Here is a 57,671-nt window from a genome sequence, read left to right on the forward strand (position 1 = left end):
CCGTCACCATCGGCATCAGCACTTGGCTGACCGTCTAACTCATCATCAGCGGTTGCGCCGATCTTAAGGATGACCATATTATTGTCATCCGTAGCTAGTTTGTGAGCAGGGCCACCACTGTTTGCAGAAGTCTCGTAATCTTGTGCGCCTACACCTGGGCCTGCATCAGCAAGGTCACCGTAGTCAAACGCCATTACTACAATCTCGTAATCTTCTACTTCTCCATCAGGTGCAGGACCAACTGGTGACATCACAGCAGCCATATCCGTACTAATACGGAAGCGTATGCCAAGGTCTCTGTTAAGTACCGCATCCGCAGGTGGTGTTACGCCTATCAGCAACGCATCGGTGTCGCCATCCTCCACCTGATCCGTGTACATGCTTTCCAAAACACCGTCATTGTCCCAGTCAATAAACATCGTCAGCTTGGCTGGTCCTCCTGTCGTATTCATCACAGGGATCGTCAGATCTTGAGCCTGTGTACGGATGAACATCTGTGCGTTAGGGTCAAAACCGTCTTCATCGGCTCCATCACCATCGGCATCAGCAGTTGGCTGGCCGTCTGGTTCTATATCTACAATAGCTCCAATAAGAAGCTCTGGGTTACTAGGGATACAATGTGTTGGGCCGTTATCAACATTATTGGTAGGATAAGGAGGAGATGGTAAGTCACCATAATCCAAGCCTAAGACCTCTACATCATCGCTAGCTATATCGCTACACCCGTTGGCATCCGAAAAAGTATAGGTGACCGTAAACACACCAGGCCCAACCACTAGTGGATCGAAGCTATAAGTTGTGCCATTACCATCATCCGTTACTCCTGGGCCACTATAAGCCCCTCCTGCCGGAGTTCCCCCACCTAATCCGGTTTGCACTCCATCACTGAGACAAATATCTGCAGATATACTAAAGGCAACATTAGGTAGTGCAAAGACTTCCTTGTTATCACTCTCGCTATTTATACAGCCACCCGCGCCAACAAGGGTATAAGTAATAGTATGTACACCTATACCTGCTGCTGCAGGGTCAAAACTATAAGTTGTGCCATTACCATCATCCGTTACTCCTGGGCCACTATAAACCCCTCCTGTCGGAGTTGCCCCGCCTAGTCCAGTCATGCTACCATCATCAATACAACAATTGCTGCTAACGGCAAACGTAATGACAGGAAAGCTTGGTTCTGCTGTTGTGAAAGGTATATCTGTAAAGCAATCGTCTCCATCATTGAAAAGACGAATTACATAAGCTTGATCATGCTCGAAAGTATTCAGCGAGAAATTACCGCCAGAAACATCAAACAGCGTTGTGCCGTCGGCAACTCCATGGCTAGGCCCGTCATAAGCAATTGCGCCCGGCGAACTAATACCTGCAACGTCCGCACTTAAGATATTGGCAATTGATACAACTGCATCATTATTCGGAACTACTCCATTACATGTACCACTAGACGTAATTATAGGGTCGTAAACAGGGTTGATACATGGCAACAGCCCTAAATCTATATTGTGAATTGTCTTCTCGGCAGTAACCATAACTCCTGGCACTGCACCAATACCTGGAATTGTTATCTCGACTACATCAGAATCGTTGTTTTCGGGAATATTTCCTTCACCAGAATTAGGAGTGGTTAAAGTGTAAGAATCGGGACCAATATCTAATGAGCCGAGGGCCGGATTGTAATTATCTCCCTCAAAAGCGATAAAATAAGAATCGCCATTTACGATCTCGGTATAGCCTGGCTCCCATGTTTCAGTTGGGGACGTATTATCTGTAAAACGATACCCACCACTGATATCAGTAGAGGTGGTAGCAACCAACGCCGGGTTACCTACAGGCGGATCACTATAGAGTTTAATAATGAGTCCCGGAATGCCGCTTTCACAAGCATCTTGCACTCCATCCATATCGAAATCCTCCCAAACGTAGCTACCCAATTGAATAGGAGGCTCCTCACAAATTAATTCAAGGTCTCCCAAGCCATTAGCTTTACCAAAAAATGGGGTATTTCCACTGTATATCCTGTAAGTACGAGTTTTCGCCCCTGTAGTATTACTTAGCCAAAAGATACCACCAGTTTCGAAGGTGGGTCCAGGATCCATTCCTGTCATCACTATTTCGTCTGTACTTGGTAATATCGCCAATCCTCCCATTGAGGTCTCCGCGTGTATAGTACCTCCTGCCTGAAAAAAATCTCCCCAGTAGAATTCAACGCCACTAGCGATATTCTCTATTGTGTAAGTACTCCCAGTCTTAACTGCTTTCAGGATATCGCCCCCCACTATTGCTGCATAAAGTCCGGTATTACCAATAATCGGAGGGTAATTATTAGCCCCCATCTGGTGGCCATTTCTATCAATAAACCCAAGAATCATATTATCATCCTTGTCAAACTCAATATCAGACAAAATGGGCTGAGGGTAGATAACGGCACCTCCTATGCAAGGGCCAGGAAACACATCTGTCCAGGGAAACCACCCTGTACTGGCCTCACAAGCCGGAGCAAAGTTAGTATTAGTATCCCAAGGTATCCCTTTGGGATAGTCTAAATCAAAAGATAGTACTTGATTAAATACTCCACTTTCCAACGCATAGACGGTAGCAGTCAAGTTGCCTGAATTTTGACTAATAGAAGCGTCACAAATTCCCCCAACATAGAGTTTCCCTTTGTGAAAATTCAACCCAAACGGACGAAAATCTCCTCCTATACATCCAGCTGCAGGAAGCACATAGCTATCTACAATTAGCTGAGAAGCAATATCAACAGCATAAACTGTTTTGTCATTGAGACTCATGACGTACAGGGTAGTCTCATCAGTTGAGATTTCTATGTCTCCTAAACCGACCTTTCCAACTTTTCCATACGCTTCTATATCATAACTGGGGTCTGTAGAAGAGTTTGTCAATCCACGTCCTGCATCTGAAGGAATAGTACCAACACTTGCTCCTAGTGTACTGATATCAACAAAAAGAGAATTTATTCCCGATTGCATATCTCGTTGATATATGGCACCCAATGGATTGCTAGCTAAGCCTTCTTTCAACCCAACATGTCGCTTCAAGAAAGCTCCCATATAAAGAACTTCCTCTTCTTTGCTGTATGCAAGCCCCCAGGTAGCTCCAACATCATTCTTATTGGCCAAGTAAATATTACCAGCTTGGGTACCTGATCTGTCATAATCCAAAGCTACTATTACTTCATTAGGACCATTGGCATGGTTAGCACCTCCATTTACATAACAAGGAGTTATCAACGTATAATCTAATGAGTTGGGATCCCCATCATTCCTTCCGATACAGTTATCTTTACTTATCACTGCATAGTGCACATTACAATTATCTCCCGTCACGAACTGTACATCTGTACCATTGTCCGCTCCTATAAAAGAATGTTGCAACCAATCTTGCAGCGGCGTAGAGAACTCCACACGGTACTCCTGTGTGTTGTCAGTCAGACTTGGACAAGTCCAATTACCATTTACATCGGTAGTGGTAGTACACACTAAAAGTCCATCGCAATCGTACACTTCGACCTGTACATCCTCTTGGCCACGCTCCCCTATATCGGTGCTCATGGGGCCTATACCATCATTGTCCAAATCATTCCATACAATACCACCTAAGCCGCCTACACAAGGGGCCATTACAGGAAGCACTGCTTTTGTATTATGATTAGAATCGGACAAAAAGCTAAAGCTAGTATTTGTACCTTTTAGGTGATAAATACTCAATGAAAAAAAACATAAAAGGCCAAATAGGAGTTGCGTCCGATAATGTTTTAGACGAGAATAGACTTGCTTGTGACGGATACCGTCACGGTTGTACATTTTTTTCATGTGATTGTGATTTGTTAAAATAAAAACACCTCCAGGATTAAATCCTATATCGCGAAACCCCATAATGCCCTAAAAACCTATTGTGACAACGCTATTTCGTTGGAAAACACCTCCTTTTAAGAAAGTATGAACAATACTTTATCTCCAGCCAAAATTCAAGGTTGTAATTTACATTTAGATAGAAAGAGCTTTAAAAATCATCTTACTAGAATCATGAGTATTACTACTCTGTATTCCAAGATAGAGCTAAATAAAAGAGACCAACACAACAATGTGACAAGGGAGTGTTTTTACGTGATAAAGCCTTCTTTATTAGTGACAAGGCACGGTCACACCTATCTTACTTATTCTTTTCTTATTGAAAAAACCCAAAAGGGGGATGATGAAACTATTAGGATTGTCTCAATTGTTTTTTTGAGAGTGATTCCACTCAACAAGGTGGTGAACACCAATACGAAGGCTTTTTCAAGCTATTCAAGTGACTACAGTAGGAATAATCAATCGGACTTCTGCTCCTGTCGTATTATTAGCCAAGGTGATTCTACTACTGTTTCTAATAGCTAAGTCAATGCAAAGACGAAGACCAAGGCCGCTTCCTCGTTCACCTTGAGTTCCCGTTGAGGAAAAGAAAAAATCGGGGCGATGAATATACTTCAAGACATTTTCAGGAAAGCCATTTCCCGCATTCTGAATAAGGATAGTTTTACTAAATTGATTTTCTTTTAAAAAAATATTAATAGTTGAATTTTCGGGTGAAAATTTCACTGCATTTATCAGTATGTTTCTCAAAATCACTTTTAGCGCTTTTTTATCATAAAAAACGACCATATCCATTTCCTGATATTGCAACTGAAGCTGTTTACCTTTTAGCAAAGGGGATACATTTTCCTCTAATTCTTGCAAAACAACATATAAAGAAACCCATTCTTTATCAGGCTCTGTTTTCTGTAGCATGAAGTGGCCCCAATTCAATAGCGTTTCTAGAATATTCCGTGTATCTCTGGCATAATGATCTAGCTGATCACTAATCGAATCCATAAGGTGAAATTCCCTTAATCGTACCAGGTACGCAATTTTATCACTAAGGTTTAACACCCCTAATAAGGGCTGTCTAAGCTCATGCCCTAATAAAGCGAACAGCTTATCTTTTGCAATATTAATACGTTCTAATTGGTCATTCTGCACTGCTATCGCACTTCTTTCCTGATGAAGTTCCTTTGTACGATCTGCGATAAGGTGTTCTAATTCTATTTGTCGTTTTCGAATAGCCTTAAGCCTCAAGGAGTTAATCTTATGCATAATTAAACCCAGCCCGACAAACAGTAAAAACAGAGATAAAGGTTTTGTATACCAAGGTGAAGTTATTTTGAAACGCTGCACCCTTAGATCAGAAAAGCTGAGGTCTAATTCTTGCTTACAGGCAATTTCTAGTTCATAATGACCTGCTGTCAAGTTATTTAGATCAACATACTTCTCAGATAATTCTATCCATTCAGTGGAGAACAAGGTTTCATTTTTTGATAACCTGTAAAAATATTTCCTCTGATCATTAAATAATTCCGGGTAGCAAAAATTCACCCGAAAGGATTCCGTTGAAGCTGGTACTATTAATTCCTTTTGTTGTTTTGGTAGAATCCGCTCGCTTCCCCCTTCTTTATCAAAAGTTACAATATCAATAATTTGAATCCTCGTCTTTTCCTTGCGTTTCCGTGCAAGCTGATCTAATTCTCTTGGGTCAAAAATTATTAGGCCATTAATCCCACCCATAGCAATTCTTCCATCATCAAAGACGTGCCAAGCCGATTTATTAAATTCATTGCTGGGTAGATTGTGCTGCTCCATATTTAAGCGAACTCCTTTGCCGGTTTGTAGATCATATTGGACTAAACCATCATTAGATGGCAACCAGTATGTATCTTCTCTCCCAGGAATCATTACATGAAAACTATTCTTCCATTTAGAGCGATATAACGGGATTTCTTTAAGGACATCCAGCTTTCTTAGCCACATGAAGGGAGAAGCTCTCTCTGGCACAAGAAATACCGTGTCCTGATTTACCACTGTCGTAGAAGTTATTTTATACTTCCCTCCAGTCAAACAACTATCTAAAATTTTTTCACTGATGGGGTCAAACAAATAGGCCCCTACATCCGTCGACAACCACCATCCTTCCTTTTCTATATTAATTTCATTAAATTGACTACTGTTTAGCTTCGGGAATTCGACAAATTCAAAAGGCATAATAGAATCAGAATTAATTGGCTGATAAAACAGGCCTACTGATGTTCCAACCCAGAGTCGTTGAAGCGTATCTCTAACAGGAATAAGCATCTGAAGCGTTGAACCATACCTGTCATTTCTAGTTGCTTTAACGGGAAGAAGTTCCATCTCATCTCCTAAGCTAGACACACAGATGCTGGTCGCATGTGATCCAAGCCATAAACTATCTCCATCAAGCCACGCTTCATAACCATGGTTTAAGCCTCCTACTCCTATATCATAGTTCCGAATAGCCCCCGTCGTCACATTGAGAAATTTCACCCCCTGATAAGAGCAAATTAAGAGTTCATCTTCCGATGATGGATTAATACTTCGTAAACTATGATGTTTAAAAGAAGGATAAGTGCTTATTCGATTAATATTTATGTCAATTGCTACAACTTCATGCTCCGCCAAAAGAAGAAGGGTTTCATCTTGCAAAACTCCAATATAGGGCAGCATTCCTCCCATATAGAAAAATGAAATAGGCTTGCTATATTCCTCTTCCCAAGTATTATCCTTCCAATTATAAGAGGCACAAATGAGCCTTCTTTCTCTACGTAACCATAGCCGATCGTATTTATCAAGCGTCAATGCCATAGTATATAATTGCTCCTTAGCGCTCATTAGGGGTACAACTGAGACCTCTTTATGATTGTACAACCATGCAGGGTTTTTATTGTCCAGTGGACTAATCACTACCTCTCCATACCCAAAAAACACTATCAATTCATCTCCTACAACTGCGCGGCTAATTTCAATACCTATAGAATCTATCTTAATTAAGTCGTCATTTTTCTTACAGAAAAGATGTCCTTCTGCAATGAATATCAAATCTTTTCCTTTTGGACTGTGCAAAGCAAGGCTTATGTTTTCCAGTTCTGGAAACACGCCTTCTATCGTCCATTCCTTCCCGTCCCAACTATATATTTCTTGTGAATTAGTGGCAATAAATATCCGGTCACGATCTTGATTAACGCTTCTTATTTCGTTTGCATCAAACGGTAAGTCTTCATAATGTTTAGCAAAAGGAACGACCGTATTTTCATAAGGGTCAAATATCAATACCTCATGAACACACTCATATTTACTTAATGCAACGCCCCCAATACTATTGACATTCACGAGCCATATCAAACCGTTTTCATCAATAAATAAACGAAACCTTCCATCAGGTGAAAGGCCAAAATTTTCGGCTGGAATTTCAGTAAATCCATTACCATTATATTGCTGAATTGCTCCTTGATCAGCAAACCAAAATACACCAGTGGTGTCTCTCACTACTCCGGTTAAAGCCACAGGATCGAGCCCTTCTTCTTTACCAAAATGATTGTAATCCACCAATTCAAGAACATCAACCTGGGCAAATGCAAGTTGTTTCCCTCCAAATACCAAGAGGGAAACAACTGTCCAAATAAATCTATAATTGTAGCTCTTGCGTGAAATGATACTGATCTTTCTATTGGATATTATAGTATGCACAATTTATATCCATTAAAGATAAAAAAAAGAGGAGAAATCTTCTTCTTGCCTCTTAGGCTGAAGGACTATATAGTCCGGATTGGGCGTGGGTATTTCCACTATTCCATTGAGATGGCGCAGCACTATACACCATTGTATGAAGTTAAATTATTGATAATTTGCCGGCCCTGGGAATTCATCCTACCCTATTGCTTATACACCTTATTGATGCTAGATTCTGTTTTTATATAATAAACACCTGAATTCAATTTCGACAAATCAATCATCACGCCAGCTTCGTTCCTTAAAACTTGACTAGCCAGTGCAGTTACATTTTGTCCAAGCGTATTGTATACAATAAGTTGTTCGAATTGAGCCAGGTTTCCCTTTATTGTTATTTGATTACGAAATGGGTTGGGGTATATTTCTATTAACTTATCCTCCTGTTTTTGAATATAAATACTCCTTATTTGAGAATATCCAAATCGGCCATCAAAATCTATTTGTTTCAGCCTGTAATAGGACATACCCAAATAGGGAGAATCATCTACCGCAGAATAATTCAACAACTTAGTGGAGTTGCCTGCTCCATTAAGCTTCATTAACTCTTCCCAGTCAACTCCGTTTATAGAGCGTTCAATTGTAAAATATTCATTGTTTATTTCAGATGCTGTTTGCCAATGTAGCTTTACAGTAATGTCATTTTCTAAATGAGCATTAAACGATAACAATTCAATTGGCAGGGCAACACCACCTGTAGCTCCAAGAATAAACTCAGTGCTTTGTGCAGTGACTGTTAGCGTTTCATCCGTGGTGTTTAGGATGCCCCCAATATCCGACCAGGTGCTTACGGTATTGTCGGATCTACTAAATAATGCCAAGTCGTTTTCATCAAAGGAAGGGCTTGACATTTGGTATGCATCATTTTCACCATAATAGTAACTTGCAGTATAGGTTGCAGGCGTAGTTTCTCCAGCTTTAAACACACCAAAATAATGATCATTTGCACCTAAGCCTAAAATGCCTGCTGTACTATTTGGAAGCTCATCAACATGGTATATATGAATCCCTTTGATGGACCCTGATATATTACTGACCTCTAAATTATCCAATTCTGGAGATTCATGAGTAAGCGAAAGCGAACCAAAAGAACAAGCTCCCGCACCAGTTGTCACCCAATCACTAGCGGGAGACATATTAGTCAGTATACCATTATTCGTTCCAGTTGCATCTGTGGCAACTGTTCCAGTTCCATTGTTAAGTTTGAAATATCGAACTAAACCAAATTCCGATCCGGTGAGCTCCGCACACATACTACTGGCTATTTGGCTAGTTGTCCTTGAGTAGTCCCATACTCTTACATCATCAATTTGACCGCTGAAATAACCATAAGTATCTCCACCTAAACTTGCTCCAGGAAAAACGGATATTCTGCCACTTGTAAGTCCAGTCCGAACAGCGATTCCATTAAGAAAAATAGTAGGTTGTTTTGCGGTATAAACAATGGCAACATGATTCCACCCTGAAATAGCAGCTGAATAACTAGCCAATGCAGGCAGATAATTATCAGCATGTTCGAAAACCTGAATTCCATTCGTTCCGATAGAAATGCCAGCACCCGCTATTCCTGGTGAAGCACCTCCATGCTCTGGCGTGATAGCATATCGTTGGTTTAAAAGTCCATTAATGCAATTTGGACAATTGACTTCTGGCTGTATCAATATAGTCCCTGTGGGGTTTACCCACATTTCCATCGTAAAGTTATCTGTAACCGATTGTAAATCTGAAGCGAAACCAGTAACATGGTCGTTAATACCATCGAAATCTAAAGCTGTTCCAGCAAAGGTTGACACGTACTGATGTACACTAGTATTCCCTAATGATGCGCCAGATAAAGCCCAATCAGTTGCTGGTGTCATATTGGACATTATTCCGTCTTGTATGCCAGTCGCATCTGTTACAGTCATTCCCGAACCATCATCTATTCTTAAATACCGCGTCAAACCTGCTTCATTACCAATTAGCTTTTTACACATGTTATCCCTGATTTGGGATTGTGTTCTGGATGTACTCCAAATTCTAAATTCATCAACATCTCCATTATACCAGCCATAGCTACCTCCTCCTATTAATGCTGAAGGATACACTGCTGCTCGAACACTAGTAAGACCTGTGCGAACTAAAACGCCGTTAATGTAAAGACTTGGCTGCTTAGCAGTATAAACAATAGCAATATGATTCCATCCTGATAAGGATACATCATAAACTAATAACGGGGGGATATAAAAATCGCCATGCTCATATACGCTTACACCGTTTGTACCAACCGATACTCCAACTCCTCCATTCGCACTTCCTGCTTGAGTAGGGTATACCAAGTATTGTTGTCCAGTTACCCCGGTTACCCCTGAGGTTGATTCGGATTGTGCGGTTCTTACGCCCGACGGTTGCGCCCAAAACTCTATAGTAAAATCATTGATGTATGTCGATAAATCGGTATTATTTGCATTCACCAAATCATTAGTCCCATCAAAATTCAAGGCATATCCAGCACCAGGAGCTTGTGCAAAAATCGTAGTTCCTTGCACCACAGCGCAAATTAGAAGTAATCTAAGCGGGCTCACTAATTGAGAAGAGTTTCGTAAAGCCATAGAAAAGTAAGAGTTTCACAAAATATTTATTTGACAGCTTTAAAACCCTTTTCCGCTTTAGGAAAAAGGATTAATCCAGGCAAACAATAGCTTTTCGGATAGAATAGAAGACGCAACATCCTCGTTTTTTAGCGACTTTACTTTTTGTGGGGCTGGAGGGGTATCCTTTGAAGAAACTTTCCTGTAGACAACTACTAACTTCTTGTGTTTGTGCTTTTTTTGCTTCTTTACTTTCATGATGATATTTAATTTATTGGCAAGGCTCTAATCGACCCCGTGAGAAAAAACAACATTTTCATAAGCCCCCAAAAGCAGTATGAACACGAAAGAAAAATAAGAGACTGTCCCTATTAGGGCCAGTCTCTTCCAGTTATTGTTCAAATGGAAAAAATTACTTCTTTTACAGCTTCAATTTGATTAAAACCACCAGCTTTGTTGATAATTCTGATTGATAGTATTGGGAAATAGTAGCTTAATTGCTAACTATTTCACCAACACTATCTCACCTTGCAAAAGGCGTTAAAAACAAAGGGGGAATATCAAGCAAATCAGTATACTTGATAGTATTCGTTACAGATAATTTTTTCTACAATCAAAGTCGGTGTGCAAAATCGATGATGTATTAATAATTGAAAATCAAAACCTTAGTTTCAAAGATAGTTGATGACAATTGATTATCATAGTGCTGATTTAGACAATGTGACAAGCTGGGGGTATTCTGTGATAAAGCCCTCCTGATGGCTTTTAAGCTTATTCTAAATTTATGTCTTGATCTACTTCTTGCCAAACTATTCCCTCTTGATAAGAAGGTTTTTAAGCTCTTTCTTATACTTATCACTAAGCGGGTAGGATTGTCCAGCGACAACAACAAAACCCTCAATGTTATGTATGCTTTCTAAATGCATTATGTTTATTACATAATTTCGATGTATCCGAATGAATAATCTTGACTTCAAATATTTTTGAAATTGTTTCAAGGGCATTCGATGCGTGTAACGCTGGTTTTTACAATGGAAATGACAATAATTTCCAAATGCCTCCAATAAGTAAATATCTCTTAGGTGTATTTTATCTAAAACTCCTTTTCTATCTTTTAAAAAGATAAACCCCTCCAATGCTGTTTCGGTACTTAATTGATTTGATTTGGCTTTAGTATGTGACATCGCTAACTCAACAGCTCGTTTCAGCCTAGTGCTAGAAAAAGGTTTTTGCAGATAGGAATAAGGCTGAACCTTTAGTGCCATTTTAAAGAGATCATCTCTATTATAGGCAGTCATAAAAATCACTGGAATATTAATTTTCTTAGCGAAATTACCTAGGCTTATTCCAGCTTTATCGTTTTCTAATACAACATCAATTAACAACAACTGTAACTGCGATTGCTGACGCTCTAAGGCTTGCTTTGCTTCTACTGCGGTACGAAAATGGATTACATCAGGACTCTCAAAAACATCATCTAACATCATCCGTACATCCAGTGCAAAGAGTTCATCATCCTCAACAAGAATTATTCTATTTGTCATCATATCCTTCCTAACCGGTTAAACATAAATTTAATACTAATGAGTATAAACACCGGATTATTAGTGATAAGAGCGGCTTTTTCAGTGACAAGGCTAAATAACTACTGCTGCTTCACCTCCACAATTTCCACCCGCCGCTCGCGGGCCGCTGCAGGACTATAAATGGAAAGCCGCTCCCCGGCCCGCTCGTCTTGCGCGCTGGCAGCCGCTTTGGTTTCCCCAAAGGACACCTCGGAGATCACCAGCTGCCCGCTTTCCAAATACGGCAGCAACACACCAGCACGCCAGTTTTGGAAATGGTTGCGTACTGCACTCACGCGGCGCTTGCCTAACAATAAATTGTAGTCGCCTTTAGCCCGCGGGCTAGTATAACCTTTCAGGAAAATCTCTACTTCTTGCTCAGCCTCCAATTGCTCTAGTAGAATGGTGGAAAACAAATCCAACCTTTCGTAACCTTCTACCACTTCTTTTTCAAAAAACAAGGCTACAGCATCCTGCTCTTCCTCGCTTTCTGCATATTGCTCATAGTAGGCGTCTTCCCTTTTCAGGTAATTGAAATAGGTTTCTGAATAATTAAGGTCGGTGACAGACTTTCGCGTGCGTGGATTGGGGTGATCATTGTCATAAAACAGCGTCAAAGGCAAAAAGTCTTCCAGTGTCCGAAAAATGGGTCGTGTGGGAACAGGTAATTCTGGCTTGACGGGGTCAATCTCAACAATGGCGCTCGTATCCACAGGATCTGGCGGTAACGGCAACACCAGCTTGGCTTTAAATATATCAGGGCAGCAATTCTTGGTATCCGGATCAAGGTAGCGTCCGCCAGGGCGGTTGGAGCTAAAGTAAGCCACCTCTGGCTTAGTAAAAAAAGGATAGGTATCATCGTAACTGGAATTGATGCCCAGCCCCAGGTTTTCTATCACTCCCCATTCACCGTTGCCCAAGTAGGGTACTTTTACTAAATCATACCCGCCAAAACCTGGTGGACGATTAGTACTAAAGTANAAGGTCTGCGAAGCTTCATGAAATTGGGGACTAATTTCTCCATAGGCGGTGTTTAGGGCAGCTATAGGAGAAGGTTCTCCCCATTTGCCATCATCCTGAGGTAAGGCTACTTGCCAAAGATCAAAATCTCCACTTCCTCCAGGGCGCTTACTCACAAAAAGCAAGTACTCTTGCTGAGCGGTACTGTCCCACATCAAGGTTGGTTGAGTTGCCGTAGCTTGTGGTGTATTAATTGTTGCCGGCAAAGCCGAAAAATCTCGCTCCCAGCGCCCACGTCTGTCCCTTTCTCGTGTATACAGCTGGCAGCTGATGGCCGCACCTTCGATAAACTGACACCGGTTGAAAAACATCAATTGCTTGTCGCGGCTCAGCGCGGTATGCGCCGTGTGAACGGTATCTTCGTTGAATCCTCTGCTCATTACCCGGCCCCGGCGATCATCACGAGAAAACATCACTTTGCTGATCTTTCGGGCAGGCTCATATTTGTCATCTTCCTTTTCGTAGCGATAGGACGTATAAAAAAGGGTGTCACCAGATTTCCAGGCGCCAAATTCCCCATAAGGAGAATTGATACGGCGAGGTAAACGGTCAAGTGTCCATTCCTCTTCCTGGGTTTGTCCCTGCGCCCAACTTGTGCTCAATAAAGCTGCGCGCGCTTTTTCCTGCTGCTGGGTACTTCCTTTACCTGTTGTAATGAAGGAGTTCAAGGCATTAATTGCATCCGGGTACTTCCCTTGGCTTTGATAGGCCAAACCCAAGCCCAGCCAGGCTGTCGGGTATTGCTGGATGGCGGTGCTTTCTGTTATTTCCAGGTAGTGTTCTTCCGCAGCTTCAAAGGCATGAAAAGCAAGTGCCGATTCCGCAAGGCGAAACCGTATATCTGGTGCAGGTTTGCGCTCCAGCGCTTGCCTAAAATAATGCAACGCTGTATAATAATCTTCCTGTGCCATCGCCTGATCTCCTTTGCGCAGGAGTGCTGCTGGTCGTTGAGCCTCTCCTATAGAGGCCAATAAAAGGAAAATGACGAGTAACAACCCCTTAAAAGCAATCATGCCAGATGGTAAAGGGCAAGTAAGATGAGGCATACTTTTTTCTTTATTGAGAGATGGTCTAAAAAATAGGACAAGACTTGAATTCTTCCGGAGGGCGAGCTTGCATCAGGTAATAATGCAAGGCCAACTCCAAGCCGCCACGGTTATTAGTAGCTGTTTGAAAATCAGAGATATTGATATCATAACTAAGCCCGAAAAGCCATTGCTGATAACGAGCTTCCAAGTTAACAATCAAAGCATCCTGAAAACGGTAGTTTAAACCAGCGCCCAAACCCAGGTCGCTACCTTTGTAGGGTAGATGATAACGGGCTCCTGCTCCCAATAGAATTTCCTGATAAGCTCCTTGTCGGAAAAAGTGATGGACGGCTGTTACGTCCCAGTCTTCATTGAGCTCTAGTTGTCCAAAGGCGTAAAATCTTGCCCAAATCGGGACTTTGATGCCGCTCGTGTTGAAGAAAGTAAGCTCAGGGCCATTGAGATGAGAGGCGGCTATTCCCGTATTCAGCTCACTTCGACTGCGAGGGTCGTGCGCTTCATAATTGAGGCCTGCCACCAGGGAACCTAAGCCGCTGGATTGCTGACCAAACTGCTCTCCCGTATTCTGGCTTGGGTCAAAGAATTCTCCGTTGTATTGATCTCCAAATTGCAACTGCTCTGGCAGAAACGCCCGTTGTCCGAAATCGAAGCCAACACCTGCACTTAACTGATGAACATCCGTGAGGGGTAATACGTAGGAAACCCTTAAGCCTATTTGCGTCCACGATAATTTACTATCACCAGCTTGGTCATACATAAGCACACCACCAACCCCCAGCTTTCCGGCAGGTAACTTGAGCTGATGAAGCTTTTGATCATAAAAAGCCGAAAAGGTTCGGTAGCTGACAGGGACAGATGACCACTGTTCTTTCCATTGTCCCCCAATGCGAGTATCCCATTTACTTGTTGCCGTCAGTGCTGGGTTCATCTGTAGTGGCGCCAACCATGATTGAGAGAAATGAGGGTCCTGTGCCTTTGAGCTAAAGCATAAACAAAGGAAAAAGGCGCAAAGCGGAAAATAAATAAATGTTTTGGTCTGCATGTCAGTGCGGGGTGCTGGGTGCTGGGTGGAAAGTACTTAGTACCCAATTACACTGACAAAGTAAGATTTTTGCCTCAGATGCCCAAATGCAATCCCTCAGTTAAGATGGTAATCGGAAGCCATCCGCTAATAAATCACTATACTGGTCAAGGTTATTCTTCATAAACTTGGCTATAAACGGGCAATAAGGCTTGACTTTCAACCCACGCTCAAGGGCGTAATCCATCGCGTAAGTTGCCAATGCCTCCCCGATTCCTTGTCCACCAATAGCTTCAGGGACAACTGTGTGAGGATAGACAACAAAATCCTTCTTACGAAAGAGGTATTCGGCAAAGGCAGTATGCCCATCTACCGAAATTTCAAATCGTTGCTCCTCTTCGTTATTAATAACTTGTGCTATCCAATTCATCAGTCTGTTTTTGCTGTTAACAGTTATCTGACCTAATCAGTTTGCCCGTAAGGCAAAGGATATTACTTGAGACATACCAGTAGGCACTTTAAACCGCTCATCGAGGCGGTGGCCTACAATCCAGATCAATTCGCCATTGCCATTAAAAAGAAGCGGAACCTGCTGCCGACGAAGGCGATCAATCTTGTTGTTTACAAAAAAGTCTTGCACTTTCTGATGTTTACCGTCCATACCCAAGGGAGCAAAACGATCTCCATCTTGCCAGTAACGTAGTTGTAGTGGCCAGATAAGCTCAGCAGGATTTACGTAGACTTGCAGTGGTGTATTTCCAAATTTTTCCGGTACAGGTACTATCGTTTGGCTCATCGTAAAACGCTCGGCGAAACGAACAAGCAGCTGATCTTGTGGCCAAATTAGGTTTTCTTGCGTTGCTAAAGATGTATATACTTGAAGAATAGCCTCCTTCTCCTTAATCAACAAACGGTGGGTGGAAGATTCGAGTAAACTCCCGGACGAGACCGCTAAAATCTGCCGGGTCTGTTCTTTGGAAAAACCATAAGGGCTAAACAACTCCCAGCAAAGGGTTGCTGCTACCTTGTGTTCTCGCAAAGCATTGATATCAACAACGGCCTCTCCCCCATCCCATCGGAACCAATCGGTGCGGTATTCACTGAGCCGTTCTTCATACAACTCAAGCATTTCTTCAAGTTGCTGAAAATTAGTAGCCGAGCGTTCTGCTAAATCGGGTGTCGCCTCATATAACGGAGGTAAGACCTGATGGCGAAAAAAATTGCGCCGATACTTGTCCTCCGCATTGCTTTCATCTTCACGGAATGCTACCTCATGTGTTTGTTGATAAGCTTCAATTTGCTGGCGATTGACTGCCAACAAAGGACGTCGGATATTCCCTCTTTTTGCCTTCAAGCCCACTAAGCCTCGCCAACCAGCACCACGCGTAAAATTGAGCCAAAAGGTTTCCAATCTATCATCCAGATGATGAGCAGTAAGTAAATATTCGTAGCCTTCCTGCTCTACAATCTCTGCAAAGTAGGCATAACGCAAATCTCTAGCCGCCACTTGAATCGAACACTTTTGTTCCACGGCATAAGCTTGGGTATCAAAGCGTCGGCAGAAAAAAGGTAAGCCCAGTCGTTCTGCTTGCTGCTGGACGAAAGCGGCATCCTCCTCAGAAGCCTCTGCCCGCAATTGAAAATTGCAATGAATGACGCCTGGCTTGTACCCCAACTCACACAACACATGAAGCAACACCATAGAATCTATACCTCCACTCACTGCCAGAAGCAGTTGATCGGTCGGCGAAAAAAGCGCTTTTTCCCGAATGAATGAGGTTATTAGATTCAGCAAATCTGATACTACTTATTATCCTTCCGCTTAATAACGGGCAGGGTTTTAACGACCATTAAAATGGTTTGCGGCAAGCGCTCTTCCACCAAGACCATCTTGCCCAGCTTGAGGCTTTCCAACGTCAATTCATCATAATGACGAATCGTAATGGTCTCCAATCCTCGATTGATGTTTACCTTAAAGTCTTTCTCCAATATCTCTGCAAAGCGGTCCACTTTATCATCAATATCATTAAAACATACATTGAAACTGAGGGCCGTATTTTGCATCATGTTCACCTGTAGTCGGAGGTCGGTAATGACCTTGAACATTCGGTTAATGTGGTGCTCAGCCACGAAAGAAAAGTCGCGGGCAGAAATGGTACACAGTGCCTGTTCTTTTTCAACCGTTACCATCGGCGGGTACTTGTCTACGATCTCGTCAGAAATCACTGTACCGCCGCCTGTAGGGTCAATGAATGACTTTACATACAAAGGGATATTCTTGTTCTGAAGCGGCTTGATCGTCTTGGGGTGAATCACCTTAGCACCGTAATAAGTCATCTCAATGGCTTCCCGGTAAGAGAGGACATCCAGTTTAGTTACATTCTCGAAAAGCCGTGGGTCGGCAGTCAGTACGCCAGGCACATCTTTCCAGATATACATTCCTTCGGCATTCAGGCAGTAGCTAAAAATGGCGGCGGTGTAATCCGATCCTTCTCGACCTAACGTGATGGAGAAATTCTCGGTAGTACTACCAATAAAGCCTTGGGTCATCACGAATCCGCCCTTATCGAGCAGCGGCAATGCATGACGGCGGGCCCGTTCTTCTGTTTCTTCCCACTTTACCCAACCTTCACGGAAGATATCATCAGTAAGTACCACATCGCGGGCATCCAGCCAGTGAGTAGGTAGGCCATCTGCCGATAGAAAAGCAGCCATTATCTGCGAAGAAATCAACTCGCCTACGGGTACAATCTGATCGTAGATATAGTCGTAATTTTCGTGAGGCTCTTCTTCCAATACCCACTCTACAGCCACGAGGTGATCGTTGAGTTGATCATAGACAGGATGTTGCTCTCCCAGCAACTCGCGAGTAATGTCGTAGTGCCGCTGGCGAATAGTATTCAGCTTCTCCATTGCCTTGGCCTGATCACCACTTTGATGAGCCCCAACTACCTCTTCGAGTTCATTGGTTGTACCACTCGTAGCCGAAGCAATAATGATTAATCTTTCCCCCTCATAATTACGGAGAATGCTTGCTACGTTTCTCATCGCAGCGGGGTCCTTAAGTGAGGCACCACCAAACTTGAAAACTTTTAATTCTTTCTTCACGCGGCGTTCAAATAAAGGAAGTAAAGCTACTCCCGGTCTGAAAATGCTGCAAAGATAATGGGTTTAAACACAATGCCTATGCATTTCCTTACAACGAATTCATCCCCCCTGGCACAATTAGAAGAAGCAACAACTAAAACATTTTATTTTAGAATAAAATTCCGCCAAGGCACAATCCTGCAACATTTTTCTATTTTTACGTTTGTTTTAGCAACTATTTCAACGCCCTTGGGAAAGTAATTTTCCCACCAGATAACAGAATAACCAATGACACAAGCCATTCGGGATGCCTTAGAGCTCCTGCTAGTAGGCATGACCACCGTTGCGCTGGTGCTAGGACTCGTTGTCCTGGCTGGTCGGCTGCTTATCCAGCTGGTTAACCGAGCCTCTCCTGGTGGACCAGGAAAAAAAACGCCTCCTTCCTCCTCCTCTTCTTCCCTTGACCCGGCCATCGTTGCTGTTATTACAGCTGCTGTAGACGTAAGTACAGCAGGCCAGGGAAGCATTCAAAAAATAGATCCTCTTTAATACTTGGTATGAAAAAAGAAATTAAGCTCTGTCTTGTCTATCGCGACATGTGGCAATCCTCCGGTAAATATATGCCCCGAGTAGATCAACTGGTGCGGGTTGCGCAGCCTATCATTGACATGGGATGTTTCTCCCGTGTGGAAACCAATGGTGGTGGTTTTGAACAAATTTGCCTGCTTTATGGCGAAAACCCCAATACCGCCGTCAGAGAATGGACCCAGCCTTTCAACGATGTGGGTATCCAAACGCAGATGCTGGAACGCGGCCTGAACGGTATCCGCATGAGCCCCGTTGGCGCCGATGTACGGCAGTTGATGTTTAAAGTAAAGAAGAAGCAAGGCACCGATATTGCCCGCTCTTTTGATGGGCTCAACAACCCTCAAAACCTGGCGCTTTCCTTTCAATATGCCCGCGAAGGAGGGATGGTTGCACAGGCAGCCCTTTCTATTACGCACTCGCCGCTGCACACCGTAGATTATTATATCAAGCTGGCAGATCAATACATCGAGTTAGGTGCCGAGGAAATCTGTATCAAGGACATGGCCGGTATTGGTCGTCCGGTTTCTATTGGCAAAATGGTAAAGGGAATAAAGGAGCGTCATCCAGATATATTGATACAATATCACGGTCACTCGACGCCCGGCTTTTCGGTAGCTTCCTCTTTGGAGGCCGCGCGAGCCGGAGCAGATATCATTGACGTAGGCATGGAACCGCTCAGTTGGGGCACAGGGCATGCTGACTTGCTGACCATCCACGCTATGTTGCGCGACGCTGGTTTCAGTTTACCTGATATCAATACCGGAGCCTACATGGCTACCCGTAGCCTGACCCAAGAGTTTATCGATGATTTCCTGGGCTACTACATCAACCCTCAGAATCGCTACATGAATAGCCTACTGATTGGTCCCGGCCTCCCTGGTGGTATGATGGGAAGCCTGATGGCTGATTTGGAAAAGAACTTGGCAAGCCTCAATAAATGGTTAGCTAAAAACGGAAAGGACAAGATGACTCAAGAGCAATTGTTATTAAAACTCTTTGCTGAAGTCGAANATGCCTGGCCAAAACTAGGCTATCCGCCCCTCGTAACTCCTTTCAGTCAGTATGTGAAAAATGTGGCACTAATGAATGCCATTCAGCTCATCAAAGGCAAGGATCGCTGGTCTATGATCGACGAAAACACTTGGGGCATGCTGCTCGGTCGATCAGGGCAACTACTCGGCGAGCTAGGGGAAGACATCAAAGCTTTGGCCGTTGCTCAGGATCGCGAATTTTACACAGGCACTCCACAGGATCTATACCCTAACGCCTTGCCTGATTACCGCCAAAAGATGAAAGAAAAAGGCTGGGAAACAGGCCTCGATGACGAAGAGCTGTTGGAATACGCCATGCACCCCGGCCAATACGAGGCTTACAAATCAGGTGCCGCGAAAACGCAGTTCCAGCAAGATTTAGCCAAGCGAAAGTCGGCAAAGCAAACCACGGCAGCTCCTGTCAGTACACCTACTACCCCATCGGCAGCCATCGCGCAACCCAAAGAAATGACCATCACGGTTGATGGCAAAGCTTACAAGGTGGCCGTTTCCTATGAAACAGAAGACGCTTCGGCTACTACTGCCCCCCAAGCAGCAACAAGCATCACTACTTCTAGTCCGCCTGCTGCTAACCTGAAAAGTATTTATGCTCCGCTCGAAGGGAAATTTCTACTCACGAAAGACAGTGCTGAAAAGCCCATTAAAGTTGGTGATGTGCTCAAAATTGGGGATACCGTGGCATATATCGAATCCATGAAAGTTATCAATGCCATCACTGCCGATCAAGCTGGCGAGGTGGTGGAAATATTAGGTCGCCACGGGGAAGACATTGAAGAAGATGACATTATTGTGCGCTTAAAGTAAGTGCAGGACATTCCTGTTTCATTTCTGCGCAATAAAAAGACAGCACGAAATGAAAATGGAATTTCATTTTCCAAATCGTTAGCTAAGCGTTTCACTTAAAGCGTGCTAACTATTTGGAAAATTCAGAGAAATTTCAATTTCATTTCTGCGCAATAAAAGGACTATGAATTTTTTCTATAGCCTGTACGAGATGAGTGCCCTGGGCGAGATCATTGCTCAACCAGGCATCTTGCTGATGCTCGCATTGGCGATTTTGCTCCTATACCTGGGTATTTTCAAAGGGTATGAACCCCTGTTATTGATTCCCATAGGTTTCGGTGTCCTGCTGGCCAATATTCCAGGTGGCAAGATGGCGGTAATGACGATTGCTGAAGATCCTGAAATCGCTAAATTGAGCCTACTCAAGCTGACGGAGAAGTATGGTATAATGAACCTGTTATACTACACGCTCATCAAAAGTGGATTACTACCTCCGCTCATTTTTCTGGGGGTGGGTGCCATGACCGACTTTGGTCCTATGCTTCGCAATTTGAAGCTAGCCTTCTTTGGTGCTGCAGCCCAATTGGGCATCTTCACGGTGTTGATCGGGGCCATTCTTTTGGGGTTCACGCCACAAGAAGCCGGAGCCCTTGGTATCATTGGTGGCGCCGATGGCCCAACCGCTATTTACACCAGCATTGTGCTGGCTCCCAAGCTACTGGGGCCTATCGCAATTGCGGCTTATAGCTATATGGCTTTAGTACCCGTTATTATTCCTCTCGTTGTTCGACTTACCGTAAGTGACACGGAGTTAAAGATCAACATGAAGGAGCAGGATCGCCTGTATCCCAATCGCTATGAGATAAAAAATATGCGAAGGGTGAAAATCCTATTTCCCATTGTCTTGACCATACTGGTAGCTATTATTGTTCCAGCAGCAGCACCTTTACTTGGCTTATTACTATTTGGTAATCTGATTAAAGAAGTAGGCTCCAGTACCAACAGACTATTCGTGGCGGCATCAGAAACCATCATGAACGCAGCAACCATCTTTTTGGGGCTGACTATTGGTGCTACCATGACGGCCACCACTTTCCTAGATGGGCAAACGCTTTTGATTATTGGTGGAGGGTTCCTGGCATTTGCCATTTCTATCTTTGGAGGAATAGCCGCAGTAAAAATCCACAACTTATTCGTTATCAAAAAGATAAACCCACTCATCGGAGCTACAGGTTTAAGTGCTGTACCAATGGCATCCAGGGTAGCCAATGAAATTGCCTTGAAGCATGATCCCCGCAACCATATTCTACAATATGCAATGGCAAGCAACATTGCCGGGGTGATTGGGTCGGCGGTAGCTGCTGGGGTTTTAATTGCGAAATTGGCCGGTTAGAAAAAAGGTGTAAGGGTTTTATATGTGTAAGGGTGTAAAGGTTAATTAGCCCAAGTTTTTGGCGATGGTAAAATAGAAGGTGGTACCCTCTCCTACTTTAGACTCCAACCAGATTTTTCCCTTATGGTCTTCTATTACTTTTTTACAGGTGGCCAGACCTATTCCCGAACTATTGTTAATGCTCTTGTTTTCTAATGTTTTGAACAATACAAAAAATATGGCCGAAGAATTCAGCCTCAATACCAATGCCATTGTCAGCAATTTCAAAATTATAATGGGTGGCACCTTCTTCCCCTGAGATGACTATTACTGGCGCTACACCATCTCGACTATAACGAAGCGCATTGGTCAATAAATTCTGAAACAATTGATACATGCGAGAACCATCGGCCGAAATATGTTCCGGAAGATCATTGACAATGATTGCCCCTCTCTTTTCATTCAGTAACTGCTGGATATCGCTGTTAACCTCCTCAATTAACTTCATTATCGAAACATTCGTAATTTCTAAAGAAGTATGCGTTATGGTCGAATAATCCAGAAGATCTTTCACAAGCCCTTCAATACGTCGTGTTCCTTTGCGGATAAACCCGAGGTATTCAAGCTCGCGTTCACTTAATTTTTCTTTTCCGCTCTTTTCTAGCAACTGTGAAAAACTAACGATATTCCTCATAGGCTCTCGCAAGTCATGAGACGCCAAATGAGCGAAGTTTTCCAATTGAAGGTTGGATTCTATATAGCGTTCTAGTTCCTGATTTTTATCAAAAAGACTTTGTTCTGCAGCCTGAAGAGCAATATTCTTTTCGTTAAGCGCTTCCGTTGCCTTGTTTTTCTGACGGATGTTATAAACCATGACCCCTAATACGCAGACACCAAACAGAACAAGTATAATTAAACCATACAACCTTCTTTCCTGCGCCTCTTTCTCTTCTTTGAGCTCACTAATTTCTAATAGTTGTTTTTCATTTTGATATTTAGCTTCCAATTCATCTGTGATTCGTTGCTTTTCCTGGTCTTGCCTTTGCTTAACCAAACGATTGTAGTACTCGGCATATTCATAGGCTTTTTGAAAATCGCCTAATTCAGAATAAGCATCGGCTAAAATACCAACTGCCCTTGATTGCAGCTCCAGGGAGAATCCCATCGCTGCAATGTCAAGGGCCTCCTTGGCGGTCGCTACAGCTTCATTTAGCTCTCCATTACCTTTAAGGCCATAGGCCATCCAAATCAAAGCACGCGACTGAATGCGGGAAAAACCACGTTCAAAGGCAATAGCATAAGCTTCCTTTCCATGCTTGATGGTTTCCCTATATTCCCCCATTTCCATCTTTACCTCTGCTAAAGTCAGGAGTGTTTCCGCTTTAGATTCAAAGTCACCTAATTCATCATGCAAAGGCATCAAGTCCGTTATATCTCGAAGTGCTCCTTCGATATCGCCCTCTTCCATCCTTGCTCGAGCAAGTTCATCAACAAAAATGGAGGGTATAGATTTATCACCTAGCCTTTTGGCCATAGCCAATGATTCTTCGTAATAACGAATACCGCGTTTATTATCCCCATCACGATGATAAGCTGTCCCTAAATTCCCTAATATCAGTGCCTTAAGGCGGTTCTCTTCAGGAATATACGCATCAAACACCTTTACTCCTTTAAGGAAATACTGAATAGATTCATTATATGTTAATTCTGCAATCCCTACCAATCCGATATTATTGTAACAAGCTGCCTGGGTATAATAATCATTAACTTCCTCGGCATAATCTATTGCTTTCTGATAATAATAGATGACCGTATCCGGAGCAATCCCAAGTTTATAGTAGCCAATGCCCTTATTTTTGTAGGCAAAAGACAACCCTTTCTTGTAGCCGACCTTATTGGCCAAAGCAATAGCACGATTGCTGTATAGCAATACGCTATCCGGTGAAAGTCTTCGGTAAGAATAAGCTACCTCATTGAGTATATCGATCTGTCCTCGAGTATCCGTTACGGTTTCGAGGTTACGAAGCATACTATCAATATTCTCCTTAAAAGTCTGTGAATAGGTATTCGGCAATATGCAAATACTCAGGTAGAGGAAAAGAAGTGTAATGTGTTTTTTCATAGCGTGGCTCCCCAAAACATTGTTCCTTATAAAACATTGAGGTAACCAAAGTTAACCACATATTTTTATTTTCCATCTACACATGCTCCTTGTCCCATAAAATCAGTAATTATAACTAGACTTGTTCTGCCGAGGTGCTTGGCTTTTTATGCTGTAGCCATTTCTGTTTTACTTAATAAATAGTTCAGTACGGCCTGGATGCTGACCATCTGCTCCCGGTCTTTATCGGAGACAGTTATCATAAAGTGTTTTTCAATACAAGCAACATATTCCACCAAATCAAGGGAATCTAAGCCCCAGTCTTGTTTAAAATTGTCCGAAGTGTCAATGTTTTCAGGTAAACTGGGCTTTATTTGCCTAAGTGTGAGACGAAGAAAACGAACTACATTGGTGGTGTCAATAAGGGTTGTTGTGAACATGATAAGGTTTTTAAAGTGTAAGGGTGTAAAGGTTTTAAAGTGTAAGGGTTGCGTTGTGAAGTACGTAAAAACAGCTTTATTGGATTTAACTAGCACCAGAAAACGCTGATGATGCGGTAATTTATACTGTTAATGAAGGGAACGTTACATTCTTACGGGATAACTTGTATCAAGTTATGATGTCACAGAACAGGGGATGATGTCAGCGGCGGAGGTACAACCTTAATGTCGTCAACTTAAGCGAATAGCGAATTTATACTCACACCCACACATCCAATATCAACAAGCCACCAAACACCAAACTTGCCAAGCCATTAGTCGTAAAAAAGGCGATGTTGATTTTAGAAAGATCATCTGGCTTGACGAGGGTGTGCTGATAGCCTAGTAGCAACAAAAAGATCGCAGCGGCCAACCAATGAAGCCAGTCAAAAGCATGATAGCTACCTCCTTGCAGATAAACAGCACAAAGCAGCAAAAGGCCACACACCATGTGCAGGCCATTGGATAGTCGTAAGGCCCCTACCCTGCCCAAAGCTACAGGGATAGACTGTAAACCCAGGCCCTCATCAAAATCTCGATCCTGGAGAGCGTAAATGATATCAAAACCGGAGACCCATAAGAGAACAACGGCACCATAAAGTACACTCACTACACTAAAATACCCCGTTACAGCTAGAAAAGCCCCAACAGGAGCCAAAGCCAAACCTAGGCCAAGTACAAAATGGCACCAAGAAGTAAAACGCTTCGTATAACTATAGCCTAAAACCACCAATAACGCAACAGGCGCCAGCGCAAAGCAAAGTGGATTGATAAACCAAGTGGTGAGCCAAAACAATAGACTGTTGCCTATAACAAAGTACAATGCTGACCGGGCAGAAATCACCCCGGCAGGAATTTCTCGTACCTTGGTACGTGGGTTCTGAACGTCTATATCACGATCAAGGTAGCGATTAAAGGCCATCGCCGCAGATCGCGCAAACACCATACACAAGATCACCAGTAAAAGTAGCTGGCTATTAAAAACGCCTGTTTCTAAAGTTCCCAGTGTAAAACCTACCAAGGCAAACGGTAGTGCAAAAATGGTGTGGCTGAACTTTACTAACGAAAGGTAACTTTTGAATTGTTGTCCGAATCCGATAACCGACATAAAGGAAATGTTGACTTGAGGTGAAATTCACCCCATTATAACAAAAAATGAGCCATCCTGTTACCAGAATGGCTCATCGACTTAAATTTTAAGTCTAAAATCAGGAACAGCACGAAAATAAAACGCGATTTTGTTTTTCAACATAGTTGAATAAGCGCTTCATTTAAAGCGTTTTAACTATTTGGAAAACTTAGGAAAAATCGCAGGTTATTTTCTGCGCAATAACTATTGAGTAACAGCAGGAGCTGCACCACCTTCAGCAGGCGTTACTTCACCAGTCAGGTAAATGAACGACTGAGGAGGATTGGTGTTGGCCGTGATAGTTACTTTCTGGTTACGCTTACCTTTCTTGTTCTTAGAGTTGAACTCAACGGTAATATCAGCGCTAGCACCAGGAGCAAGAGGCTCGCGTGGCCACTTTGGTACGGTACAACCACAGCTTCCTTTAGCGTCACTCAGTACAAGTGTTTCGCTACCTGTGTTGGTAAACGTGTAAGTGTGAGAAACCATTTCGCCTTCGTTTACTGTACCGAAGTCATAAGTAGTTTCCTCAAAAGTCATGCTAGTGGTAGGACCAGCAGGAACAGCAGGAGTTGCAGGCTGCTGAACGTTAGGGTTCTGCGCCTGGTTTGCAGGCTGAACAGCCTGAGCTTCAACATTTTCGCGAGCAGCTTCACGAACATCGCTATTGCCACTCTGGCAACTTACTGCGAATGCAGCCACAACAGCTACACATACAAGGGTCTGAATATACTTCAGCATCTTTCCAATTGATTTAGTGTGAAAAATGGTTTATGATTATCTTACTGACACAAAATTAAGCAATCCCAGCCAAGGCGTTGTTAAGTGCTCGGCAAAAATTGTTAACCGGTTGTTAAGGGTATCTTTAAACACCTTGAACGACCTATTGTCCTAATATTTTCCTTCTCTATTTCTTAGCAAAAGCCAAAAAATCATCCGCCGAACGTGCATTAATACAGTGTTCGACAGTCAGTCCGCCTTTGCGGGCCGCTAAGGTACCAAAATATATATCGTGGATACCTTCTCTACTATGGGCATCTGGATTGATAGAAATCAAAACGCCCTTTTCTAAGGCGTAGGGAATCCATGTCCAATCGAGGTCTAAACGGTAAGGACTGGCATTAAGTTCAATCGCCACCTGATTGGCTGCACAAGCATCAATGACCTTCTTATGATCAATCGGATATCCTGGGCGTGATAACAGCAAACGCCCCGTAGGATGCCCCAACATACTAGTATAAGGATTTTCAATAGCATTGAGCAACCGCTGGGTGGCTTTCTCTTCATCCATCCGAAGATTAGAGTGTACACTGGCGATGATGAAATCAAACTGCTTGAGCAAATCCTCCTCATAATCCAGCGACCCATCAGCCAGAATATCACTTTCAATACCTTTCAATATTCTGAAATTAGTCATTTGAGCATTCAACTCGTCAATTTCCTTGAACTGTTGAAGCACTCGCTCCGGTTTCAGGCCATTGGCATAAAAAGCCGCCTTGCTATGATCGGTAATACCGATATACTCGTACCCCTGGGCTTGGGCGTAAGCCACCATTTCCGGCAAGGTATTGATACCATCGCTGTAGGTCGTATGACTGTGGATGACGCCTTTGATATCCGTTGCTTCTATAAGCGCAGGTATTTTATTGTCCTGTGCCAGCTCAAGTCCCCATTCCTGTTCTCTTAATTCTGGTGGTAATACAGGGAGTTTTACTTTAGCAAAGACTTCTTCCTCTTCGGCTACACCCTTGAAATCTACACCAGGAAAAGCCTTCAGGAAAGCCTCCATAAAATCAGGGCCAGCCGTGTAACGAAACTGCTTAGAGCCCCATTCTTCTTTTGCACAACAGTAAAGGGTTACCGGAATTTCATCTTCTGTAAGTGCCTTAATCGTGTTTCCTGAGACCGTGACTTCTGGCCATTCCAGCTGGTCAGCTACTTCTTGTGCAGCTACGCCGCCTAACAAAATCGCTACACTTTCCAGCGTCGGGCACTTGCGGCGCAAAGCACCTGTCCATTCCACCCGAGCATCGGGAAATTGCTGCTGTAGCAATTCGCGAATATCTTTAGCGTGTTCTTCCAATCGAGCATACAGAAACTTGCCTTGGCTCAATTTAAAGTAGGCCAATTTTTTCTTGAGGTCTTCCTGGGTTTTCAAACCAAACCCTTTGATCTCAATCAGGCGGTTTTCGTTAACGGCATAGAGTAACTCTCCAACACTCTCCACTCCCATTTCCTGCCAGACGGTACGCACCTTCTTGGGGCCAAAACCAGATATGCCCAACAAATCCCGAACACCCACTGGCGTCATTTCCCGGTATTTCTCCAAAGCTTCCATCTCTCCGTTGGTCACCAACTCACGGATCTTTCCTGAAATGGCCTTTCCTATGCCTTTGATGCTCGCTAGTTCTGCCTCTGCTAGTTCCTCGACTGGTTGATCTAGCTTGCGAAGAGTCATGTACGCATTTTGGTACGACCGAATTTTAAAAGGGTTTTCCTTATGTAGTTCCATCAGGCGAGACAGTTCACGAAAAGCAGTAGCGATTTCTTTATTGGTCATTTATGGCTATTTATGATCAGGTTTGTTGGACGGAACGTAAATGTTTATTTAGGACACCAACCTTCCCGTACAAAGTACGTGGTATAGGGTATAGGGATTTGTAGTCATACAAGGTGAACTTGATCTATTTAGTCTAGTCATACCTGAAATTATACAAACGCTATCCATGCAAAGATAACTCGTACGGTATGCGAAAAGGCAGAGCGTTTGTTTTTTCTTGGTCAATTCCAATGGGAAGAATCGTAGCACGATCCCTCCGGAGCAAAAAAAAAGCAGTCCCGGATTTCTCCAGAACTGCTAGGTTTGAGCGGATGACAAGATTCGAACCTGCGACCTCAACCTTGGCAAGGTTGCGCTCTACCAACTGAGCTACATCCGCGTCTGCTGGCTGCTCAGCCATATGCTTTATTTCTAAAGCGATGCAAATATAAGACAGATCATTCCTCTTTTGCAAGCTTTATCAAGAAAAAAAATCATCTTTTTTTATTCTTTTTCTGAATAGGTTGATAATCAAAGTGGTATGGTGAAAATAAAATTTCAACGATCTCACATCAAAGTTCACTCTTTCCTTAAACCGACCTTTAGAGGAGTTGGCACCGTGATTTACTTTGGATACTTAACCTCTTTCAATTACCAATCTGCTCATCCGACTGTCGCTTTGCGCTATAGTAGGTCTCGATTTGCGAACGAATCGCGAGGTCATTTCCTGATTGGTAATAAGTATTGGAAAGCGACTCGTCCAGTATTCTGGCTTTTACGTTATCCCCTAATTGTAATTGCAGGCTCTCCATGATTTCTACCTTGATGTTTTCATCATAAATGGGGAAAGCTGTTTCTACACGATAACTTAGGTTGCGGGTCATCCAATCGGCAGAAGAAAGGTACATCTGGTCTTCACCACCATGGTGGAAGACAAAAACCCGTGCGTGCTCCAGGTAGCGATCTACAATACTTATAGCATGGATGTTTTCGCTCCACCCCTTTTTACCAGGCACCAAACAGCATATTCCACGGATAATCATCTTAATCTTCACCCCGGCCTGTGAAGCCTGATAAAGTTTTTTAATCATACGAGGATCCTGAAGGCTATTCATTTTCAGAATCATCCAGGCTTCCTTGCCAGCTTTTGCCTGCTGTATTTCAAAATCAATCTTCTTTTCCAGGTTCTCCCGAAGGTTAAACTGACCAACCAAAAGGTGCTCAAAAGGTGTTTCAGGAATCTTGACGGTCTCTAGATAAGAGAACACGCGCGCTACTTCGTTTACAATCCGCTCATCGGCAGTGAATAGGCCAAAATCGCCGTAAACCTTGGCGGTATCTTCGTGAAAGTTGCCTGTTGCTAAATAACTGTAAAGCTTGGCTTCCTTATTGTTTTCTAATCGCCTTATCAATGCCAATTTAGAGTGGACCTTCACCCCTGGGAAACTGTAATGAACCGTTACACCTGCCTTTTCCAGCTTCTCGCCCCAGCGTAAATTGGCTTCTTCGTCAAAGCGAGCTTTCACTTCAATGAATACCGACACCTGCTTACCTGATGCTATCGCCTTAAGCAAGGCCTGCATAATACGCGACTTCTTGGCAACACGATACTGAACGATTTTGATATGCGTCACATCAGGGTCGGAAGCTGCTTCTTCAAAAAAGCGAACAGTCGATTCGTAACTTTGATAAGGAACATGAATGAGGTGGTCTCGTTCACTGACAGCTCCAAAAAAGTCCTTTGTTTTCTCTAGCGGTGCATAAGCCAAAGGAGGCAGCTCTGGGTTTTTCAAATGGGAAAGTCCAAAGTCTGGAAACTGGAAAAAATCGAAGTTGTTATGATAGCGCCCTTCTTTTAGCGTATCAAAACGCTCCAGATTAAATACCTCCTTGAGGAACTCAAGAAAATCATCAGGCATCTCCGCATCATAGACAAAGCGCGAAGCCGGACCAACATGGCGTTTGGCTAAACTGTGCTTAATTTTAGAGATCAGGTCACCGGAAAACTCATCATCAATATACAACTCTGCATCACGCGTAAGCTTGAGCGAAAAGGTGTCCAGAATTTCATATCCAGGAAACATCCAACTAACGGAATGGCGAACAATATCATCCAAGATGATCATGTGATACTCACCATTAGGGCTCGGTAACTGAATAAAACGAGGAAGGTGATCTGAGGGAATTTTCACCAGCGCATATTCACTAGGGCTATCAGGCGCATCCTTCGCTTGCAACAAAATAGAGAGGTACAACTGAGCATTGTTCAGGAATGGGCGAATTTTATCCTTCACCAGCAACACCGGCTGCACAAAGGGAAGCATGTGGTCTCGGAAATAATCTTCCACGAAGAGTTGCTGATCCTCATCGAGATCCATCCTTCGTTTGATGATAATTTTGTGCTTGCGCAATTCAGGGATAATCTGAGTCGCAAAGATGCGGGCAAATTCCTCTTGCTGCTCGTCTACAATCTTCTGGATTGTCCGAACGGTCTGCTTAGGGCTAATGTGTAATTGTCGCTTGGTTTTCCTCCCAATCCGAATCAGGTTACGATGGTTAGCCATTCGCACCCGGAAAAACTCATCCAGATTAGAACTGTAGATCGCCAGAAACTTTATTCGTTCAAAGAGCGGCACCGAAGGGTCTTTGGCCTCTTGCAGTACACGGTAATTAAACGATAACCAGCTGATATCTCTGGCAATGAAAGGTATATTACTGTCAAAAATATCCATACGATTAGAAGAGTAAGATTTGATCACCTTGCTGCGGCCCAGTACTGATTGGATCAGGCCCCCGAGTTGTGATAGAAGTCGTTTCATGAAGGTACTGAACTAAATAATGGGCCAAATCAGGAGCCAGAATATTATCTGGTTCATGAGGAAAAAAATACACAGTCTTTAAGCCCAGTTCTTTCCAAACAGCCAACTGCCGTACCCAGGCATGTATACGACCATAATCAGTCGGATGCAGACCATTCCCGACAAATCTAATCATTGTCTGCTGATTGGTCAAATGCTGATGCAAAACATCTCGACGACCAGCAACATCTGTTAGTGCTGCCGTAGTGCCATAACGGGTCAGTACCTCCGTCCATTCTTCAATATTTGCCGCTCCCGCAAACCAACTTTCGTGGCGAAACTCTACCGCCAGCGGAAAATCTTTCGGCCAAATCGACAAAAATTGCGCTAATTGCGGTAACCGATCTATCCCATAATACGGAGGCAGCTGCATAAAACAACTCCCTAGCTTTTTACCAAAATTACCCAAAGCTTCCCAAAAAAATGGCAACTGATCCCCTCCTAGCCCAAGGCTCTTACTATGGCTAATGGTCTGTGGCAGCTTTGGGCAAAAACGAAAATCATCAGGCACCTGGCTACACCATTTCGCCACCAAATCCGGATCAGGAATACGGTAGTGGGTGGTATTCAGCTCAATGGTATTAAACTGCTTGGCATACACTGGCAGAAAATCCTTGGCCTTCGTGCCCTTGGGGTACCAACGGCCTACCCATTCCTTCATGCTCCAGCCTGTGCAACCGACATAAACAGCCATCGGCTGCTCATCTTCTGGAAACGAAGCCAAAAGCGCTGCGTTCGCCAAAGGGTCAGCAGGCAGCGTAAAATCTACATTCTCAATATTTTGCAGTTTACCAAATTTCATTCTTGGACTGTTCTTAAACAATTAATCCATCAACGCCTTGGCGTCCTCTGCCGTTTGCACAGGCAGCTTACAAATTTTGTTTCGGCAAACGTAGATAAAGGTCTCTCCCTCAACGGCTTTATTCTCCAACAAGGCAAGGCTTCCTTCATCAGTCCCTCCCAGGAAAAGGGCATTAGGCAAGTAAGAAGCTTGCAGCTCATGATTTAACGACTGCCACCCCTCCCCTACAATCGCGACTTCATAAGGTGGATAGACCATTTTCAACATCAACTCGCCCCAACTGGCATAAAAACTAGGTGTTTGTATCGCCTCAGGGCTCGCAAGCACTGCCGCTAACATCTTCTGACTCTGCTCGCTAAAGTCTTCCCGGTCGAGAAATAACCCTAGTTGCCATAAAACCTGTGCAAATGCAGAGTTGGAACCCGCTATCACGTTGTCTTTGATCTCTGTACGACGAGTGATCAACGGTGGGTCAAGGTCTGAAGTATAAAACAACAAATCACTTTCCGGGTTCGAAAAATGTTCCAAGGCGTAAGTCGTCAACTGCTCTGCTTTGCGCAACCAGCTTTCGTCAAACGTGAGTTCGTAAAGTCGCAGGTAGGCCTGGCTGGTCAATGCATAATCATCCAAAAAGGCATTGATGGAAGATTTTCCATCTTTATAGTTCCGCCACAAGCCTCCGTCCTTTCGTTTCATCTTCGTATCGATGAAATCCGCAGCGGTTATAGCTTTTTTCAAGTAATCTTCACTTTGTAGTGCGGCAGCAGCATCGGCATAACCTTTTATCATCAAGCCATTCCAGGCAGTTAAGACTTTATCATCAAGGCCTGGTCGTACGCGCTGCGCTCGCGCCTGAAGCAATAAGGATTTCGCCGCTTTTAATGTGCTAAGCTCCTCCGCAGACAAAGGCGCAGCAACAGGATCATAATGCATGATATTCATTTCCTCTTCCCAGTTGCCACGCTCGGTAAAACGATAATGTTTTTTTACTAACTCAGCCGATGCGGGCGATAGCAAGCTATCGATTTCCTGCGTTGTCCAGACGTAAAACTTACCTTCTTCACCTTCGCTGTCTGCATCCAGGCTAGAATAGAAAACGCCTTGTTTATCCATCAATTCCCTTTCAATAAAGGTGAGGGTCTCTTCTACAACTTCTTTATAGCGTGGTGTTCCCGTTTCTGCGAAAGCATCTGAAAAAAGACTCACTAGCTGGGCATTGTCATAAAGCATTTTTTCAAAATGCGGTACCAACCATTTATCATCCGTTGAGTAGCGAGCAAAACCGCCACCCAATTGATCGTTGATTCCTCCTGCAGCTAGTTGATCAAGGGTAGTTTTCCAAACACCGCGAGCCTCCTCATTGCCTGTAAAAAAGGCATACTCTTGCAGCCAGGAGAAAATATCCGGCATCGGAAACTTGGGAGAACCTTTGCGGCCTCCTCGTTCAGCATCCAGGCCTAAAAGCATGGATTGGGCAAAATTATCGGCATTCTCCGGCTTCAATTCTGGCATCTGGCCTACTGGTGCGAGGGCGCTTACAGCATTAATGGTTTTTGTAAGATTAGCAGCGTAATCCTCCATTTTAGCCCCGTTCTCCTCTTTTTCTTTGACAAAGTATTCCAGGATTTCCACCCACTGCTTGCGCGGAAAATAAGTACCTGCCCAAATCGGGCGCCCATCCGGCAAAGCGATCGCATTCAAAGGCCAACCACAACCCTGCTCGGTGGCCAACTGGCAAGCCGCCATGTACACATCATCAACATCCGGGCGTTCCTCGCGGTCTACTTTTATTGAAACAAAGTGCTCATTCATAATGCGCGCCACCAAGGTATCTTCAAAGCTTTCATGCTCCATGACGTGACACCAATGACAAGCGGCATAACCAACGCTGATGACCAATAATTTATCTTCTTCCTTGGCTTTTGCCAAAGCTGCTTCCCCCCAAGGGTTCCAATTAACAGGATTATGCGCATGCTGTAGCAGGTAGGGGCTACTCTCATTAACGAGTGCATTCGTATACAAATGCCCCCCTTCCTGAGAGGTAGAAGTACAACTATAGATGGTTAGTAATCCTAGAATACCGACCCAATGTTTTAACATTACCTTCTTCATTATTAGGAATTATTCTTTCGTAAAATTGTCGTTAGGAACAAATCACTTCTTAACGGAGCCAATAAACAAGCGGTGTCTCGCCTGTTTTTTATAGTAGTTTAAATAATCACCACCGGGAATTAATGATAAACCCTTGGTTTCACCTTGGTAAGTATAGGTCCATACCTCCCCATATTTAGGATGAAGTAACAACTCCCTTTTATAAAGTGGAGGCTCCTCATCAAGACCTTCGTATTTATCAAGACAATCCAAAGCACTATCACGTTCAATGAGGCAATGTATCTCTCCAGCAACAGTGCCTACTCTTTTCTCACCAAGTACAAAACCAGGGTAAGAACCTAAATCATAAAGTACACCTGGAAAGCTGGCTTGCTCACACAACTGAGCATTTTCAGAAAGCCACTTACTGGCCGCTGAAGGAATCGTGCTTAGCAAAGTACCATAAACAAAAACATGATCTGACAATACTACTTTGTTATACTCAAAAATCCCAAAGCGTAAACTTTGGGATTTTTAAAGTTGTCTAGGGAACAGCACGAAAATAAAATGTGATTTTGTTTTTCACAATAGTTGAATAAACGCTTCATTTTAAGTATTTTAACTATTTGATAAACTTAAAAAATCGTCATTTATTTTCTGCGCAATACTAAGAATGACCTATGAAATTCCGAGAAAGAAAACCGTTCCTTTTAATCGGTAACTGGTCATACCTTCCGGCACTTCTTCTTCAGCAGAGATTTTTTGCCGAATCAATCGGTAGATGCCGTAATAAGTATTACCATCCATTTCGAGAGTTCCTTGCTTTCCTCCTACTGAATCATTCACACAGAACACAAGCAGGTACCCCGTTGTGCCAAATCTTGGCCTGACAGTAAAAGCGCCAGCCTGAATAGCATCAACCATCCCTAAGGAACGGATAGGGTCTTGGTATTTAGCATCTCCCGGAGGGCGTTGCGGGCTATGGGNTGAATCAAAGGTGCCATCGGTAACAATAATAGAAATACCGCTTTTCTCCATTTGAGAAAACTGAGCACAAACAAAGCCCGGAATAAGTAGGGCTAGAATAATGAATAAATTTTTCATGTCGCGTATCCTTTAATAATAGATGATGTACTGAATATTGCGTAAAACCAAAATACAAAAGTATTACAAACTACTCTTTCTAGCTTGCAAGATAAAAAAAAAGAGTCGTCTGTGCTTTTATACACAGACGACTTCTTATTCTTTAACTGGACTTCCCCTTCGGTATCGGCAAAAGTCCGTAGTGTTTCATACTAAGCTTCCTGGCTGTTCATCACCTTTTCCTGATGATCAATCGACTCTTGGTGAATTGCACGCAGGAAAGTATTGACAAAGCCTTCGCTTAATCCTTCCGCATTGGCTTTGACCATCACCTGATCAAGGATTTCATTCCAGCGAGAAGTTTGTAAAATAGCAATGTTGTTACGCTTTTTGTATTCGCCAATTTTCTCAGAAACTTTCATTCGGCTACCCAATAGCTTTAGCAAATCATCGTCAATTTCATCAATCTTTTGACGCAGATCATCAATATGCGCAAGGTATTCAACATCGTCGCTGTTTTCCTGGCGCAACACCAAGCTACTGACCAGGTCGCGGAAAGTATCCGGGGTAATCTGCTGTGCGGCATCACTCCAGGCCTCATCAGGGCGGGGGTGAACTTCCGTCATAATTCCATCGTAGTTGAGGTCCATCGCCTCTTGGGCGACTTCCTGCAACAAATCACGACGGCCACAGATATGACTGTTGTCACAAATCATCATCAGATCAGGGAAATTACGCTTCAATTCAATGGCCAGCTGCCACCTTGGAACGTTCCGAAATTTGGTTTCCCCATGAAAAGAAAAACCTCGATGGATAACGCCAATCTTAGTAATCCCCGCTTTGTAAATGCGCTCAATCGCTCCCATCCAAAGGGGTAAATCAGGATTGATAGGATTCTTGATCAACACTGGAATATCCATACCGCTTACTGCATCAGCGATCTCTTGAACAGAGAATGGATTGACCGTCGTACGAGCACCCAACCAGAGTACATCAATACCATATTTAAGAGCTTCGTAAACATGATCGGCTTTGGCGACTTCAGTAGTCACTTTCAGCCCCGTTTCTTCCTTCACGCGTTTCAACCAGGATAGCCCTTCCTTACCAACGCCCTCAAAAGAACCAGGACGAGTACGGGGTTTCCAAATACCTGCCCGAAAGAGGTCGATATTCTGTTCTGCCAGTGCTTTGGCCGTAGCCATTACTTGTCCTTCTGTCTCGGCACTACAAGGGCCGGCAATGATGAAGGGGCGCTTTGATTTCGGCGCGATAGGTTCAAATTGCATATTCATATTCTTAAGAAATTATTTTTCGAATTTGGTTGGCTTCTTCAATCCGCTCATAGAATTTTTCATAATCCTTTTTAATGAGCAGGCTACGAAAACGTGCCAATTGATTAATGTGTTCATCCAATACATCCAGAACATTGTCCCGGTTTTGCCGAAAAATGGGAATCCACATATCCGGCGAACTCTTTGCTAGGCGTACGGTGCTACTAAAACCACCGCTGGCCAACTGAAAAATGTGGTTGTCATCTCTTTCCTTCTCCAATACCGTCAGCGCTAGCGCAAAAGAACTAATGTGTGAGATATGCGAAACGTAAGCCGTGTGTAAATCATGTTCCTGGCTATTCAGGTATACAATCCGCATGGGGATGCTAGCATAAAGGCGCTTTACTATTTCATGGGCATCCTCATCACTCTCTTCTACATCACAAAGCACCGTACACTTGTTGTCAAAAAGCGCTGGCACCGCGGCTTCTGGCCCACTATACTCTGTTCCTGCCATCGGGTGAGTCGCCACTAAGCGTCCGCGCTTGGGGTGCCCCTTTACCGTTTCCAGAATATTTATTTTAGTCGACCCCATGTCCATCACTACCTGGCGATCCACTAGGTCTAAAACCTTTGGCAACAGGCTTAGCATAGCATCTACCGGCGTAGCGACAACGACAACATCTGACTGTGCCACCGCCTCTGCAAGCTCCATATCCTCATCTATCAAACGACGACGAATAGCCTTATCCAGGTTTTCCTGACTCTGATCTACACCAATAATACGGCTGGCAAAACCATTCTCCTTCAAGGTAATGGCCAACGATCCGCCAATCAGTCCTATTCCTATTATCGTAACAACCACAGGGTTATGCTTTAAAGTTTTTCAATCGGTTAATAGCTTGCTCTAGCACCTCCACCGGGCTGCACAGCGATATACGAACGTATTGCTCTCCGGCGCTGCCGAAAATTCCGCCCGGTGTCAAAAAGATGTGCTTTTCAGCCAAAACGGCATCCGTAAGTTCGTAAGCATCAGCATGATGCTTAGGCGCACGTGCCCATACGAACATCCCTACTTGATCACCTGAAATTTCACAGCCCAACATCTCCAACAAGGCTACGGCCTTCGCTTTACGTTGTCCGTAAACTTCATTCTGCGAGGCATACCAGGATGCTGGCAATTCCAGCGCAGCTATCGCCGCCAATTGCACAGGCTTAAACATACCAGAGTCCATATTGCTTTTGAAGCGAAGGACGATCTGTAGATATTCTGCTGCTCCCACCAGTACCCCTACTCGCCAACCAGCCATATTGTGTGCCTTGCTCAGCGAATTAAGCTCAAGGGCTACTTCCTTTGCGCCAGGCACCGCCAATAAACTCCCCGGCTCTTCATTGAGAATGAAAGCATAGGGATTGTCATTGACCAGCAGGATACCGTGTGCTTTCGCAAAAGCGACCAAGGCTTCAAAATGGCCTGACTGTGCAGGTGTGCCTGTTGGCATGTGCGGGTAGTTAACCCACATGATCTTTACGCGCTCCAGGCCTTTGGCCGCCAGTACTTCCAAATCAGGAAACCAGCCGCCTTCCTCCGATAAATCATAGGAACGCACTACCCCACCCGCCAGCTCAGTAGCAGAGCGGTAAGTTGGATATCCGGGATTAGGCACCAGTACCTCATCGCCGGGGTTCAGAAAAGCCATACTTATGTGCATGATCCCTTCTTTGGAACCAATAAGCGGCAATACCTCGGTGGCGGCATCTAGTTGAACCGAAAAATACCGTTCGTACCATTCCGCAAATGCTTCCCGCAACTCCGGCACTCCCTGATATGATTGATAACCATGGTTTCCTGCTTGCGCACCTGCTTCCTGCAACCGGTTAATTACTGAAGAATGAGGAGGTAAGTCTGGACTTCCTATTCCCAAATTCAATACATCGTGCCCAGTTGCACGCATTTCGGCAATCTCACGCAGCTTTCGCGAAAAATAGTATTCTTCGACTTGCCCCAATCGTTGGGCCGGTGCGATGATGGTTGATGAGATCATTTATTTGTTAGATTGTTAGATTGTTAGTTGGTTGGATGGGTGGTTAGTTTTTAACGCCTTGAGCGTAAGCACCTAGAATATGAAGTTCATGGGTGATTGGGCGAATAGCCTCAATAGCTTGTTCCCAGCTCATAGCTCCATCAACAACAAAGTCTACGAAAAAGAGGTACTCCCAAGGCTTTCCTATGATAGGTGCCGATTGGATTTTGGTGAGGTTCACATTGTAAGCAGAAAGCACAGCCAACACTTTATAGAGGCTACCTGCCGTGTGGTCTACGGTGAAACTAAGCGATACTTTATTTGCGGAGGCAGTCGCAGTAGCCTGCTTTTCTCTACGCAAAACCAAAAAACGGGTATGGTTCTGCTTGTTGGTCTCAATCCCGGCGGCAAGTACTTCCAAATCGTACAATTCAGCAGCTAAATTCGATGCAATAGCGCCTACCTTACGCCAATTATTTTCTTTTACTTCGCGGGCACTTAGGGCAGTATCCACGGTCTCCACCAACTGAATATGAGGATACTGCTTGAAAAATTTTCGACACTGCGCAATCGCTACCGGGTGAGAATGAACTTCTTCCAAGTCCTCGATTTTCACCCCCGGCAAAGTCAGTAGGTTTTGTTCAATACGCAAGAAAACCTCTCCGACTACTTTCACTTTACTGTCCAACAAAAGGCGGTAGTTACTCATCAGGCTACCTGCCAGCGTATTCTCAATGGCCATCAACCCCACATCCATCTTAGCTCCTTCAAGCAAATCATCCATCAAGTCTTCAAAAGTATGAGCAGCTATGATTTCCAATTCGTGATCCGGAAAAAACCGACGGGTAGCAATTTCATGAAAGGCTCCGCTGTAGCCCTGGATACCTACACGTAGTTTGTTACCTACTGTTGCCTCCGCCGGGGCTAGTGTCGATTGATCGTCTGAAGTTGTTGACATTTTCTGAGTTGTTTAAATAAAAAAAGTCCCGCAGTTTCCGACGGGACTTTTTAACAGTATACCTGATACTATACCAAAGTTCCATCTACGGAGCACCGTAAAAGAAATAAAAGCTATAAAAGCTATAGCTAATGGTGGTGGTATAATTTGGCATGGCTAAAGAGCTTCTTGGGAAATTTCATTTATTGAAAAACGAATACCCTAAATTAATGAGAAGAAAAGGGTTTATGCTTCCTGCATTTTCAAGGATTCGTGAACCTGTCGTCGGTATAAAAATTTCATTTAGCCCGCTAAACTCAATTTTAATCCCTTAGTCAGAACCTCAAATCGTTGAAAATCAGTTCGCAAAATTCCCCAACAATCTCTAAATTAAAAATGGTCCCGCTTTTGGCGGAACCATCATTATTACTTTAAGTCTTGTTTTTGAGCAATAGCGTGATTCCTTTATGCTTAAGCATAAAAATAAAAACCACAGAAATAAAAGAAATTGCTACTCAACATGACTGTTTTGTCTTGTGTACGAAGCAAACCTAGAGAAATAATCTGAATGACACAAACAATTTACTTAAAATCGAAAAAAAAACAAACGAATGTTCGCTTCTTTTATCCGCTGAAAGACAATAGCATTTCCTGAAGTACTTTATTCAAATTTTCAATCGCTTCTTTCAGTTTCCAGCGCTCACGTTGCCTTTTTTCTACATAGTTACTGATGGCGCGAATTTGCAAAGCAGGCGTTCCGTACTGCAGACTTGCGTAAAAAAAGGCTGCTCCCTCCATGCTTTCCACTTGCCCAAAAGGAAAGTTGGTCTTCATTTTCATAATGCTTTCTTCGGTGCCATGCACTGTATTGACACTAATACCATGTACCTTGGGAAGAAACGCAGGGCGATCATCAGAGGTATTCCAAAGTCGTCCTTCCTTAAACGGAAACACATCTCCATCAATCAAGTCCATAGTTGTAACAGGCGTGAATGCCCCGTCGGCCTCCTCCACGCCCAAGTCAGCAAAACAATCAGAAACGACCTCTACCACGTCCCCTAATTCCAAATTCCGATCAATGGCACCCGCTACTCCCGCTTGCACCAAAAGGTTGTACTTCCGAGTAGCAAGGCGATGCCCCAAAGCAAATGCAGCCAATGGCAAACCTACACCAGTGATCAGTACCTCGATACTTAAAGCTTCTTTTTGAAAATGATTGGGTTCACGCTCCCAGCCTTCCCCTCGGAGAAAATCCAGGAGTGGTGCTATTTCAAAAGTGGTCGCGGCGACTAAGAGTATCTTCATGGTTGTTTGAGCGTTAAAATAGCTTTGGTTATCATTCTATTATGCTTTTTTGGCCTCCCTTCGGGCGCTACGTTACGTAGCTCGTTATTCACTCGGCCCCAGGAGAACCTGGGTCTGGCTACCTTTGGCAGCCACTACTCCACATCGCTAGGCCGAGAAGCCCTCAAAACATCATTCTCCTCCCCCACTCAACAAGTCATAAGCATACACCTCTCCTCTAAGCGTGGTCACTAAAAAATACGCCCCTTGGGTATTTCCGCTCAGGATGGCCTGCCCTTGGCCGGGTAACGGAAAACCAGGAGCAATCGCCCCTTGCCCATCAATCAACCAAAGTTGATCGGGGGATTGCTGCACCGCGATGGTACCCAACGGTTCAGCAGGCAGCAAGGCGCGCGGAGTGAAGCCCAGAAGTTGCTGCCAGCGCTCTTTAAATTCCACACCTTCGTATCCAAACAGATGAACCAATGATCCTCGTTGAACGATGTAATCACTCCGGCCATCTCCCCAAATATTGGCAAAAAGGAAGTTGTCTGCAGGCCCTCGCCCCAGCGGCAACGGAAAAATATTCCCTTCCAAGTCCCATACATTTATTTTCCCACTCGCTGTTGCGATTATCATCCGACTAGCGTCAGGGTCTTCCGTGTTCAACTCTAGCCCAGGGGTACCCAATGGAACCTCAGGTACTGCTGGCAGGCTCGACAGAAAACTGCCAAACTTCCCAAACATCTGCCAACTCTCTTTCCCCGTCCAGGCTATCAACAAATCTTCTTGTGGGAGTTGCCAATGAGTAATGGGAAGATTAGAAATCGTTCGACCTGATAACTTGGCCGGCCAGCCTTCTACCGCCTTACACTCTAAGTCAAGCATCTCTATAGTTCCTTCTTGTGTAGGAAAAACGAGGTATTCATCGCCCACCTGATCAAAAGCAACGACCGTAAGGCCAGCAGAAGGAGCAGCGATCCCCGACCGGATATTTTTAGCAATTCCAGCTTCTGACCAAGCATGAATCCCCCCGGTAGACGTTGCAAAGTATTGTGCTTCACCACCAGCACTAGCAATCCGCCATACTGGTGAATACAGTTTGGGCAGTGTACGATCCGACCATAAAATATCACCCTCTTTATTGATCAACCAACAATCACCATTAGCAGCTTGAGCCATAAACTGCTTTGGCAGGCTATGGCCAAAACCTCGAACAGGAACTAAGGTCAAGTTTTCTTGCGTAGGCAATTGTGTCTTCCAGCGTAGGCTAGCAGTTGCTGTATTCTCCGGAGGGCTCTTTATTGCCCCCTCTAGCAACCAAACCCCTTCTTTTTTAGTGATCGCCTCATAATACAAGCTACCATTAGCGCTCCAGTCGTACTGTGGGAATAGTAGTTTTAGCCAATTTGTTTCACCATCACGCAATGGGCCCCAGTTATAGTAACCTTTTGGTCCTTTAGCAGCTTTTAGCATCCCGGCTAGTTCAAGAAAATGCTCTTGTTTATTCAGCGTAGCTCCAAGCAAGTAATAATCCAAATAACGCTCCATATCTTCTCTAAAAACACTCACCAGTAAGGCATCAGGTAATTCTACAATCCAAGGCTGCCAAGCCTTTCGATCACTAAGACTAGCTACCCCGGCCGCTGTCCGTAATTGACACAACTCAAACAATTGGTAGCGGCTTTCTTCTAGAAACTGGCCTCCCCCCAGGTAAGTGTCCCTAAAGCTGGCAAAAGCTGTTGTATCCCCTATGGGCAAAACCCAGAGACGCGGAGCAATTCGATTTTGCTGCCCGGGATTGGCTAATTCCATCTGCCAACCACCTGATCCTAGCCAGGTATCAAGGGGTGTTTTACTATCCTGCTCTGTTCCACTTGAAAGTGGAAATAATTCTTGGACAATTTCGGGCACCTTATCCCAATCAGTCATCGTATCGTAAGCGGTCCATCCCTTGGTAGTATTCACCAAAACGCCTTCTGCAAGTGCTGTACTGTCGGTTCCCTCTACCCTTAATGCCAGCCATTCTCCCAGTTCTTGGTAGGTAAGTAATGCTTTGGTGTTGAGCCAACTTTCAGGAATTCTATCTTCCAACTTACCCGTTCGCAACAGGATTCGTTCTCCTGCTGATGGCCAATGAGCAATACCTGATTGCAATGCCTCAAAACCTTCCTCACTAGGCCATGCCTCCATTTGCCCAGAAAGGCTCAATAGCGCATTTTCAATTTGAAAAGGATACCGACCAGCTAGAAAGATGTTGTGAAAGCGAGCAAAATATACCGGATCATCTGATGCAATTCCAAAAGTATAAATATCACCGCCAGCAAAATTCAATGTGGGACCATAATTCGAGGGATTCCACGCAGCAGCTAATCCACTGGAAGCTGAACCGATAAAGGTGTACGCAGCATCATGAGGGCCATTTCCCACTTCGGGAAGCAACCACCACTCTCTCCATTCAGGGTCCTCTGTCAATTTCAGGGAATCCAGAACATCTCTAACTCTTTGAGCATCTAAGAACCACAAATGCTGATTATTCAACTCAATTGCTCCATCAGCAATATCTGGAAGCCCTACCAATACACTGCTATTTGTACTCACTGCCTGGAAGACGCTCACCTGATCAAAAGGCAGGCGATATTGTGAACGCAAGAGCCAGTAGGAAGTTCCAAGAACGCCAAGCAATAAAACAATAAAGAGGATTTTCTTACGCATAAGTAGGGGAAACTAGTGATTAGAGATCAAAGATGGATAAGATTATTATTTATGCCAATTTTTTCAGACATTTGCATCGCCTTAACAGGTACTTTGAAAGTAGTCTACCCATAGAATTGGATAGCCCCCTCCCCTTTCTTATTTGATCGGACACCTTTAGATATGTTCCGAACAAATAGCAATCAAAACCGTGTATCATAATTTACTAACGCATTAAAATCAATATAATGCGCAAGAATTTTCTACGTATTGGTGCCATATTAATGGCATTGGGAGTTATTTTCGGAGCATTTGGAGCACATGGCTTAAAAGAAATTGTCAGTGCTGAAAAACTGGGGATATTCGAAACCGGGACGCGATATCAAATTTACCATGCATTTGCCATTCTACTTGTCGGAACCCTACTATATTTCCGTAAGACTAGCCTTATGCCAATCGCTGGCTGGTTATTCCTTGGAGGAATTGTTTGTTTCTCAGGGTCGCTTTACTTGCTTGCTTTCGCAGACCTTGTTGCGCTTCCAACTAACCTATTAGGACCTATCACCCCCATTGGGGGATTGCTTTTTGTAGCGGGTTGGGTGGTACTTGCAATCTCTACTTTCCAGGACAATGAAAAGCGCTATAGAAAAAGTCATTCTGAATAACTTTTTCTATTTCGTTTCTAATTCAACTTCATCGTTTTTTTTGCGATTACGCCACCATACGTAACCAATCACTCCTATAAGCAAATAAGGTGTAGCGAGCATATAGAGAATACCGTTGTTAAGGCCTTCTCCTTCCTGACCACCATTTGCAAGGTTACTCTCTGCCGTCATGCGGCACATTGGGCACTGAGCTTCGGCCAGCAAGGGCATACAAAACAGCGCTAACAGCAATAAAAAAGGCAGATATTTATTAATCATCTTCATGGTAAAGGAGCTTTAATATTAATAATAAGGCTTCAATAATAAATAACAGATAGGCCCCGTTAGGCATACATAAAACCAAATAGGCCAAACATAACGTGCATACTTTTTGTGCTGCTCGAATTGCTCCGTATAAGCCTTAATAAAGGTAAGCAGGATAAAAGGGAGGCTAACTGCTGCAAGCACAATATGACTCAAAAGAAGTACCAGGTAATAAGGCCTCACACCAGCGACAGACGCAGCTTCCGCTGTACTTAATATTTTATCGCCATCAATATCTCCAAAAATTGTTTCGGGAGTAGTAAAATGGTACAAGACGTAACAAAGCAAAAACAATACTGAAAGCCCCAATGCCAAAAAGTTAAACTTCCGGTGAAGAAGGATTTTTTTTGTCTTAACAAAATAGAGTGATGCCAGCAAAGCTAAAGCCGCCAAGGCATTCAATAAAGAATAGAAAGGAGGGAGAAACGAAAAGTCTACTCCTTCTGGAAGCGGAACCTTAACTCTCCTCATTAAGCCAACAAGGACAAGCACCAGGAAGGTGACAATCCAAGTAAAGGTTTTGAGCTTTCGCTCTGTTGTACGCTGTGCTTCTGTCATCTTGATTAGCTTTACATCTCCGCCTCGCGGCGTAATTCTGGTTTGGGTTTGTCTCTTTCTGGCAATAAGATAGCCGTACGCTCTACCAACCGCTGCAATACTTGTTCATCAGTATAAGGATAAGCCTGACGGATATAGAGTGAATCATCTAAAAGAACAATTAAGCCCTCCTTCAAGCGAGCCTTTTCCTCGGGTACTAAAGCAATTTCTGCAATCAAGCGATCAAAGCTCTCTTGATTACTTCCCCAATACAACAACTGAGCAGTATCAACGGGAACTTCATAATCCTTCTGAAACGCTGCAACCTGTACACTGTCACCATCTGCAAAAAGTGTCCATAATTCAAGGTTCTCAGGAATATCGAATTGAGTATGTAGCTTTTTGAGTACACTCGCATATTTCTCCCGATCAGCCGATGTTGGCAGGAGTCCAAACAAATAAAAGCTTTCCCCTATTTCCATTTTCGGCATTTGACCAGCGAGTAATTGCAGTCCTGTCAGGTCGGTCAAGCGCTGCTCCTTACGAAGATCTTTCATTGCTTCTTTCTGATACTCATAACCTTTACTCAGGTAGATGTAGCTACCTAAAGGTAAAATGATCAGGAAAAAAGTAAGCCCCAGAATAGAAGACAGCCTTCCTAAAATTCCCGGACGCTCTTGCTTATTAGTCATAAACTCAATTATTATAAAATATAGAACAACTCCTTATGCTTTGGGTTCAGCCCGAAATCACATCCTCACCGAAATATGACAATCCCATTTCAGATGGTGCAAAAACTACACTAGTCATCCCGAAGCTACGAGATGACTAGTATAATATCCGGAAGGATGAGCTATTATTAAGTAACCTTTAGCTCAAAAGGTAAGTATCCTCTGGAAGAAGGAAACTTTCTTGAGCGGGTGTCGCATTAGGATCTACCTGCTCACGTTTTTTGACATCCTCTCGGCGCTCTTTCCAGCTATTACCTTCCTGGAAGAAAGCAATCAATGCCCAAACCAGTAAAAGGATAGGAAGTAGTACACTCATTGCCAAACCTCTCACCTCATAGCCCATGTGCATGAACTCATAGATGATAAAATATGCCTTGTAGAGAGAAAGCCCTATCAATGCAAGAGCAATAATCCACAGTACTACTTTGTAGTCGCTTACGTCGATACCGATGTGTCCCTTACCCAAGAGTGAGATGAATACCTCAACCAAGGTTACAGCTCCCAATAAAGCGAGGCCTTTGTATACGTCCTTGATCGATTCTTCGTATGTTTTATGTCCAGCCATTTCGGATAGAATTGAATATTATCTTAATCAACTAAAGGAGATCGCTCTCATTGGTTGATAATTATCAAATTGAATTAAAGGAGGTAGAATGCAAGGAATACAAACACCCAGACTAAATCTACAAAGTGCCAGTATAAACCAATTTTCTCTACCATCTCGTAGCCGTTCTTACGAGCAGCATAAACACCACTTCCTGCATTGATCAAAATGATCAAAAGAAAAGCAACACCTGAAAGTACGTGAAAACCATGGAAACCAGTGATCCCAAAGAAGAGCGCTCCAAAAGCTTTTGGCCCGTAATCTTCCATCATGATTTCACCAGGATTCTCACCTTCTTTTACGACGAACTTACGATGAATAAATCCTCCTTCGTCTACGTACATAAAGCCATAGTCCTTGTCATAAGCATTCACAGCATGACTAGCGTGTCCTTCATCATCTCCATGACCGGAAAAAGAAGCAATAACTTCTGTATCAGTTAAGGAAGGATCAAGATCTGCTTTATGCAGTAAATAGGTTTTTCCTGGTTCAACAGCTTCTTCACCTGCTTTACCATCTGGGCCCAGATAAACGCCTTCTTCTGTATGCGTACCGAAAGGGTTACGCGTTACAGACATGTGTTCTGTAGCAATAAGGTTATTCCACTCCCAAGCCTGACAGCCTAAGAAGCCTATACCACCAAGTACTGTCAGAAGCATCCAGAATACAACGCCTCTTTTGTTTTCGCGATGACCTTCCTGTACCGCTCGCACCATCGTAACGGAGCTAATGATCAATAAGAAGGACATGAAAGTTACGAAGATCAATGGAGCCCCGTGAAGACCAAAAGGTGCCGTTGAAAACACAAAATCTGGTACTGGCCAAGTCGGGCTACTAAACCGCAATGAGCCGTAAGCAATCAGAAAGCCAGAAAAAGTAAAAGCATCTGAGAGTAGGAAATACCACATCATCAGCTTGCCGTAACTCGCCTTAAACGGTTCTGTGCCTCCATCCCAAGCTCCTTGTTCATGGTGGACATCATGTTCCATTACGGTAGTGTCATGTTCTGCCATCGTGCAGCGTTTGTTTTGTCTAACATTTAATATAGAACTTGTACTCAGCAGGAGCAACAAGCTCTTAGCGACAAAGCAGATTATCTCTTTAGGATAAAAATGCTTTTCGTTTTGTCTATTTACCCTTATTGGTTATTTGTGGGTTATCGCTGAAGCGCCATAAAGACGACAAGATACAGCCATACTCCTCCAACAAAATGCCAATAAGTCAAAGTCAACTCAAATCGTAGCTTCCGTGCAGGTGTCACTTTGAACTTGCGCGAAAATGCGATGATTAAAGCGATAACCAAAGCCGTGATTCCTCCCAAAACGTGAGCCAAATGAATCCACGAAAGGGCATAAACAAAATCACCACTAGGGTTAAGTTTCAAAGGAATTCCCATTGCTGCCAATGCTTCCCATCCTTGGTACTGAAGCACCACGAAGGCAAGCCCTAAAAGCAGACTTATTAGCAATAATCCTTTGTATAAATTCTCTCGTTCTCTTTTGAACGCTAGATAAGAACCATGCAAAGTTACACTGCTAATCAAAATCACCAGTGTATTCACAAAAAAAATATTTGGCAACGGAAACTCTAACCAGTTCCCTGCTGCCTGCCGTACCATATAAGCACTGGTAAGTGCCGCAAAAAGCATCGACATACTTGCACAAGCCACCCAGAGTGCAAATTTCTTAGGGTGGATTTTGTTTCTATTACTCCCGGTTTGCTCTGCCATGATAGAATCTGTCATCTCTTTAAATCATTTTATCCCCCCAAAAAAGCAAAAGCGATAGCGGGATATAGCCAAAGGAAAAGAACATAAGCTGCAAAGCGGTTTTTCGTTCTGGTTGCTGTAAAAAACGCCAGGCGAAATAACTGTAGAATACTCCTAATACTGCCACAATTCCTGCGGACCACCAGCCAGTATACCCAAAATAAGTAGGAAGTATGCCAAGTGGTATAAGTACTAAAGCGTAGCCTAAAGCTTGTTGACCCAATTTTTTCAAATCAATCTGCCCTTCCTCTTCTGGAACGAGCTGATAACCGGCTTTGGAATAATCTTCATAACCCAGGAAAGCAATCGACCAAAAATGGGGAAATTGCCAACAAAACTGGATTGCAAAGAGCGTTAGCCCCAGCCAGGTTAATTCTCCTTGTGCAGCTACACACCCAATGAGGGTCGGAAGTGCACCAGGTACAGCGCCAATTAAAACAGCTCCCGGAGAAACTCGCTTCATTGGTGTGTAAACGAAAGCATAACTTACTAATGCAAAAGTTCCAAAAAAAGCAGTCCATGGATTAAAAACAGCCAAAAGGCTAATGCCAAAAAGGCTCATAAACCCTGCTGCTAAAACTGCTTCTGATGTTTTCATACGTCCTGCAGCCAAAGGGCGATTAGCAGTACGTTTCATCAATCGGTCATAGTCTTTTTCAAGTACTTGGTTCAGCGTATTAGCCGCCCCTGTGGTCAGAAATCCTCCAGCAGCTAAAATCGCTAAGGAAGTAAAACTGATCGTACCTGTTGCAGCAATCAAATAAGCGATTACTGAAGAAAAAACTACTGTTGCCGATAGCCGGAATTTCACCAGCAGAAACAAATCCTGAATCCGAAGTCTAAGTGCAGCAAATGGCTTGTCAATAGATACACTATCAGCTACCGGATTCAGAGATGTTTCTTTATGCTTAGAAATTGAATGCTTCATTTATCTTAATGACCACCATCGTGCTCACCTTCTTTTAGGGGCATAATCTGAGGGATAAAATCCTGACCGTCCTTACCGTAGTCATAAGGCCAACGTTGAACTGCGGGGATTTTACCAGGCCAGTTTCCGTGTCCTGTCTTTATAGGAGTTGTCCACTCTAGTGTTGTTGCACCATAAGGGTTCTGTGTCGTCATTTTCTTACCACGCCAAATACTGTAGAAGAAATTGATAATAAACAACACCTGGAATGCGAACACCAAAATTGCAGCTACAGTGATGAACTTGTTCATTTCTGCAAAATGGCTGAACGTCTGGAAAATATCGAAAGAATAGTAACGACGAGGAACACCAGCCATACCAATATAGTGCATTGGCCAGAAAATAGCATAAGCTCCAACCATCGTACCCCAGAAGTGAATCTTACCCAGCGTATCATTCATAAAGCGGCCATACATCTTAGGGAACCAGTGATAAACACCAGCAAACATTCCGAAGAATGCGGCAACACCCATCACAATGTGAAAGTGAGCTACTACAAAGTAAGTATCGTGCATCTGAATATCAATAGCGGAGTTACCCAGGAAAATACCAGTTAAACCACCAGAGATAAACATTGATACAAAACCAATGGCAAATAACATTGCCGGATTAAACCGAATGTTACCACCGTATAAAGTCGCAATCCAGTTGAATACTTTTACCGCAGAAGGTACCGCAATAATCAGTGTAAAGATTACGAAGAAGTTCGAAATGAATGGGTTAACACCAGACATAAACATATGGTGAGCCCATACAATAAACGATAGAAAAGCAATCGCAAGGATCGAGTAAACCATCGCTTTATAACCAAAGATTGGCTTACGCGCATTCACAGAAAGTACTTCAGATACAATACCCATCGCAGGAAGGATAATGATGTATACCTCGGGGTGTCCAAGGAACCAGAACAAGTGCTGGTAAAGTACAGGACTACCACCTACATGATCAAGTGCTTGACCGCCAATGAAAATTTCACTGAGATAGAAGCTTGTCCCCAACTCCCGATCACACATTACCAAGAAGAATGCAGATGCCAATACAGGGAAAGACAACAGACCGATGATTGCAGTAATAAAGAATGCCCAAATCGGCAATGGCATACGCCACATTGTCATTCCTTTGGTACGCAAGTTAAGAACCGTAGTAATGTAGTTGATACCTCCTAAAAGTACAGAGACAACAAAAAGCACCAAGCTCAAGGTCCACATAGTCATACCTGCACCTGATCCAGCGGAGGCTTCTGGTAGAATACTCAAAGGAGGATAAGCTGTCCAGCCTCCAGAAAAAGGTCCAGTACTTAGGAATAACGAAAAGAACATTACCAGGCCAGCCAAAAGGAAAAACCAGTAGGACATCATGTTCAATAGTGGGGAAGCCATATCACGAGCTCCAACCATCAACGGAATCAGTAGATTACTAAAAGTACCACTCAATCCAGCGGTCAATACAAAGAAGACAAGAATGGTACCGTGCATCGTCACCAATGCATAGTAAAACTCCTGGGATAACGACCCCATGCCTTCTCCATTGATCTCAATCCACTTGCCTAACACTGGCTGCAACCACGCAAGGCTTTCTTCAGGAAAACCAAGCTGGAGACGAAACACCAGAGACATCAAGCCACCAATCACAGCCCAAAACATTCCCGTAATCAGGAATTGCTTAGCGATGATCTTGTGATCTTGACTAAAAACGTAGGTAGTAATAAAGTTAGACTGATACTTATCTCCGTCATGATGCTCATGAAAATGATCATCATAACCCAGCTCATCAATCAGCTTTTCTTCTACCGTATTCGGTTGAATTACTGCGGTTGCCATTCGCTATTTAATTTTTTTTCTGTTTCAAAAGTTGTCCTAATGCAATTATTCGCCTGCCGGAGCGGCCTCTGCTGCTGCCGGAACAACAGTAGTGATCGCCTGGCCACCTGCTAGAACAGTAAATGCTGTCCTACGGTTTTGTTCACGGCCTTTTTCTGTACCATTATCCGCAATAGGGTCATTTTGTCCATAACCACTTGCTACTAAACGGCCTTCATCAATGCCATTTGCCACTAGGTAATCTTTTACTGCTTGAGCACGCTGCTGAGAAAGCAACATATTAGCGTCAGCATCACCTGTATTATCAGTGTGTCCGCCAAGGCCAATAACCAAGGCTGTATTTTCTTTCATAGCTTCGATAACATTGGCCATTTCATAAGTCTTAGACATTTCTGTCAATGCAGCTGAACCTGTTTCGAAGGTAACATACTTGAGTACGAATGTACGATCTTCGGGAGTAGCTGCATTTAATGCACCATCTAAAAGAGTCGTAAATTCTTGCTTGCGGCTCTGCGACACAATAGAAGGCAATTTGCCATCTATCGGCCAAGGGTCATTCTCTGTCTGATGAATAGCCGTCATGTAGTAAGACTGCTGCTGACCTAACCAATCTTTGTACTCTTCTTCTGAAACGATCCGTACTAAACGGCGCATACTCCAGTGTCCAGTACCACAAAGCTCGGCACAAGCCAACTCATAATTGAAGTTTTCCCAAAGCTGCTTCTCAGGATCACCTGGATCAGGTACCTGGTATTCAGCATATTTACGCAATTCCTGACGGTACTCTTCAGTCGTTTTCTCAGGCGTAAAGACGAAGTACGTAGGCATACCTGGTACAGCATCCATTTTCACCCGAAACTGAGGCAGGTAAAAATCGTGCAATACATCACGAGCTAAAATACGTACTCGCACTTTTTTGCCGACAGGAAGAACAATCTCGCCAGGGTGAATATCATCCAGGTTGGATTCATCCGTCCAGTCTTGACCTACAGGGTTGGTACCAGAAGTAAGGCGAAAATCACGCGATCCCAATTTGCCGTCAGGTCCAGGGTAACGAAGCTGCCAAGCAAACTGATAACCCATAGCTTCGATCTCAATGACATCTTCATCCGTACCTACATCGGCCATTACATCGTTCCATGCATCCAAGCCACCTACAACCAGGAAGGTCATCACTACAGCAGGAATTACAGTCCAAACTACCTCTAAGGTATTGTTATGAGGAAGGAAAATAGCTTTTCCATCTTTCCGCTGACGATACTTATAAGAAAACCAGAACAAGGCAATATGAGTAATAAAGAATACAATACCCGTAACAATTACGGTAATATTGAACATCTTATCCAAACTCTTACCATGGACAGAAGCCGATTCATGTGGGCCATAACCCAACATGTAATTCTTATAGTAGTAAGCCGAAACAATGCAAAATACCAGGAAGAGAACCATAAAGATCAACAACCAGCGGCTGGTGGTGCGATTACTTCTTTCCTGACTATCTTCTTCGCCACGGATTTTAGAAGCCAGCTCGGTAACCTTACCGATCTGCACTGCTACTACCGCAATTAAGATGATACACAATATGGCTAATAAAGCAGTCATTTGCTATGATTATTTTAAAAAGTCAAAATTTGTTCCACAAATTACGCTAGTAAAACAAAGACTATAGGAAAATGCTCACTACAATTCTTTGTTTAGACTTAATCTAAATAAGACTACGTATGGTGGTGTTCGCTTTCGTGAACAAATGGGTGATTCTCTGGAACCAGCTTCACTTTAGATAAGCGGGTCAAAACAATAAACAGGAAGAATGCCAGGAAGCCCAACATGGTTCCGATCTCTAACAAACCAGGGATGGTCATCCCCATCTGGAAAGAGCTGTGTCNATGTCCACTATCACCGTGTCCTTCTACAGCGTGTTCATCACCGTGTCCAGCTGTAGTAGCGTGGTCGTCCTCAGCGTGCTCCGTTGCATGAGCTTCACTTGCGTGATCATCTCCCATACTTAAAGTGGCTGCGTCGTGATCATCACCTCCAGCATGATGCATTTCATGAATCTCATGAGCTGTATGCGCTACCCCTGGCTTGATCATCTGGAAGTAATCGAACCAGTGGCCGAAGAAAACGATAAATGAAACAAAGAACAGTGTACCAAATTTCCGCTTGGTATCATTCCGCATAAGAATGAGGAATGGTAGAATAAAGTTAAGAATCAAATTACCCCAGTACAACACTGGATACTCGTGCATCCGTGTCAAGAAGTAAGTCGTTTCTTCACCGTTATTAGCATACCAGATCAGCATGTACTGACTGAACCACATGTAGGTCCAAAAAACACTGAATGCAAAAAGGTACTTACCTAAGTCATGAAAGTGCTCGCTGGTAACATTTTCGTAGTAGCCTTTAGACTTTAACCAGATCAACAGCATAATGGTAAGTGCCATTGCTGCCACAAACAACGATACTGTTGCGTACCAAGCGTAAAGCGTACTGTACCAGTGAGCATCAACACTCATAACCCACTGCCAAATCATTGCCGCACTGGTAAAACCAGCGATAGGAAGGAAAATAGCAGAGATTTTCTTGATTTTCTTGTATTGAAGGTACTCTTCCGTTCCTACTTCGTCTTCTTCCTTTGAAAGTGTACGGTAGCGGTAGGCAAAGTATGCCCAGGTACTTACAATCAATATGGTACCTAAACTATACCATGTATTGTTAAGGAAGGAGCTCTTACCCTGGAGGATAGTATCGCCAGCAACAGATGCTTCATCTGCCCAATGGTAGATGTGATTGAGGTCGAATACTACTCCTATTACCATGATCACCATCAGGATCAGGGCTGGTACGAGGAAAACGGAGAAAGCTTCCCAGACTCGCTGAATCATCAGGTGCCAACCGGCATAAGCCGTAGTGAAAGCCGTCAATACAAAAATTGACACAAAACTGATTCCTAAGAAGAAAACGGAATTGTGTAGGAAATTAGACCAGGTCCGGGTGAGAAAACTATCGTCTCCCAAGGCGGTTAAGGCCAAGCAAATAGCACCTAGTGCCATAAATGCTCCTAGTACGGTCTTATGTTTGGCCTCAAACGTAAATTGGTTCATCGCGTATTATTTGTGCGTCTGCGAATTTTTTACTTGTCTGTCTCGTCTTTTGGGACGATTTACTTAGTGCTGATCAGTATCATGCTCCCCTTCAGTGTGGGGTGCTTCCATATCGTGGCCCTCCACGCCTTCTTCCATCATCACCGGATGAGGAGTATAAGGTGTAACAGATGCTCCAGGTATACCGAACGCAGCATTAAAAGTATTCTCATCCTCATTGTAGGTAGCTCCTGCTTCCTTCGCCTGTAAAGAACGAATGTAGTGGATAACCTGCCAACGTTCTTCGTAGCTGATTTTGTCAGAATATCCTCCCATTACATTTTTACCATACATAATAGCGTGGTAAAAACGGCCATTGCTGGCAGCAGTAAATTCTTCGTTAATCAGATTAGCCGGTGCTGCCAAGTATTTCGCATTTGGATTTTCGTCAGCATCATAAAGATACCCCAATCCGTTTGCTTTTTCACCGTGGCAAATACCGCAAAAAATATTGTAAAGCTCTTTCCCTCGTGCCAAACCATCAGCAGAAATAGGAAAAGGGTTCTCAATAATCTCGGCAATAGCTTGTGCTCTTGATTCTTCCGTATCTACATAGTAGTAAGGTACAGAACCATTTGTAGGAATTGTTATATCAGTTACACTTCCTTCTTCCATACCAGCATTGCTGTCCAGGAATTGCCCAGCGTAACCGCGAGGAACAGTACCAGTAACAGGAAGATTAGAACGCTTCAACAAAGCGTTGAGCGTGATCGTACTCTCCTTGTCCCAGGTATTGTAGTAATAGTAGTTAGACGTATTTGCCTCCAAGGCCAAAGAATGCCCCATATCAGGCATATACTCTGAACCCGTGAATTCTCCATCCGCAGGTGCACATGCGTACATCAGCAAGGATACAGAAAAGGCAATGATGATCAGCTTAATATTATTCATCAGAAATTTCTTGCTAGCGTGGTTAATGATTATATCACCTTTGTGTTCACTTCCGAAGCTCCAGAAGCAGAAAAGAAACTGCGCAGTTTGTCTAAATGAGACTCCGATGCGTCGTTTGTTTCAAAGGCAATGCAAAACTTATCATCCGTAATCCGATCATCCAATGTTGGGATCGTTTTTCCAGGTGCCATTCCACATACCGTATAAAAACTTACTACCATTCCGATAGAAGCAAAAAGTACGGTTAACTCGAAAGTAATCGGAATGAAAGCAGGTACTGACCAGTATGGCTTACCACCAAAAATGATCGGCCAATCGCGGGTAAATACCCAACTCATGAATAAGAATGCCGTAAGAGTACCAATAGCACCATAGATGAATCCAGCAATGTGAAGACGGCTTTCTGCCAATCCTAGCACAGGATCCAAACCGTGCACTGGAAATGGAGTGTAAACATCCATAATTTCCAAGTGATCCTCTTTGGCTTGCTTGACCGCCTTGATGAGTACTTCTTCATCATCGTACAGGCCAAATAAAACTTCTTTATGCGTCGCGCTCATGATAAGCTAATTATTCTCGTTAATAATTTTTCCAGTCCTAATGGTGATCTGCGTGAGCATTTGCTTTCTTAGCATTCTCTCCAGCATATTGATCACCAGCAACCTTCAGAATACTCTTGATTTCCGCTACAGCAACCACTGGTGCTACTCGCACGAAAAGCAGGTAAAGCGTAAAGAAGAGTCCTAAAGAACCAATGAATAAACCAATCTCTACCCATGTTGGTACATAATAACTCCAGCTTGAAGGCAGGTAATCACGAGCCAGGGTAGTAGCGATAATCACAAAGCGCTCAAACCACATACCGATATTAATAAAGATCGACATGAAGAAGGTTACGAAAATGCTGCGGCGCATCTTCTTGCTCCAAAACAACTGTGGAGATAATACGTTACAGGACATCATCCCTACATAAGACCACCAATAAGGTCCAAGTACTCGATTATAGAACGCAAACTGCTCGTAAATGTAACCGGAGTACCAAGCGATGAAAAGCTCTGTCAAATAAGCAACACCTACAATGGTACCCGTAAGCAGGATAACCTTGTTCATACTTTCGATGTGGCCTATCGTAATATAATCTTCCAGTTTCAGCACCTTCCGCGTCATAATCATCAGCGTCAGTACCATAGCGAAACCAGAGAAGATTGCCCCTGCAACGAAGTAGGGAGGGAAAATCGTCGTGTGCCAACCAGGAATTACCGAAGTGGCGAAGTCAAAAGATACGATGGTGTGTACAGAAAGTACAAGCGGCGTTGCCAAACCAGCAAGTACAAGAGAAAGACTCTCCCACCGCTGCCAGTGCTTAGCAGATCCCGTCCAACCAAATGAAAGGAAGTTGTATACCTTGCGGCGCAATCCCTTAGCTCTGTCACGTACAGTCGCAAAGTCAGGTACTAAACCAGTGTACCAGAACAAGAGCGATACCGTGAAATAAGTAGAGATCGCAAAAACGTCCCACAACAGTGGTGAGTTAAAGTTCACCCACAATGGCCCTCTTGTGTTTGGATAAGGGAAAATGAACATCGCCAACCAAAGACGTCCCATGTGAATCAGCGGAAATTGTCCCGCACAGATTACAGCAAAGATAGTCATGGCTTCCGCAGCCCGGTTTACCCCCGTCCGCCAACGCTGACGGAAAAGTAAAAGGATCGCTGAAATCAATGTACCGGCGTGACCAATACCTACCCACCAAACGAAGTTGGTAATATCCCAACTCCAGCCGATAGTACGGTTAAGGTCCCAAGAACCAATACCTTCCCAGATCGTCCAGGCTACACAGAAAACGTAAAGGGCCAGCCCTGTCACCGCAACCAGAAATGCGATCACCCACGATGCCGTTGGGGTTCGCTCGGTTGGTGAACAGAGATCCTCAGTAATCTGGTGATACGTCTTACCACCGTTTACTAAAGGCTCCCGAATGTGAGATACAACTGCGCTCATATCAATTTTTATTGACTCGTTTTTGAGCGACTGGATTTTCTCAAGTAAGACTACAAGAAAATCCAGCCGTTAACTCAAAAATTTAGATTTATGCTTCTAATTCTTCTTTACTATTATTTACGCGAGCTGCGTAGAATACACTTGGCTGGACGTTAATTTCCTCCAGTACCAAGTAATTCAGCGGGTTTTCGATGCGCTCAGCAACGTCTCCTTCCGGATTGTTACGATCACCGAAAACGATAGCTCCTGTAGGACAAGCCGTTTGGCAAGCCGTGCGTACATCATTATCAACCAAGTGACGAGTTTCGCGCTTAGCTGATAATTTACCTTCCTGGATACGCTGCACACAGAAGCTACACTTCTCGATCACACCACGTGAACGAACGGTAACGTCTGGGTTCAAGACCATCCGTGTGAGGTTATCTGCACCGTAAGGTAAATCTTCACCACTTACGGTAGGCTCATTCGCTGCGAACAAGTCGGCAGTAGTGTAGTCCAACCAGTTGAAACGACGAACCTTAAACGGACAGTTGTTGGCACAGTAACGGGTACCGATACAACGGTTGTAGGTCATTTGGTTCAATCCTTCCGCGCTGTGGTTGGTTGCTGCTACCGGACAAACATTCTCACAAGGAGCGTTATCACAGTGCTGACACATCATCGGCTGGTAAACAACCTTAGGGTTTTCGTAATCACCGTAGTAGTAACGGTCAATACGCAACCACGTCATTTCATGGTGACGGTGAACTTCGTGCTTTCCTACAACAGGTACGTTGTTTTCAGCAACACAAGCTACCTGACAAGCGCCACAACCAATACAAGCGTTGAGGTCAACGTGCATGGCCCAATGGTGGCCTTGGCTATAAAGCTTTTCACTATATTCTTCAAAAGGATAAAGCGTCTGGTCGTTGAGGTGCTTAGCTTCTCCCCGACGTTCTGCGATATGTTCCTCTAATTCAGATAGTTCGTCCAGTTTACCTTGATAGATAATTGAACGCTTGGTGAGGCCTCCCTGGAAACCAGCACCTAAAGTCATAATGGTCTTTTCATCTACATTGAAAAGATCATATTTTTCTTTTTGCTCTTCGGTGAGTTCTCCCGCTATAGCAACTTCCTCACCTGTTACTTTATCTACATAAAGCAATTCACCAGAATCATTTCGGCTATTTACCCCCATCGTGTGGTGGTACTGCACACAAGCGAACTCGTCTTCTACTTCTACAACA

At 43.7% G+C, this 57,671-nt stretch carries 42 protein-coding genes and 1 tRNA gene (1 of these 43 running past the window's edge); 4 read left to right on the forward strand and 39 right to left on the reverse strand.

Annotated features, from left to right (window positions below; genetic code table 11):
• The 9 genes from A3EU_RS0100005 to A3EU_RS0100050 form a co-directional block, all read right to left on the reverse strand.
• On the reverse strand, positions 1 to 3,836 hold a 3,836-nt coding region (locus A3EU_RS0100005; RefSeq protein ID WP_211213883.1), incomplete at its 3' end, for an SdrD B-like domain-containing protein.
• Between the two features lie 474 nt (positions 3,837 to 4,310).
• Positions 4,311 to 7,577 carry a sensor histidine kinase gene (locus A3EU_RS0100010; RefSeq protein ID WP_044085279.1) on the reverse strand — a complete coding sequence of 1,089 codons (3,267 nt, stop codon included), beginning with the start codon at positions 7,575 to 7,577 and terminating at the stop codon, positions 4,311 to 4,313.
• Positions 7,578 to 7,762: 185 nt separating this feature from the next.
• Complete coding sequence (locus A3EU_RS0100015; protein WP_020534061.1) at positions 7,763 to 10,207, reverse strand: T9SS type A sorting domain-containing protein; 2,445 nt, start codon at positions 10,205 to 10,207, stop codon at positions 7,763 to 7,765.
• A gap of 788 nt (positions 10,208 to 10,995) precedes the next feature.
• Entirely contained in the window at positions 10,996 to 11,733 is a 738-nt protein-coding gene (locus A3EU_RS0100025) for a LytR/AlgR family response regulator transcription factor (protein ID WP_020534063.1), read from the reverse strand.
• A gap of 98 nt (positions 11,734 to 11,831) precedes the next feature.
• Complete coding sequence (locus tag A3EU_RS34915; RefSeq protein WP_020534064.1) at positions 11,832 to 13,817, reverse strand: tetratricopeptide repeat protein; 1,986 nt, start codon at positions 13,815 to 13,817, stop codon at positions 11,832 to 11,834.
• A 25-nt stretch (positions 13,818 to 13,842) separates the two neighbouring features.
• On the reverse strand, positions 13,843 to 14,862 hold the full coding sequence (locus tag A3EU_RS0100035; RefSeq protein ID WP_071596843.1) for a PorP/SprF family type IX secretion system membrane protein: 1,020 nt from the start codon (positions 14,860 to 14,862) through the stop codon (positions 13,843 to 13,845).
• 100 nt (positions 14,863 to 14,962) lie between these two features.
• Complete coding sequence (locus A3EU_RS0100040) at positions 14,963 to 15,271, reverse strand: GNAT family N-acetyltransferase (RefSeq protein WP_020534066.1); 309 nt, start codon at positions 15,269 to 15,271, stop codon at positions 14,963 to 14,965.
• Positions 15,272 to 15,307: 36 nt separating this feature from the next.
• The gene (gene tilS, locus A3EU_RS0100045; protein ID WP_020534067.1) at positions 15,308 to 16,636 is read right to left on the reverse strand and encodes a tRNA lysidine(34) synthetase TilS; all 1,329 of its coding nucleotides are present in this window, start codon (positions 16,634 to 16,636) and stop codon (positions 15,308 to 15,310) included.
• An 8-nt stretch (positions 16,637 to 16,644) separates the two neighbouring features.
• Entirely contained in the window at positions 16,645 to 17,949 is a 1,305-nt protein-coding gene (locus A3EU_RS0100050; protein ID WP_071596844.1) for an aspartate kinase, read from the reverse strand.
• A gap of 267 nt (positions 17,950 to 18,216) precedes the next feature.
• Here A3EU_RS0100050 and A3EU_RS0100055 point away from each other — a divergent pair, with 267 nt between their 5' ends.
• From A3EU_RS0100055 to A3EU_RS0100065, 3 genes are all read left to right on the forward strand, one after another.
• Positions 18,217 to 18,477 (forward strand): OadG family transporter subunit, encoded by a 261-nt coding sequence (locus A3EU_RS0100055; protein ID WP_020534069.1) that lies wholly within the window; start codon positions 18,217 to 18,219, stop codon positions 18,475 to 18,477.
• A gap of 8 nt (positions 18,478 to 18,485) precedes the next feature.
• Entirely contained in the window at positions 18,486 to 20,372 is a 1,887-nt protein-coding gene (locus tag A3EU_RS0100060; protein WP_020534070.1) for a biotin/lipoyl-containing protein, read from the forward strand.
• 235 nt (positions 20,373 to 20,607) lie between these two features.
• A complete protein-coding gene (locus A3EU_RS0100065; RefSeq protein WP_425412631.1) occupies positions 20,608 to 21,744 on the forward strand; it encodes a sodium ion-translocating decarboxylase subunit beta in 1,137 nt (378 codons plus the stop codon).
• Between the two features lie 45 nt (positions 21,745 to 21,789).
• Here A3EU_RS0100065 and A3EU_RS35420 read toward each other — a convergent pair whose 3' ends face one another.
• The 17 genes from A3EU_RS35420 to A3EU_RS0100150 all read right to left on the reverse strand — a co-directional run bounded on the left by A3EU_RS35420 (position 21,790) and on the right by A3EU_RS0100150 (position 43,036).
• Entirely contained in the window at positions 21,790 to 21,996 is a 207-nt protein-coding gene (locus A3EU_RS35420) for an ATP-binding protein (protein ID WP_083937192.1), read from the reverse strand.
• Positions 21,920 to 23,752 (reverse strand): histidine kinase dimerization/phospho-acceptor domain-containing protein, encoded by a 1,833-nt coding sequence (locus tag A3EU_RS0100070; protein ID WP_169433303.1) that lies wholly within the window; start codon positions 23,750 to 23,752, stop codon positions 21,920 to 21,922. Before A3EU_RS0100070 ends, A3EU_RS35420 begins: the two co-directional genes overlap by 77 nt.
• Before the next feature lie 239 nt (positions 23,753 to 23,991).
• On the reverse strand, positions 23,992 to 24,264 hold the full coding sequence (locus A3EU_RS28870) for a phosphopantetheine-binding protein (protein ID WP_020534073.1): 273 nt from the start codon (positions 24,262 to 24,264) through the stop codon (positions 23,992 to 23,994).
• A 259-nt stretch (positions 24,265 to 24,523) separates the two neighbouring features.
• The gene (locus A3EU_RS0100080) at positions 24,524 to 25,411 is read right to left on the reverse strand and encodes a UbiA-like polyprenyltransferase (RefSeq protein WP_020534074.1); all 888 of its coding nucleotides are present in this window, start codon (positions 25,409 to 25,411) and stop codon (positions 24,524 to 24,526) included.
• Between the two features lie 225 nt (positions 25,412 to 25,636).
• Positions 25,637 to 26,173 (reverse strand): DUF1573 domain-containing protein, encoded by a 537-nt coding sequence (locus tag A3EU_RS0100085; protein ID WP_020534075.1) that lies wholly within the window; start codon positions 26,171 to 26,173, stop codon positions 25,637 to 25,639.
• A 166-nt stretch (positions 26,174 to 26,339) separates the two neighbouring features.
• A complete protein-coding gene (locus A3EU_RS0100090; protein WP_020534076.1) occupies positions 26,340 to 27,992 on the reverse strand; it encodes a DNA polymerase/3'-5' exonuclease PolX in 1,653 nt (550 codons plus the stop codon).
• 306 nt (positions 27,993 to 28,298) lie between these two features.
• A tRNA-Gly gene (locus A3EU_RS0100095) sits at positions 28,299 to 28,371 on the reverse strand.
• 247 nt (positions 28,372 to 28,618) lie between these two features.
• Positions 28,619 to 30,790, reverse strand: a complete 2,172-nt coding sequence (ppk1, locus tag A3EU_RS0100100; RefSeq protein WP_245569317.1) for a polyphosphate kinase 1 — start codon at positions 30,788 to 30,790, stop codon at positions 28,619 to 28,621.
• Positions 30,708 to 31,631, reverse strand: a complete 924-nt coding sequence (locus A3EU_RS0100105) for a DUF72 domain-containing protein (protein ID WP_020534078.1) — start codon at positions 31,629 to 31,631, stop codon at positions 30,708 to 30,710. The genes ppk1 and A3EU_RS0100105 overlap by 83 nt, the downstream gene beginning before the upstream one ends.
• A gap of 21 nt (positions 31,632 to 31,652) precedes the next feature.
• Entirely contained in the window at positions 31,653 to 33,743 is a 2,091-nt protein-coding gene (locus A3EU_RS0100110) for a thioredoxin domain-containing protein (protein WP_020534079.1), read from the reverse strand.
• 42 nt (positions 33,744 to 33,785) lie between these two features.
• Positions 33,786 to 34,208, reverse strand: a complete 423-nt coding sequence (locus A3EU_RS28875) for a gamma-glutamylcyclotransferase family protein (protein WP_020534080.1) — start codon at positions 34,206 to 34,208, stop codon at positions 33,786 to 33,788.
• Positions 34,209 to 35,017: 809 nt separating this feature from the next.
• Positions 35,018 to 36,097: a bifunctional 3-deoxy-7-phosphoheptulonate synthase/chorismate mutase type II gene (locus A3EU_RS0100125; protein ID WP_020534082.1), complete on the reverse strand. Its 1,080-nt coding sequence runs from the start codon at positions 36,095 to 36,097 to the stop codon at positions 35,018 to 35,020.
• A 4-nt stretch (positions 36,098 to 36,101) separates the two neighbouring features.
• Complete coding sequence (locus A3EU_RS0100130; RefSeq protein ID WP_020534083.1) at positions 36,102 to 36,941, reverse strand: prephenate dehydrogenase; 840 nt, start codon at positions 36,939 to 36,941, stop codon at positions 36,102 to 36,104.
• A 4-nt stretch (positions 36,942 to 36,945) separates the two neighbouring features.
• Positions 36,946 to 38,121, reverse strand: coding sequence for a pyridoxal phosphate-dependent aminotransferase (locus A3EU_RS0100135; RefSeq protein ID WP_020534084.1), 1,176 nt, complete (start codon positions 38,119 to 38,121; stop codon positions 36,946 to 36,948).
• Positions 38,122 to 38,164: 43 nt separating this feature from the next.
• On the reverse strand, positions 38,165 to 39,058 hold the full coding sequence (locus A3EU_RS0100140) for a prephenate dehydratase (RefSeq protein ID WP_020534085.1): 894 nt from the start codon (positions 39,056 to 39,058) through the stop codon (positions 38,165 to 38,167).
• A 603-nt stretch (positions 39,059 to 39,661) separates the two neighbouring features.
• Entirely contained in the window at positions 39,662 to 40,342 is a 681-nt protein-coding gene (gene mqnB, locus A3EU_RS0100145; protein WP_020534086.1) for a futalosine hydrolase, read from the reverse strand.
• Between the two features lie 171 nt (positions 40,343 to 40,513).
• Positions 40,514 to 43,036: a hypothetical protein gene (locus A3EU_RS0100150; RefSeq protein ID WP_020534087.1), complete on the reverse strand. Its 2,523-nt coding sequence runs from the start codon at positions 43,034 to 43,036 to the stop codon at positions 40,514 to 40,516.
• 227 nt (positions 43,037 to 43,263) lie between these two features.
• Here A3EU_RS0100150 and A3EU_RS28880 point away from each other — a divergent pair, with 227 nt between their 5' ends.
• Complete coding sequence (locus A3EU_RS28880) at positions 43,264 to 43,680, forward strand: DUF423 domain-containing protein (RefSeq protein WP_020534088.1); 417 nt, start codon at positions 43,264 to 43,266, stop codon at positions 43,678 to 43,680.
• Positions 43,681 to 43,686: 6 nt separating this feature from the next.
• Here A3EU_RS28880 and A3EU_RS0100160 read toward each other — a convergent pair whose 3' ends face one another.
• The 13 genes from A3EU_RS0100160 to A3EU_RS0100225 all read right to left on the reverse strand — a co-directional run.
• On the reverse strand, positions 43,687 to 43,944 hold the full coding sequence (locus tag A3EU_RS0100160; protein WP_020534089.1) for a hypothetical protein: 258 nt from the start codon (positions 43,942 to 43,944) through the stop codon (positions 43,687 to 43,689).
• 18 nt (positions 43,945 to 43,962) lie between these two features.
• Complete coding sequence (locus A3EU_RS0100165) at positions 43,963 to 44,541, reverse strand: DUF420 domain-containing protein (protein ID WP_020534090.1); 579 nt, start codon at positions 44,539 to 44,541, stop codon at positions 43,963 to 43,965.
• Positions 44,542 to 44,552: 11 nt separating this feature from the next.
• Positions 44,553 to 45,212: a hypothetical protein gene (locus tag A3EU_RS0100170; protein ID WP_020534091.1), complete on the reverse strand. Its 660-nt coding sequence runs from the start codon at positions 45,210 to 45,212 to the stop codon at positions 44,553 to 44,555.
• A gap of 178 nt (positions 45,213 to 45,390) precedes the next feature.
• Positions 45,391 to 45,816 carry a cytochrome C oxidase subunit IV family protein gene (locus A3EU_RS0100175; protein ID WP_020534092.1) on the reverse strand — a complete coding sequence of 142 codons (426 nt, stop codon included), beginning with the start codon at positions 45,814 to 45,816 and terminating at the stop codon, positions 45,391 to 45,393.
• Positions 45,817 to 45,890: 74 nt separating this feature from the next.
• Positions 45,891 to 46,868 (reverse strand): cytochrome c oxidase subunit 3, encoded by a 978-nt coding sequence (locus tag A3EU_RS0100180; RefSeq protein ID WP_020534093.1) that lies wholly within the window; start codon positions 46,866 to 46,868, stop codon positions 45,891 to 45,893.
• Between the two features lie 143 nt (positions 46,869 to 47,011).
• Positions 47,012 to 47,599, reverse strand: a complete 588-nt coding sequence (locus A3EU_RS0100185) for a cytochrome c oxidase subunit 3 (protein ID WP_020534094.1) — start codon at positions 47,597 to 47,599, stop codon at positions 47,012 to 47,014.
• A gap of 4 nt (positions 47,600 to 47,603) precedes the next feature.
• Positions 47,604 to 48,551 carry a heme o synthase gene (cyoE, locus tag A3EU_RS0100190; RefSeq protein WP_020534095.1) on the reverse strand — a complete coding sequence of 316 codons (948 nt, stop codon included), beginning with the start codon at positions 48,549 to 48,551 and terminating at the stop codon, positions 47,604 to 47,606.
• A 5-nt stretch (positions 48,552 to 48,556) separates the two neighbouring features.
• Positions 48,557 to 50,410, reverse strand: coding sequence for a cytochrome c oxidase subunit I (locus A3EU_RS0100195; protein WP_020534096.1), 1,854 nt, complete (start codon positions 50,408 to 50,410; stop codon positions 48,557 to 48,559).
• A gap of 45 nt (positions 50,411 to 50,455) precedes the next feature.
• Complete coding sequence (locus A3EU_RS0100200) at positions 50,456 to 52,012, reverse strand: preprotein translocase subunit SecG (RefSeq protein ID WP_020534097.1); 1,557 nt, start codon at positions 52,010 to 52,012, stop codon at positions 50,456 to 50,458.
• Positions 52,013 to 53,577: 1,565 nt separating this feature from the next.
• Positions 53,578 to 54,444, reverse strand: coding sequence for a c-type cytochrome (locus A3EU_RS0100210; protein WP_020534099.1), 867 nt, complete (start codon positions 54,442 to 54,444; stop codon positions 53,578 to 53,580).
• Positions 54,445 to 54,473: 29 nt separating this feature from the next.
• Entirely contained in the window at positions 54,474 to 55,004 is a 531-nt protein-coding gene (locus tag A3EU_RS0100215; protein WP_020534100.1) for a DUF3341 domain-containing protein, read from the reverse strand.
• A gap of 37 nt (positions 55,005 to 55,041) precedes the next feature.
• Entirely contained in the window at positions 55,042 to 56,445 is a 1,404-nt protein-coding gene (nrfD, locus tag A3EU_RS0100220) for an NrfD/PsrC family molybdoenzyme membrane anchor subunit (RefSeq protein ID WP_020534101.1), read from the reverse strand.
• 88 nt (positions 56,446 to 56,533) lie between these two features.
• Positions 56,534 to 57,671, reverse strand: the 3' end of a protein-coding gene (locus A3EU_RS0100225) for a TAT-variant-translocated molybdopterin oxidoreductase (protein ID WP_020534102.1). The gene runs 2,174 nt beyond the window's last position; 1,138 of the gene's 3,312 nt are visible here — the last part of the coding sequence; the start codon falls outside the window, past its right edge; its stop codon occupies positions 56,534 to 56,536.

The organism is Lewinella cohaerens DSM 23179 (genome assembly GCF_000379805.1).
GTDB classification, from domain to species: Bacteria; Bacteroidota; Bacteroidia; order Chitinophagales; family Saprospiraceae; genus Lewinella; species Lewinella cohaerens.

Coding starts and splice junctions, on each gene's coding strand:
- A3EU_RS0100055 (WP_020534069.1), top strand. CDS start 18,217: ATGACACAAGCCATTCGGGATGCCTTAGAGCTCCTGCTAGTAGGCATG.
- A3EU_RS0100185 (WP_020534094.1), bottom strand. CDS start 47,599: ATGACAGATTCTATCATGGCAGAGCAAACCGGGAGTAATAGAAACAAA.
- A3EU_RS0100090 (WP_020534076.1), bottom strand. CDS start 27,992: ATGACCAATAAAGAAATCGCTACTGCTTTTCGTGAACTGTCTCGCCTG.
- ppk1 (WP_245569317.1), bottom strand. CDS start 30,790: ATGAAACGACTTCTATCACAACTCGGGGGCCTGATCCAATCAGTACTG.
- A3EU_RS0100105 (WP_020534078.1), bottom strand. CDS start 31,631: ATGAAATTTGGTAAACTGCAAAATATTGAGAATGTAGATTTTACGCTG.
- A3EU_RS0100070 (WP_169433303.1), bottom strand. CDS start 23,752: ATGCTTCGTAACCTCGAAACCGTAACGGATACTCGAGGACAGATCGAT.
- A3EU_RS0100160 (WP_020534089.1), bottom strand. CDS start 43,944: ATGAAGATGATTAATAAATATCTGCCTTTTTTATTGCTGTTAGCGCTG.
- A3EU_RS35420 (WP_083937192.1), bottom strand. CDS start 21,996: ATGGCATTGGTATTGAGGCTGAATTCTTCGGCCATATTTTTTGTATTG.
- nrfD (WP_020534101.1), bottom strand. CDS start 56,445: ATGAGCGCAGTTGTATCTCACATTCGGGAGCCTTTAGTAAACGGTGGT.
- A3EU_RS0100175 (WP_020534092.1), bottom strand. CDS start 45,816: ATGGCTGGACATAAAACATACGAAGAATCGATCAAGGACGTATACAAA.
- cyoE (WP_020534095.1), bottom strand. CDS start 48,551: ATGAAGCATTCAATTTCTAAGCATAAAGAAACATCTCTGAATCCGGTA.
- A3EU_RS28870 (WP_020534073.1), bottom strand. CDS start 24,264: ATGTTCACAACAACCCTTATTGACACCACCAATGTAGTTCGTTTTCTT.
- A3EU_RS0100135 (WP_020534084.1), bottom strand. CDS start 38,121: ATGATCTCATCAACCATCATCGCACCGGCCCAACGATTGGGGCAAGTC.
- A3EU_RS0100125 (WP_020534082.1), bottom strand. CDS start 36,097: ATGAATATGCAATTTGAACCTATCGCGCCGAAATCAAAGCGCCCCTTC.
- A3EU_RS0100165 (WP_020534090.1), bottom strand. CDS start 44,541: ATGACAGAAGCACAGCGTACAACAGAGCGAAAGCTCAAAACCTTTACT.
- A3EU_RS0100080 (WP_020534074.1), bottom strand. CDS start 25,411: ATGTCGGTTATCGGATTCGGACAACAATTCAAAAGTTACCTTTCGTTA.
- A3EU_RS28880 (WP_020534088.1), top strand. CDS start 43,264: ATGCGCAAGAATTTTCTACGTATTGGTGCCATATTAATGGCATTGGGA.
- mqnB (WP_020534086.1), bottom strand. CDS start 40,342: ATGAAGATACTCTTAGTCGCCGCGACCACTTTTGAAATAGCACCACTC.
- A3EU_RS0100035 (WP_071596843.1), bottom strand. CDS start 14,862: ATGCAGACCAAAACATTTATTTATTTTCCGCTTTGCGCCTTTTTCCTT.
- A3EU_RS0100025 (WP_020534063.1), bottom strand. CDS start 11,733: ATGATGACAAATAGAATAATTCTTGTTGAGGATGATGAACTCTTTGCA.
- A3EU_RS0100040 (WP_020534066.1), bottom strand. CDS start 15,271: ATGAATTGGATAGCACAAGTTATTAATAACGAAGAGGAGCAACGATTT.
- A3EU_RS0100150 (WP_020534087.1), bottom strand. CDS start 43,036: ATGCGTAAGAAAATCCTCTTTATTGTTTTATTGCTTGGCGTTCTTGGA.
- A3EU_RS0100015 (WP_020534061.1), bottom strand. CDS start 10,207: ATGGCTTTACGAAACTCTTCTCAATTAGTGAGCCCGCTTAGATTACTT.
- A3EU_RS0100110 (WP_020534079.1), bottom strand. CDS start 33,743: ATGAAGAAGGTAATGTTAAAACATTGGGTCGGTATTCTAGGATTACTA.
- A3EU_RS0100140 (WP_020534085.1), bottom strand. CDS start 39,058: ATGTCAACAACTTCAGACGATCAATCGACACTAGCCCCGGCGGAGGCA.
- A3EU_RS0100170 (WP_020534091.1), bottom strand. CDS start 45,212: ATGACTAATAAGCAAGAGCGTCCGGGAATTTTAGGAAGGCTGTCTTCT.
- A3EU_RS0100195 (WP_020534096.1), bottom strand. CDS start 50,410: ATGGCAACCGCAGTAATTCAACCGAATACGGTAGAAGAAAAGCTGATT.
- A3EU_RS0100210 (WP_020534099.1), bottom strand. CDS start 54,444: ATGAATAATATTAAGCTGATCATCATTGCCTTTTCTGTATCCTTGCTG.
- A3EU_RS0100085 (WP_020534075.1), bottom strand. CDS start 26,173: ATGCTGAAGTATATTCAGACCCTTGTATGTGTAGCTGTTGTGGCTGCA.
- A3EU_RS0100065 (WP_425412631.1), top strand. CDS start 20,608: ATGCTCGCATTGGCGATTTTGCTCCTATACCTGGGTATTTTCAAAGGG.
- A3EU_RS0100215 (WP_020534100.1), bottom strand. CDS start 55,004: ATGAGCGCGACGCATAAAGAAGTTTTATTTGGCCTGTACGATGATGAA.
- A3EU_RS0100180 (WP_020534093.1), bottom strand. CDS start 46,868: ATGGCAGAACATGACACTACCGTAATGGAACATGATGTCCACCATGAA.
- A3EU_RS0100200 (WP_020534097.1), bottom strand. CDS start 52,012: ATGACTGCTTTATTAGCCATATTGTGTATCATCTTAATTGCGGTAGTA.